This window comes from Streptomyces sp. NPDC054866 (assembly GCF_053610745.1).
Genome location: NZ_JBSGZA010000002.1, coordinates 615,524 through 670,189, shown reverse-complemented (window position 1 = coordinate 670,189; position 54,666 = coordinate 615,524). Strand labels below are relative to the sequence as shown.

At 70.6% G+C, this 54,666-nt stretch carries 56 protein-coding genes, 1 other RNA gene and 2 pseudogenes (2 of these 59 only partly in view); 23 read left to right on the top strand and 36 right to left on the bottom strand.

What is annotated here, in order from left to right; all coding sequences use genetic code 11:
* The 4 genes from ACWGI2_RS11780 to ACWGI2_RS11765 form a co-directional block, all read right to left on the bottom strand.
* A protein-coding gene (locus ACWGI2_RS11780) for a hypothetical protein (RefSeq protein ID WP_453695066.1) crosses the window boundary here: on the bottom strand, positions 1 to 305 show its beginning. 562 nt of this gene lie to the left of the window's left edge; only the first 305 of its 867 coding nucleotides appear in the window; it begins with the start codon at positions 303 to 305; the stop codon falls past the left edge of the window.
* A 168-nt stretch (positions 306 to 473) separates the two neighbouring features.
* Positions 474 to 1,484, bottom strand: coding sequence for an N-acetylmuramoyl-L-alanine amidase (locus tag ACWGI2_RS11775; protein ID WP_453695065.1), 1,011 nt, complete (start codon positions 1,482 to 1,484; stop codon positions 474 to 476).
* Between the two features lie 22 nt (positions 1,485 to 1,506).
* On the bottom strand, positions 1,507 to 2,160 hold the full coding sequence (locus tag ACWGI2_RS11770) for a class I SAM-dependent methyltransferase (protein WP_453695064.1): 654 nt from the start codon (positions 2,158 to 2,160) through the stop codon (positions 1,507 to 1,509).
* Between the two features lie 213 nt (positions 2,161 to 2,373).
* Positions 2,374 to 4,107 (bottom strand): MFS transporter, encoded by a 1,734-nt coding sequence (locus tag ACWGI2_RS11765; protein WP_453695063.1) that lies wholly within the window; start codon positions 4,105 to 4,107, stop codon positions 2,374 to 2,376.
* 272 nt (positions 4,108 to 4,379) lie between these two features.
* Here ACWGI2_RS11765 and ACWGI2_RS11760 point away from each other — a divergent pair, with 272 nt between their 5' ends.
* The 3 genes from ACWGI2_RS11760 to ACWGI2_RS11750 all read left to right on the top strand — a co-directional run bounded on the left by ACWGI2_RS11760 (position 4,380) and on the right by ACWGI2_RS11750 (position 9,310).
* Positions 4,380 to 6,569, top strand: a complete 2,190-nt coding sequence (locus tag ACWGI2_RS11760; protein WP_453695062.1) for an acyl-CoA dehydrogenase — start codon at positions 4,380 to 4,382, stop codon at positions 6,567 to 6,569.
* Positions 6,570 to 6,589: 20 nt separating this feature from the next.
* Positions 6,590 to 7,780, top strand: coding sequence for a lipid-transfer protein (locus ACWGI2_RS11755; RefSeq protein ID WP_453695061.1), 1,191 nt, complete (start codon positions 6,590 to 6,592; stop codon positions 7,778 to 7,780).
* A gap of 105 nt (positions 7,781 to 7,885) precedes the next feature.
* Positions 7,886 to 9,310, top strand: coding sequence for an MFS transporter (locus ACWGI2_RS11750; RefSeq protein WP_453695060.1), 1,425 nt, complete (start codon positions 7,886 to 7,888; stop codon positions 9,308 to 9,310).
* A gap of 46 nt (positions 9,311 to 9,356) precedes the next feature.
* Here the strand turns inward: ACWGI2_RS11750 and ACWGI2_RS11745 are convergent, their stop codons facing one another.
* Together ACWGI2_RS11745 and ACWGI2_RS11740 are read right to left on the bottom strand one after the other, a co-directional pair.
* Complete coding sequence (locus ACWGI2_RS11745; protein ID WP_453695059.1) at positions 9,357 to 9,962, bottom strand: response regulator; 606 nt, start codon at positions 9,960 to 9,962, stop codon at positions 9,357 to 9,359.
* Complete coding sequence (locus tag ACWGI2_RS11740; RefSeq protein WP_453695058.1) at positions 9,959 to 11,206, bottom strand: sensor histidine kinase; 1,248 nt, start codon at positions 11,204 to 11,206, stop codon at positions 9,959 to 9,961. Before ACWGI2_RS11740 ends, ACWGI2_RS11745 begins: the two co-directional genes overlap by 4 nt.
* Before the next feature lie 297 nt (positions 11,207 to 11,503).
* Between ACWGI2_RS11740 and ACWGI2_RS11735 the strand changes: the two genes are divergently transcribed.
* The 3 genes from ACWGI2_RS11735 (at position 11,504) to ACWGI2_RS11725 (ending at position 14,476) form a co-directional block, all read left to right on the top strand.
* Positions 11,504 to 12,361, top strand: coding sequence for a MaoC/PaaZ C-terminal domain-containing protein (locus ACWGI2_RS11735; protein ID WP_453695057.1), 858 nt, complete (start codon positions 11,504 to 11,506; stop codon positions 12,359 to 12,361).
* 61 nt (positions 12,362 to 12,422) lie between these two features.
* Positions 12,423 to 13,499, top strand: a complete 1,077-nt coding sequence (locus tag ACWGI2_RS11730) for a Zn-dependent alcohol dehydrogenase (protein ID WP_453695056.1) — start codon at positions 12,423 to 12,425, stop codon at positions 13,497 to 13,499.
* 17 nt (positions 13,500 to 13,516) lie between these two features.
* Complete coding sequence (locus ACWGI2_RS11725; protein WP_453695055.1) at positions 13,517 to 14,476, top strand: 3-oxoacyl-ACP reductase; 960 nt, start codon at positions 13,517 to 13,519, stop codon at positions 14,474 to 14,476.
* 450 nt (positions 14,477 to 14,926) lie between these two features.
* Here ACWGI2_RS11725 and ACWGI2_RS11720 read toward each other — a convergent pair whose 3' ends face one another.
* A complete protein-coding gene (locus ACWGI2_RS11720) occupies positions 14,927 to 16,027 on the bottom strand; it encodes a hypothetical protein (protein ID WP_453695054.1) in 1,101 nt (366 codons plus the stop codon).
* A gap of 219 nt (positions 16,028 to 16,246) precedes the next feature.
* Between ACWGI2_RS11720 and ACWGI2_RS11715 the strand changes: the two genes are divergently transcribed.
* The 4 genes from ACWGI2_RS11715 to ACWGI2_RS11700 all read left to right on the top strand — a co-directional run bounded on the left by ACWGI2_RS11715 (position 16,247) and on the right by ACWGI2_RS11700 (position 20,141).
* Positions 16,247 to 17,314, top strand: coding sequence for an ABC transporter substrate-binding protein (locus ACWGI2_RS11715; protein WP_453695053.1), 1,068 nt, complete (start codon positions 16,247 to 16,249; stop codon positions 17,312 to 17,314).
* A gap of 86 nt (positions 17,315 to 17,400) precedes the next feature.
* The gene (locus ACWGI2_RS11710) at positions 17,401 to 18,252 is read left to right on the top strand and encodes a Nif3-like dinuclear metal center hexameric protein (RefSeq protein WP_453695052.1); all 852 of its coding nucleotides are present in this window, start codon (positions 17,401 to 17,403) and stop codon (positions 18,250 to 18,252) included.
* The gene (locus tag ACWGI2_RS11705) at positions 18,249 to 18,992 is read left to right on the top strand and encodes a zinc ribbon domain-containing protein (RefSeq protein WP_453395888.1); all 744 of its coding nucleotides are present in this window, start codon (positions 18,249 to 18,251) and stop codon (positions 18,990 to 18,992) included. Before ACWGI2_RS11710 ends, ACWGI2_RS11705 begins: the two co-directional genes overlap by 4 nt.
* A 12-nt stretch (positions 18,993 to 19,004) precedes the next feature.
* Positions 19,005 to 20,141 (top strand): bifunctional RNase H/acid phosphatase, encoded by a 1,137-nt coding sequence (locus ACWGI2_RS11700; RefSeq protein ID WP_453695051.1) that lies wholly within the window; start codon positions 19,005 to 19,007, stop codon positions 20,139 to 20,141.
* A gap of 161 nt (positions 20,142 to 20,302) precedes the next feature.
* On the opposite strand, the gene eda is transcribed toward ACWGI2_RS11700, so the two are convergent.
* Positions 20,303 to 20,947 (bottom strand): bifunctional 4-hydroxy-2-oxoglutarate aldolase/2-dehydro-3-deoxy-phosphogluconate aldolase, encoded by a 645-nt coding sequence (gene eda, locus ACWGI2_RS11695; RefSeq protein ID WP_453695050.1) that lies wholly within the window; start codon positions 20,945 to 20,947, stop codon positions 20,303 to 20,305.
* Between the two features lie 83 nt (positions 20,948 to 21,030).
* A complete protein-coding gene (yaaA, locus tag ACWGI2_RS11690; RefSeq protein ID WP_453695049.1) occupies positions 21,031 to 21,831 on the bottom strand; it encodes a peroxide stress protein YaaA in 801 nt (266 codons plus the stop codon).
* Between the two features lie 437 nt (positions 21,832 to 22,268).
* Between yaaA and ACWGI2_RS11685 the strand changes: the two genes are divergently transcribed.
* Positions 22,269 to 23,711, top strand: coding sequence for an RNB domain-containing ribonuclease (locus ACWGI2_RS11685; RefSeq protein WP_453695048.1), 1,443 nt, complete (start codon positions 22,269 to 22,271; stop codon positions 23,709 to 23,711).
* Here ACWGI2_RS11685 and ACWGI2_RS11680 read toward each other — a convergent pair.
* On the bottom strand, positions 23,662 to 24,477 hold the full coding sequence (locus tag ACWGI2_RS11680) for a hypothetical protein (RefSeq protein ID WP_453695047.1): 816 nt from the start codon (positions 24,475 to 24,477) through the stop codon (positions 23,662 to 23,664). The genes ACWGI2_RS11685 and ACWGI2_RS11680 overlap by 50 nt on opposite strands.
* A 17-nt stretch (positions 24,478 to 24,494) precedes the next feature.
* On the bottom strand, positions 24,495 to 25,331 hold the full coding sequence (locus ACWGI2_RS11675; RefSeq protein ID WP_453395887.1) for a MerR family transcriptional regulator: 837 nt from the start codon (positions 25,329 to 25,331) through the stop codon (positions 24,495 to 24,497).
* Positions 25,332 to 25,563: 232 nt separating this feature from the next.
* Between ACWGI2_RS11675 and ACWGI2_RS11670 the strand changes: the two genes are divergently transcribed.
* On the top strand, positions 25,564 to 26,439 hold the full coding sequence (locus ACWGI2_RS11670; RefSeq protein WP_453695046.1) for an AraC family transcriptional regulator: 876 nt from the start codon (positions 25,564 to 25,566) through the stop codon (positions 26,437 to 26,439).
* 19 nt (positions 26,440 to 26,458) lie between these two features.
* Positions 26,459 to 27,238, top strand: a pseudogene (locus ACWGI2_RS11665) (DMT family transporter); the annotation flags it as partial.
* On the opposite strand, the gene ACWGI2_RS11660 reads toward ACWGI2_RS11665, so the two are convergent.
* A complete protein-coding gene (locus ACWGI2_RS11660) occupies positions 27,187 to 27,333 on the bottom strand; it encodes a hypothetical protein (RefSeq protein ID WP_453695045.1) in 147 nt (48 codons plus the stop codon). The pseudogene ACWGI2_RS11665 and the gene ACWGI2_RS11660 sit on opposite strands and share 52 nt — an antisense overlap.
* 29 nt (positions 27,334 to 27,362) lie before the next feature.
* Between ACWGI2_RS11660 and rnpB the strand changes: the two genes are divergently transcribed.
* An RNA gene (gene rnpB, locus ACWGI2_RS11655) (RNase P RNA component class A) lies at positions 27,363 to 27,770 on the top strand.
* Positions 27,771 to 28,063: 293 nt separating this feature from the next.
* On the opposite strand, the gene ACWGI2_RS11650 is transcribed toward rnpB, so the two are convergent.
* From ACWGI2_RS11650 to ACWGI2_RS11605, 10 genes and pseudogenes are all read right to left on the bottom strand, one after another.
* Positions 28,064 to 28,468, bottom strand: a complete 405-nt coding sequence (locus tag ACWGI2_RS11650; protein ID WP_453695044.1) for a hypothetical protein — start codon at positions 28,466 to 28,468, stop codon at positions 28,064 to 28,066.
* Positions 28,465 to 29,130 (bottom strand): DUF6907 domain-containing protein, encoded by a 666-nt coding sequence (locus ACWGI2_RS11645; RefSeq protein ID WP_453695043.1) that lies wholly within the window; start codon positions 29,128 to 29,130, stop codon positions 28,465 to 28,467. Before ACWGI2_RS11645 ends, ACWGI2_RS11650 begins: the two co-directional genes overlap by 4 nt.
* Positions 29,131 to 29,148: 18 nt before the next feature.
* Positions 29,149 to 29,613 carry a hypothetical protein gene (locus ACWGI2_RS11640; RefSeq protein WP_453695042.1) on the bottom strand — a complete coding sequence of 155 codons (465 nt, stop codon included), beginning with the start codon at positions 29,611 to 29,613 and terminating at the stop codon, positions 29,149 to 29,151.
* A gap of 218 nt (positions 29,614 to 29,831) precedes the next feature.
* Entirely contained in the window at positions 29,832 to 30,188 is a 357-nt protein-coding gene (locus tag ACWGI2_RS11635) for a hypothetical protein (protein ID WP_453695041.1), read from the bottom strand.
* A gap of 150 nt (positions 30,189 to 30,338) precedes the next feature.
* Positions 30,339 to 31,958 carry a DNA methyltransferase gene (locus ACWGI2_RS11630; protein ID WP_453695040.1) on the bottom strand — a complete coding sequence of 540 codons (1,620 nt, stop codon included), beginning with the start codon at positions 31,956 to 31,958 and terminating at the stop codon, positions 30,339 to 30,341.
* Positions 31,959 to 32,105: 147 nt separating this feature from the next.
* Positions 32,106 to 32,318, bottom strand: a complete 213-nt coding sequence (locus tag ACWGI2_RS11625) for a hypothetical protein (protein WP_453695039.1) — start codon at positions 32,316 to 32,318, stop codon at positions 32,106 to 32,108.
* A 310-nt stretch (positions 32,319 to 32,628) separates the two neighbouring features.
* Positions 32,629 to 33,021: a UTRA domain-containing protein gene (locus ACWGI2_RS11620; RefSeq protein ID WP_453695038.1), complete on the bottom strand. Its 393-nt coding sequence runs from the start codon at positions 33,019 to 33,021 to the stop codon at positions 32,629 to 32,631.
* Between the two features lie 81 nt (positions 33,022 to 33,102).
* Positions 33,103 to 33,246 (bottom strand): annotated as a pseudogene (locus ACWGI2_RS11615) (tyrosine--tRNA ligase); the annotation flags it as partial.
* A gap of 137 nt (positions 33,247 to 33,383) precedes the next feature.
* A complete protein-coding gene (locus ACWGI2_RS11610; protein WP_453695037.1) occupies positions 33,384 to 33,800 on the bottom strand; it encodes a PIN domain-containing protein in 417 nt (138 codons plus the stop codon).
* Entirely contained in the window at positions 33,801 to 34,028 is a 228-nt protein-coding gene (locus ACWGI2_RS11605) for a type II toxin-antitoxin system VapB family antitoxin (RefSeq protein ID WP_365499096.1), read from the bottom strand.
* Between the two features lie 313 nt (positions 34,029 to 34,341).
* On the opposite strand from ACWGI2_RS11605, the gene ACWGI2_RS11600 reads away from it, so the two are divergent.
* A complete protein-coding gene (locus tag ACWGI2_RS11600; protein WP_453695036.1) occupies positions 34,342 to 35,208 on the top strand; it encodes a hypothetical protein in 867 nt (288 codons plus the stop codon).
* A 285-nt stretch (positions 35,209 to 35,493) separates the two neighbouring features.
* Here ACWGI2_RS11600 and ACWGI2_RS11595 read toward each other — a convergent pair whose 3' ends face one another.
* Both ACWGI2_RS11595 and ACWGI2_RS11590 read right to left on the bottom strand, forming a co-directional pair.
* On the bottom strand, positions 35,494 to 36,462 hold the full coding sequence (locus tag ACWGI2_RS11595) for a glutaminase (RefSeq protein WP_453695035.1): 969 nt from the start codon (positions 36,460 to 36,462) through the stop codon (positions 35,494 to 35,496).
* Between the two features lie 10 nt (positions 36,463 to 36,472).
* The gene (locus ACWGI2_RS11590; RefSeq protein WP_453695034.1) at positions 36,473 to 37,258 is read right to left on the bottom strand and encodes a YqeB family protein; all 786 of its coding nucleotides are present in this window, start codon (positions 37,256 to 37,258) and stop codon (positions 36,473 to 36,475) included.
* A gap of 168 nt (positions 37,259 to 37,426) precedes the next feature.
* On the opposite strand from ACWGI2_RS11590, the gene ACWGI2_RS11585 reads away from it, so the two are divergent.
* Positions 37,427 to 38,443 (top strand): aminoglycoside phosphotransferase family protein, encoded by a 1,017-nt coding sequence (locus ACWGI2_RS11585; RefSeq protein WP_453695033.1) that lies wholly within the window; start codon positions 37,427 to 37,429, stop codon positions 38,441 to 38,443.
* Here ACWGI2_RS11585 and ACWGI2_RS11580 read toward each other — a convergent pair.
* From ACWGI2_RS11580 to ACWGI2_RS11570, 3 genes are all read right to left on the bottom strand, one after another.
* On the bottom strand, positions 38,416 to 39,186 hold the full coding sequence (locus ACWGI2_RS11580) for an SAM-dependent methyltransferase (protein WP_453695032.1): 771 nt from the start codon (positions 39,184 to 39,186) through the stop codon (positions 38,416 to 38,418). The genes ACWGI2_RS11585 and ACWGI2_RS11580 overlap by 28 nt on opposite strands.
* 19 nt (positions 39,187 to 39,205) lie before the next feature.
* Positions 39,206 to 39,733 carry an AAA family ATPase gene (locus tag ACWGI2_RS11575; protein WP_453695031.1) on the bottom strand — a complete coding sequence of 176 codons (528 nt, stop codon included), beginning with the start codon at positions 39,731 to 39,733 and terminating at the stop codon, positions 39,206 to 39,208.
* A gap of 69 nt (positions 39,734 to 39,802) precedes the next feature.
* Positions 39,803 to 40,351, bottom strand: coding sequence for a DoxX family protein (locus ACWGI2_RS11570; RefSeq protein ID WP_453395261.1), 549 nt, complete (start codon positions 40,349 to 40,351; stop codon positions 39,803 to 39,805).
* Between the two features lie 171 nt (positions 40,352 to 40,522).
* On the opposite strand from ACWGI2_RS11570, the gene ACWGI2_RS11565 reads away from it, so the two are divergent.
* Entirely contained in the window at positions 40,523 to 40,846 is a 324-nt protein-coding gene (locus ACWGI2_RS11565) for a nuclear transport factor 2 family protein (protein ID WP_453695030.1), read from the top strand.
* Between the two features lie 44 nt (positions 40,847 to 40,890).
* Here the strand turns inward: ACWGI2_RS11565 and ACWGI2_RS11560 are convergent, their stop codons facing one another.
* The 3 genes from ACWGI2_RS11560 to ACWGI2_RS11550 form a co-directional block, all read right to left on the bottom strand.
* Positions 40,891 to 41,784 (bottom strand): PhzF family phenazine biosynthesis protein, encoded by an 894-nt coding sequence (locus ACWGI2_RS11560; RefSeq protein ID WP_453695029.1) that lies wholly within the window; start codon positions 41,782 to 41,784, stop codon positions 40,891 to 40,893.
* A 118-nt stretch (positions 41,785 to 41,902) separates the two neighbouring features.
* Positions 41,903 to 42,367, bottom strand: coding sequence for a lamin tail domain-containing protein (locus ACWGI2_RS11555; protein ID WP_453395258.1), 465 nt, complete (start codon positions 42,365 to 42,367; stop codon positions 41,903 to 41,905).
* A 163-nt stretch (positions 42,368 to 42,530) separates the two neighbouring features.
* Complete coding sequence (locus ACWGI2_RS11550) at positions 42,531 to 43,394, bottom strand: SDR family oxidoreductase (RefSeq protein WP_453695028.1); 864 nt, start codon at positions 43,392 to 43,394, stop codon at positions 42,531 to 42,533.
* 134 nt (positions 43,395 to 43,528) lie between these two features.
* Between ACWGI2_RS11550 and ACWGI2_RS11545 the strand changes: the two genes are divergently transcribed.
* Positions 43,529 to 45,163, top strand: coding sequence for an alkaline phosphatase D family protein (locus ACWGI2_RS11545; RefSeq protein ID WP_453695027.1), 1,635 nt, complete (start codon positions 43,529 to 43,531; stop codon positions 45,161 to 45,163).
* A gap of 48 nt (positions 45,164 to 45,211) precedes the next feature.
* Here ACWGI2_RS11545 and ACWGI2_RS11540 read toward each other — a convergent pair whose 3' ends face one another.
* Positions 45,212 to 46,213 (bottom strand): Gfo/Idh/MocA family protein, encoded by a 1,002-nt coding sequence (locus tag ACWGI2_RS11540; protein WP_453695026.1) that lies wholly within the window; start codon positions 46,211 to 46,213, stop codon positions 45,212 to 45,214.
* Between the two features lie 117 nt (positions 46,214 to 46,330).
* Between ACWGI2_RS11540 and ACWGI2_RS11535 the strand changes: the two genes are divergently transcribed.
* The 3 genes from ACWGI2_RS11535 to ACWGI2_RS11525 all read left to right on the top strand — a co-directional run bounded on the left by ACWGI2_RS11535 (position 46,331) and on the right by ACWGI2_RS11525 (position 49,966).
* Entirely contained in the window at positions 46,331 to 47,677 is a 1,347-nt protein-coding gene (locus ACWGI2_RS11535; RefSeq protein WP_453695025.1) for a Bcr/CflA family multidrug efflux MFS transporter, read from the top strand.
* The gene (locus ACWGI2_RS11530) at positions 47,632 to 48,801 is read left to right on the top strand and encodes a serine hydrolase domain-containing protein (protein WP_453695731.1); all 1,170 of its coding nucleotides are present in this window, start codon (positions 47,632 to 47,634) and stop codon (positions 48,799 to 48,801) included. The genes ACWGI2_RS11535 and ACWGI2_RS11530 overlap by 46 nt, the downstream gene beginning before the upstream one ends.
* A 145-nt stretch (positions 48,802 to 48,946) precedes the next feature.
* Positions 48,947 to 49,966, top strand: a complete 1,020-nt coding sequence (locus ACWGI2_RS11525) for a small ribosomal subunit Rsm22 family protein (protein ID WP_453695024.1) — start codon at positions 48,947 to 48,949, stop codon at positions 49,964 to 49,966.
* Here the strand turns inward: ACWGI2_RS11525 and ddaH are convergent.
* Both ddaH and ACWGI2_RS11515 read right to left on the bottom strand, forming a co-directional pair.
* Positions 49,955 to 50,788 carry a dimethylargininase gene (gene ddaH, locus ACWGI2_RS11520; RefSeq protein WP_453695023.1) on the bottom strand — a complete coding sequence of 278 codons (834 nt, stop codon included), beginning with the start codon at positions 50,786 to 50,788 and terminating at the stop codon, positions 49,955 to 49,957. The genes ACWGI2_RS11525 and ddaH overlap by 12 nt on opposite strands.
* Before the next feature lie 187 nt (positions 50,789 to 50,975).
* The gene (locus tag ACWGI2_RS11515; RefSeq protein ID WP_453395251.1) at positions 50,976 to 51,158 is read right to left on the bottom strand and encodes a DUF6243 family protein; all 183 of its coding nucleotides are present in this window, start codon (positions 51,156 to 51,158) and stop codon (positions 50,976 to 50,978) included.
* Positions 51,159 to 51,298: 140 nt separating this feature from the next.
* Here ACWGI2_RS11515 and ACWGI2_RS11510 point away from each other — a divergent pair, with 140 nt between their 5' ends.
* Entirely contained in the window at positions 51,299 to 51,931 is a 633-nt protein-coding gene (locus ACWGI2_RS11510; RefSeq protein WP_453695022.1) for a TetR/AcrR family transcriptional regulator, read from the top strand.
* Here the strand turns inward: ACWGI2_RS11510 and ACWGI2_RS11505 are convergent.
* Entirely contained in the window at positions 51,910 to 52,797 is an 888-nt protein-coding gene (locus tag ACWGI2_RS11505) for a glycerophosphodiester phosphodiesterase (protein WP_453395249.1), read from the bottom strand. The two genes, ACWGI2_RS11510 and ACWGI2_RS11505, sit on opposite strands and share 22 nt — an antisense overlap.
* Before the next feature lie 170 nt (positions 52,798 to 52,967).
* On the opposite strand from ACWGI2_RS11505, the gene ACWGI2_RS11500 reads away from it, so the two are divergent.
* Entirely contained in the window at positions 52,968 to 53,711 is a 744-nt protein-coding gene (locus ACWGI2_RS11500) for a bifunctional DNA primase/polymerase (protein ID WP_453395248.1), read from the top strand.
* A 16-nt stretch (positions 53,712 to 53,727) separates the two neighbouring features.
* Here ACWGI2_RS11500 and ACWGI2_RS11495 read toward each other — a convergent pair whose 3' ends face one another.
* A complete protein-coding gene (locus ACWGI2_RS11495) occupies positions 53,728 to 54,666 on the bottom strand; it encodes a hypothetical protein (RefSeq protein ID WP_453695730.1) in 939 nt (312 codons plus the stop codon).
* On the bottom strand, positions 54,569 to 54,666 hold the end of the coding sequence (efeU, locus tag ACWGI2_RS11490; protein ID WP_453695021.1) for an iron uptake transporter permease EfeU. It continues 901 nt past the right edge of the window; 98 of the gene's 999 nt are visible here — the last part of the coding sequence; the start codon falls outside the window, past its right edge; it ends in the stop codon at positions 54,569 to 54,571. The genes ACWGI2_RS11495 and efeU overlap by 98 nt, the downstream gene beginning before the upstream one ends.

Genomic DNA, 54,666 nt, shown 5'->3' with positions numbered 1-54,666 from the left:
TCGAAGACCTGCCCGAGGGCGCTCCAGGCGGCGGCGATGGCGAAGGCGACACCGAAGTGTCCGAGGTCGAGGCCGAGCACCTTCGGGGGCGTCGGCAGACCGCGCGAGACGACGATGCAGACGGCACCGATGATCCCGGCCAGGGTGACGCCCATCAGTACCGGACCGCTGTTCCAGGCGTTCGGCATGTCCAGCGAGTCCGGAGCGTCTTCGACGTCGAAGATGTCCAGGAACGAGGCGATGAACAGCAACACCGCTGCCCCGATCACCACGCCGTCGCCTCGAGTGAGAGAGCGGATATTCACTTCAGGTCCTTCGTAAGTCGTCTCGTCGGTGGAGGCGTCGCTCGCCCCAAGGTCGTGGTGCTGAGCGCGGGGATGGCCCCCCATCGTACGGAGGACATTATCGTTCACGCGGGTGGGGTGTCTGCTTGGGATAAAGACCTGAGGCCCTACCGACCCGCTACCGACCCGTTATCCCCGCAGGAAGCTCACGATTCCGTCCGAGATCCCCTGAGCCGCCTTCTGCCGCCAGGTGCCGCTGGTGAGCAACGCCTCGTCCTTCGCGTCCCGCATGTTGCCGCACTCGATGAACACCTTGGGGACCGTGGACAGGTTGAGGCCACCCAGGTCCTTGCGTACGTCGAGTCCGGTGCCGTCGCCGACGTAGTTGGAGGGGGCGCTGCCCGTCGCGAGCACGAACTTGCCCGCGATGCGCTCGCCCAGGTCGCGGGACGGGACGACGATCTTGGAGGTGTCCGCGGCGCCGGACTTCACCGACGCGGGAAGGATCACATGGAAGCCGCGGTTGCCGGCCGCGGAGCCGTCGGCGTGGACGGAGACGACGGCGTCCGCGCGGGCGTTGTTGCCGATGCGGGCGCGCTCGTCGACGCAGGGGCCCCAGGGGCGGTCGCCGTCCTGGGTGAACTTGACCGTGGCGCCCTGCTTCTCCAGCAGCGTGCGCAGGCGGCGCGAGACGTCGAGGGTGAACTGGGCCTCGGTGTAACCGTTGTTCGTGGAGGTGCCCGTGGTGTCGCACTCCTTGCGGTGCGTGCCGACGTTCACCAGCTTGTTGATCTCGGCCGTGTGCTTGCCGTTGCCCGTGTTGTGACCGGGGTCGACGACGACGACCTTGCCCTTGAGGGGGCCGGAGGCGGCGGGGCGGCTCGAAGACTTCGGAGGCTTCGACGCGCTGGGCTCGTCACTCGCCTTGCCGTCGCCCTTGTCGCCTTCGTCACCCTTGCCGTCGTCCTTCTCGGAGGCCGACGGGGAGGGTTTCGCTGAGGACGCCGAACCCTGCGCGGACTGGCTCGTGGAGGGGAGCGTTCTGGGTGGCTCGCTGCCACCGGGGCCGCTCGTCGCCTCGTAGATGAGCCACCCCGCGAGGCACGTCGGCACCAGCGCGGCGAGCGTCACCGTGAGGGGGCCGCCGCTGAAACGGCGGGGCGGGCGTGGGGGCTGGCTGTCCGGACCTACGTACGACACGACAGCGACTCTAACCGCGAGGTCAGATCCCCGCTCCCGTTCGCCGCAGGACGCGCAGGGAGTCGGTTGACGAGACCTCGGTGAACGCGCCGGACTCCAGGGCCCTGAGGTAGACGCGGTACGGGGCCTGGCCCGTCATGATGTCCGTGGGGTTCGGGAAGACGTCGTGGATCAGGAGCAGGCCGCCCTCCGCGATGTGCGGGGCCCAGCCCTCGTAGTCGCCCGTCGCGTGCTCGTCCGTGTGGCCGCCGTCGATGAAGACCAGGCCCAGCGGCCCGCCCCAGGCCTTCGCCACCTGCGGGGAGCGGCCGACGATCGCGATCACGTGCTCCTCCAGGCCCGCGTGGTGCAGCGTGCGGCGGAAGGTGGGGAGCGTGTCCATCCGCCCCACTTCTGGGTCGACCGTCGCCGGATCGTGATACTCCCAGCCCGGCTGCTGCTCCTCGCTGCCGCGGTGGTGGTCCACGGTGATGGCCGTGACGCCCGCCTCGCGTGCGGCGTCCGCCAGCAGGATCGTGGAGCGGCCGCAGTACGTCCCGACCTCCAGGAGCGGAAAGCCGAGCGCCGCGGCTTCCGTCGCCGCGGCGTACAGGGCGAGGCCCTCACCGGCGGGCATGAAGCCCTTGGCCGCTTCGAAGGCGGCGAGAATCTCCGGCTTGGGCTGGGGGGCGGCCATGGGGTTCCTCCCGGTCGTCAATGCGATGGGTGCGTCCCGGGCCGATGGGTGCGTCTCGGGCCGACCTATGCTGCCGCATGGCCTGGGCAGTCAGGGAGGCGGGGCCTTGGTTGCCCTCATCACCGGCTTCGCCGAGTTCGTCTTCGAACGCCGGACGGGCTGATGAGTTTCAGCCCGTCCGGCGTTCGAGGACATCAGAGCCCCGCAGGCCCCCTACGCCGGCACATCACTCCCACCCGGCAGCAGCAGATCCAGCTCCACCGCCAGGTCGTCCCCACGATGCGCCGCCGCCGAGGCAAGCGGCGCATGCCCCGCGGCCGTCGCGGCGAGGACGTAGGAGCCGTCGCCCGGGACGGAGAGCGAGTATCGCCCGCCCTCGTCCGTGAGCGCCGCCCCCGCCTGCCGTCCACGCCGGTCGATCAGTGTCACCTTGGCGCGGGCCACCGGCGCTCCGGAGGGGCTCAGTACCCGGCCGTGGAATCCGGCCAGCGCCTCCTCCGCGGCCCGCAGGTTCGCGTCCTCCTCGCTGCTGGCCCGCAGTTGCGTCTTGGCCGAGCGGCGGGCGGAGGGCAGGAACAGGGCGAAGACCAGGCCCAGGGCCACCGCGCCCGTGGCGATCAGGAACGACGTGCGGAAGCCCGTCATGGTGGGGATCGCGACGCCGCCCACGTGGTCCGCCGTGTTGGCGAGGACCATGCCGATGACGGCGCTCGACACCGACGTACCGATCGAGCGCATCAGGGTGTTCAGGCCGTTCGCCGCGCCCGTCTCAGACGGGTCGACCGCGCCGATGATCAGCGCCGGGAGCGAGGAGTAGGCGAGGCCGATGCCCGCGCCGACGACCACCGCGATGATGATCGTCTGCCAGGCGGCGCTCATCAGGCCGAGGCCCGCTCCGTAGCCGATCGCGATGATCAGCATGCCGAGGATGAGGGTCACCTTCGGGCCGTACTTCGCCGAGAGGCGGGCGTAGACCGGGGCCGTGAACATCATCGTCAGACCGAGCGGCGCCACGCACAGACCCGCGACGACCATGGACTGGCCGAGGCCGTAGCCGGTGGCGGTCGGCAGCTGGAGCAGTTGCGGCAGGACGAGCGAGATCGCGTAGAACGCCACGCCGACCATGATCGAGGCCAGGTTGGTGAACAGGACCGCGGGGCGTGCCGTGGTGCGCAGGTCCACCAGCGGTGCCTTGAGGCGCAGCTCCATCACGCCCCACAGGACCAGGACGACCGCCGCCGCGCCGAACAGGCCGAGCGTCAGGCCCGAGGTCCAGCCCCAGTCGCTGCCCTTGGTGATGGGGAGGAGGAAGAGGACCAGACCCGCGGAGAGGCCGAGCGCACCGGCCACGTCGAACGTGCCCTGCGCCTTCACCGTGCTCTCGGGTACGAAGAGGACGGTCAGGAGCATCGAGACGACGCCGAGGCCCGCCGCGCCGAAGAACAGGGCGTGCCAGTCGGCGTTCTGCGCGGTCAGTGCCGCGAGCGGCAGCGCGAGGCCGCCGCCGACGCCGATGGACGAGCTCATCAGGGCCATCGCGGAGCCGAGCTTCTCGCGGGGCAGCCCGTCACGCATCAGGCCGATGCCGAGCGGGATGGCGCCCATCGCGAAGCCCTGGAGCGCGCGGCCGACGATCATCACGACGAGGTTGTCGGTGAAGCCGCAGATCAGGGAGCCCACGACCATCACGGCCAGGCTCATCAGAAGCATGCGGCGCTTGCCGTAGAGGTCCCCGAGGCGGCCCATGATCGGGGTCGAGACGGCGCCGGCGAGCAGCGTCGCCGTCATGACCCAGGTGGCGTTCGACGGCGTGGTGCTCAGGAGCGTCGGCAGGTCCTTGATGACCGGCACCAGGAGCGTCTGCATCACCGCGACGACGATGCCGGCGAAGGCGAGTACGGGGACGACTCCGCGGGTGCCGCGTTGGTGGGTCGTCGACTGCGTCATTACGTGGGGCCTCCGGGGGCGGTGCAAAGGGTGGCAGGGGTACGTGCAGTGCGAACCTGTTTCCCTGGGCGACTATTCCGACGGATGTCGTACGAGGGGAATTCTTGACCTGTTGTTAACCGGGCGGTCAGGGGAGGCTCGCGTCCACCGCTGAAGCGGACCCGGAGCGGACCCTTAGGGGGCCCGTATCTGACCTTCCGTCAGACTTCCATCGAACTGAAACGTGTTCTAGCCTGTCGCCGTCCCGGAAGCTGCTACCGGCGAGGACGCGCATGGGCATCGGAATCACGCAGGAACAGCGGGAGTTGGCGGCGGCCGTGCGCGGCTGGGCCGCCCGCGCCGTACCGCCCGAGGAGATACGCAAGCTGCTCGACGACGCGCCGCCCGGAGAGGGCGCCAGGCCCGCCCACTGGGACGGGCTCGCCGAGCAGGGGCTGCTCGCGGTGCACCTGCCCGAGGAGTGCGGCGGTGGGGGCGGCGACCTCGTGGACCTCGCCGTCGTCCTGGAGGAGGCCGGGCGGGCCGCGCTCCCGGGGCCGTACCTGGCGAGCTCCCTCGCCTCGGCCGTCCTGCACCGGGCGGGCGCCCGCGAGCTTGCCGCCGACCTGGCGTCCGGGGCGCGCATCGGCGCCGTCGCGCTCGGCGCGGGCACGCTGACCGCGGTGTCCGTGGCGGACGGCTACCTCCTCGACGGCACCGCGCCGCCCGTCCTCTCCGGAGCCGACGCCGACCTGCTGATCCTGGCCGCGGAGTCCGCGCGCGGAACCGAGTGGCTGGCCGTCGACGCGGCCGAGCTGACCGTACGTACGCAGGAGAGCGCCGATCCGACGCGGCCCACCGCCGAGGTGACGGCGGACGGGGTGGAGGTCCCGGCCGGGCGGGTGCTCGCTGTCGACGCCGCGCTCGTACGGGATCTCGCGTGTGCCGTGTACGCGGCCGACGCGTGCGGTGTCGCGGGATGGGCGCTTGAGACCGCCACCGAGTACGCGAAGGCGCGGGAGCAGTTCGGGCGGCCGATCGGGCAGTTCCAGGCGGTCAAGCACCTCTGCGCGGACATGCTGGTGCGGCTCGAACAGGCGCGGGCGCTCGCGTGGGACGCGGCGCGGGCGGCGGACGAGACGTCGCGGGAGGCGCGGGGCCTGGTCTGCGCGCTCGCCGCCGGAGCCGCGCTCGACGCCGCGTACTCCTGCGCCAAGGACTCCATCCAGATTCTCGGCGGCATCGGCTTCACCTGGGAGCACGACGCGCACCTGTATCTGCGCAGGTCACTGGTTGCCCGGCAGCTGCTCGGCACCGGTGACGGGCATCGGCTGCGGGCGGTGCGGCTCGCGGAGGGCGGGGCGCGCCGCGAGCTGCGGATGGAGCTGCCCGATGAGGCGGACGCGTACCGGGAGCAGGCGCGCGAGGCCGTCGCGGCGGCCCGGGGGCTCGACCCGGCCGCCGCGCGCAAGGCACTCGCGCCGACCGGCTACGCCGCGCCGCACCTGCCCGAGCCGTACGGCCTGGGCGCGGGCCCCGTCCAACAGCTCGTCGTACAGGAGGAGTTGGCGGCTGCCGGGGTGCGGGTCAGCGATCTCGGGATCGCCACCTGGGTGGTGCCCTCGCTCATCGCGTACGGGACGGGTGAGCAGCAGGAGCGGTTCCTGGCGCCGACGCTCAGGGGCGAGGTGCTGTGGTGCCAGCTGTTCAGCGAGCCCGGGGCCGGTTCGGATCTGGCCGCGCTGCGGACGCGGGCGGAGCGGGTCGAGGGCGGCTGGCTCGTCAACGGCCAGAAGGTGTGGACGAGCGCGGCGCAATGGGCCGACCACGGGATCCTGCTTGCCCGTACGGACCCCGACGCCCCCAAGCACAAGGGGCTCACGTACTTCGTCATCGACATGAAGCGGGCTTCGGGCATCGACATCCGCCCGCTGAAGGAGATCACCGGGGACTCCCTCTTCAACGAGGTCTACTTCGACGACGTCCTGCTGCCCGCCGACGCGGTCGTCGGCGAGGTGAATGACGGCTGGCGGGTCGCGCGCCACACGCTCGGCAACGAACGCGTCCACATGGCCGACCAGCTGACCTTCGACACCGGCCTGGAGGCGCTCATCGGACGCGCCGGTGAGCTCGACGGCGCCTGCCGCGCGCGGATCGGCGCGCTCGCCGCCGAGGCGCACGCACTCGCCTGCATCGGCCTGCGCACGACGATGCGGCAGGTGGCGGGCGCGGAGCCGGGGGCCGGGGCCTCCGTACGCAAGCTCGTGCAGACCCCGCATCAGCAGAAGGTCGCCGAGCTCGCCCTCGAACTGCTCGGGCCCGCGGGCGCGGTGCGCGAGGGCGCAGGGGAGCGGGCGCTGCACGGCTTCCTGATGTCGCGCTGCCTGACCATCGCGGGCGGCACCACGCAGGTGCAGCTGAACGTCGTCGCGGAGCGGCTCCTCGGCCTGCCGAGGGACCCCGAGCCGCGCCCCATCATCTGATCCATCGAAGGAGACGGGTTGTGAAGGCGTACATAGTCGGCGTCGGAATGACGAAGTTCGAGAAGCCCGAGACGCGGGACTGGCAGTACTGGGACATGGCGAAGGAGGCGGGCACCAAGGCGCTCGACGACGCCGGAATCTCGTACGAGCAGGTGGAACAGGTCCCGGTCGGCTACTGCTTCCAGGCCTCGACGGCGGGCCAGCGGGCCGTGTACGAACTGGGCCTGACCGGCGTCCCCGTCTATAACGTGAACAACAACTGCGCGACGGCGTCGACCGCGCTGATGATGGCGCGGCAGTTCGTCGAGCGCGGCATCAACGACTGCGTGCTCGCGCTGGGCTTCGAGAAGATGGCGCGGGGCGCGCTGGGGGGCGGGAGCGACGGGGGAGACTTCAAGACGTCCCCCGTGGCCCGGCACTACGGCGTGATGGCGGCACGCCACGGCTTCGAGATGACCCCGCCCACCGCCCAGATCTTCGGCAACGCGGCACGCGAGCACATGGAGAAGCACGGCACGACCGAGGCGCAGCTCGCCGCGGTGGGCGCGAAGAACCACCGGCACTCGGTGAACAATCCGTACGCCCAGTTCCAGGACGAGTACACCGTCGACGAGATCCTCGCCGCCAAGACCATCCACCGTCCGCTCACCAAACTGCAGTGCTCGCCGACGTCGGACGGGTCGGCCGCCGCGGTGGTGGTGTCGGAGAGGTTCGTGGAGCGGCACGGCCTCCAGGAGCGCGCCGTGGAGATCGCCGCGCAGGCGATGACCACGGACACCGGGGAGTCCTTCGCGTCGGGCTCGTGCATCGACGTCGTGGGGCAGCCCATGTCGAGGGCGGCGGCGCGGCAGGTGTACGAGAGGTCGGGCCTCGGCATCGAGGACGTCGACGTCGTCGAGCTGCACGACTGCTTCTCCATCAACGAGCTCCTCACCTACGAGGCGCTCGGCATGTGCGCGGCGGGGGAGTCCGGAAAGCTCGTCGAGAGCGGGGCGACCACCTACGGCGGGCGGTGGGTGGTGAACCCGTCGGGCGGCCTGATCTCCAAGGGGCACCCGCTCGGCGCGACGGGCATCGCCCAAGTCGCCGAGCTCACCTGGCAGTTGAGGGGCCAGGCGGACGCGCGGCAGGTGGCGGGGGCCCGGGTGGGACTCGCGCACAACATCGGCCTCGGGGGAGCGGCGGTGGTGACGCTGCTGCGCAAGGGCTGAACGGCGGGAAACGGAGAGGACCTCGGGTCCTAGGACCCGAGGCCGAGGTCCTCTGCGTCGATGCCCCGATGCATACGGAGCCCGGACCCTGGCACCATTCCTGTCATGGTCCAAACGCCCCCCGACACTTACATAGCCGCACCGTCGCGGAAGTCCGCGCCCGTGTGGGCGGTGCTGCTCACCGCCTGCGCAGGGCAGTTCCTGGTCGTCCTCGACGTGTCCGTGGTGAACACCGCCCTGCCCTCGATGCGCTCCGACCTGGGCATGAGCGCCGTCGGACTGCAATGGGTGGTCAACGCGTACTCGATCGCCTTCGCGGGCTTCATGCTGCTTGGCGGTCGGGCCGGCGACCTCTTCGGGCGCAAGCGGATGTTCCTGGTGGGTCTCGGGCTCTTCACGGTGGCCTCGCTCGCGGGCGGGCTCGCGCAGGCCGAGTGGCAGCTGCTCGTGGCGCGGGCCGTGCAGGGGCTCGGCGCGGCGGTCCTCGCCCCTTCGACCCTGACGATCCTCACCTCGGCGGTGCCCGAGGGCCCTGCCCGGATACGGGCGATCGGGACCTGGGCGGCGGTGGGCGCGGGAGGAGGCGCCGCGGGCGGTCTCGTCGGCGGGGTCCTCACCGACCTGCTCTCCTGGCGCTGGGTGCTCCTCATCAACGTGCCGATCGGCGCGCTCGTCGTCGTCGCGGGCGTGGCCTGGCTCACCGAGAGCAAGGCCGGCCAGGCGCGCCGCCTCGACGTGCCGGGCGCGGTGCTCGTGACGGCGGGGCTCGCCACGCTCGCGTACGGGATCGTGCAGACGGAGGAGAAGGGCTGGACGGCGACGGCGACCCTGGTGCCGCTGGCCGCCGGGCTCCTGCTGCTCGGCCTCTTCCTCCTGGTCGAGGCGCGTACAAGGGTTCCGCTGATGCCGCTGAAGCTGTTCCGGGTGCGGTCGGTGTCGGCGGCGAACGCGGCGATGTTCGTGTGCGGCGGCGGCATGTTCGCCATGTGGTTCTTCATGACGCTGTACGCGCAGAACGTCCTCGGCTACTCGGCCCTCAAGGCGGGCCTCGCCCTGATCCCCTCTTCGCTGACGATCGTCCTCGGCTCCAAGCTGGCGCCGCGGCTGATGCGGGTGCTCGGCGCGAAGAACGTGTCCGTGCTGGGGATCCTGGTGGCGGCGGCGGGCTTCGGCTGGCAGTCCCTGATGACCGCCGACGGCGGCTACGTCACCTCGATCATGCTGCCCGGCATCGTGATGATGCTCGGCGCGGGTCTCGCCACGACGCCGCTGGCTTCGCTCGGCACTTCGGGGGCGGACCCGGAGGACGCGGGGCTTGTCTCCGGGCTCATCAACACGTCACGGACGATGGGCGGGGCGCTGGGCCTCGCGGTGCTCTCGACGGTTTCGGCGTCGCGGATGGGGGGTTCCACGACTCCGGAGGCTCTTACCGCGGGGTACGCGATGGCGTTCCGGACTAGTGGGTGCATTTTGCTGGCCGGGGTCCTTGTGCTGCTGCTTTGGATGCCGCGGGACGGGGCTGAGCGATAGTTCCAGCCCGTCCGGCGTTTGAGGACATCTTGTGTCCCTGGGTCGGCTAAAGCCAGCCTCGCTGTCTCGCTTCCCGTACCGCCTCCATGCGATTCCGCGTCCCCGTTTTCCCGATCGCCCCCGAGAGATAGTTCCGCACCGTCGACTCCGAGAGGTGCAGCTTCGACGCGATGTCGGCGACCGTCGCCCCGTCCACGGAGGCCCGCAGGACATCCGCCTCCCGTGGCGTCAGCGGACTCGGCCCCGCGCTCAGGGCGGCCGCCGCGAGCGCGGGGTCGATCACCGTCTCGCCCCGCAGCGCCTGCCGGATCGCCTCCGCCAGGTCCTCCACCGGGCCGTCCTTGACCAGGAAGCCCACCGCTCCCGCCTCCATGGCCCGGCGCAGATAGCCGGGCCTGCCGAAGGTCGTGAGGATGAGGACCCGGCACTCGGGGCACTCCTCCCGCAACGCCGCAGCCGCGTCGATCCCGCTGATGCCCGGCAGCTCGATGTCCAGGAGCGCCACATCCGGCCGGGAGTTCAGCGCCGCGTCCACGATCTGGTCTCCCGCGCCCACCTGCGCGACGACCTCGATGTCATGCTCCATGCCGAGCAGCAGCGCCAGCGCGCTCCGCATCATGCCCTGATCCTCGGCGAGCAGGACTCTGATCATGGGGTGCGCTCCTCCGCGACGGGGCAGGAACCGGAAGCAGGACCGGGTCCGGGGCTTGGCTCGGTGACCGGCAGCTCCGCTGTGACCCAGAATCCGCCGCGCGGCGCGGGGCCGGACTCCAGGGAGCCGCCCGCCGCCGCGAGGCGCTCGGCCAGGCCCTTCAGCCCGCTGCCGGGCTTTCCCGAGCCTACGCCGCGGCCGTCGTCGGTGATCAGCAGCCGAGTCCGTTCGGCGGTGCCCGCCACCTCGATCTCGCAGCGGGTCGCCCTTGAGTGGCGTACGACATTCGTGGCGGACTCCCGGACGACCCAGCCGAGCAGCGCCGCCGTCTGCGGAGCCAGCGGCGGCCCCGACTGGCGTACGACCGCCTCGATGCCCGCCGCGTCCAGGAGGTCACGGGCCCGGTCGAGCTCCGTGGCGAGGCTGCCCTCGCGGTAGCCGGTGACCGCCTCGCGGATCTCGGTCAGGGCCTGGCGGCCGACGGACTCGATGTCGGAGACCTGGCCGAGCGCTGCGTCCAGGTCACGGGGCGCCAGACGGCGCGTCGCCTCCGCCTTCACGACGATCACCGAGAGCGTGTGGCCGAGCAGATCGTGCAGGTCCCGCGAGAAGCGCAGCCGCTCCTTCTCGACGGCGCTGCGGGCCAACTCCTCACGTGTGGCGCGCAGTTCCTTCACCGTCTCGGAGAGGGCGAGGATCGCCGCCGTCACCATGACCGAGATGAACGTGCCGTACGCGATGCCGGCCGCGTCCCAGCCGTCCTTCAGCCCGCCGACCACTGCCGCCGCGACGCTCAGGGCGATCCCCGTGGGAACGAGCTGCCGCCCCCGCAGCGCCGCGCCCGTGGCCAGGCCGAGCAGCGGGAAGAACATCAGCCAGCTGTCGCCGTAGCCGATGGTGAGGGCCAAGGTGACCGCGGTCAGCGCGAGCAGCAGCTGCTTGGTGACGCGCGCCTCCCGCGCCCGCTTGTCGAAGGCGCGGAACACCACGGCGATGTAGAGGGAGTTGAAGGCCAGCAGGCCGAGACCGCCGAGCCAGGGGTTCCCCGTCTTCCCCTGGAGGAGGTTGGAGAAGGAGCCCATGCCCATCAGGAGCCAGGGCAGCATCGCGAAGCCGTTGGGCGGGCCCAGGTCCTCGGGCCTGCTCCGGCCGGACTTCTCCCGCTCCCGCATCTCGGCGAGCTGCGCCCTGCCGCTGTCCTTCCAGGCCGCGAGGCGTGCGTGCCGCTGCCAAAAGCCCTTCATCGCGGTCCCTCGTAGAGCTCGTTCGTCATGGCGCTGACGCTACGGACCCGAGGCCGCCTCGCGGCAGACGTGGGTGTACGGACTTGGCCGGTACAAATGTCACACGCCTGATCAGGGGTGAATCTGACGTGACGTCAGGAGTCTTCACAACTACCGGACGCTCGGCTATACATGGGATCGCCGGACTGGAACGCGTTCTAGAACGGGCTCCTTTCCGGCCCTGTTGCGACCTCGGTGCGACCGACGGTGCGGACGGCCGCACCGAGGTCTTCAGACCGGCCAAGGAGCTGCCACCACATGCCCATCGATGCCGCGAAAGCACTGGCCGCGGAGCCCAGGTCGGCCGAGATCACCTGGGATCACAAGGACATCCAGCTCTACCACCTGGGCCTCGGCGCGGGCGTCCCCGCCACCGACCCCGACGAACTGCGCTACACCCTGGAGTCCAAGCTGCACGTCCTGCCCAGCTTCGCCACTGTCGCGGGCGCCGGGATGGGCATGCTCGGCGGGCTCTCGTCCCCCGGAGTCGAGGTGAACCTGGCCGCGGTCCTGCACGGCGGCCAGAGCATCACGCTGCACCGCCCGATCCCGGTCAAGGGCAAGGCCGTCACCACCTCCAAGGTGGCCGCCGTGTACGACAAGACCAAGGCCGCGATCCTCGTCCTGCGCACCGAAGTGGCCGACGCCGAGGGCCCGTTGTGGACGAGCGACGCCCAGATCTTCGTACGCGGCGAAGGCGGATTCGGCGGCGAACGCGGCCCCTCCACCCGCCTCCCGGCCCCCGAGGGCGAGCCGCACCTGACCGTCGAGCGCCCCGTCCGCGAGGAGCAGGCGCTGCTCTACCGACTCTCCGGGGACTGGAACCCGCTGCACGCCGACCCCGAGTTCGCCAAGCTCGCCGGCTTCGACCGCCCCATCCTGCACGGCCTGTGCACGTACGGGATGACGCTCAAGGCCGTCGTCGACACTCTGCTCGGCGGCGACGTGTCACGGGTGCGGAGCTACGGCACGCGCTTCACCGGGACCGTCTTCCCCGGGGAGACCCTGCGGATCCGGATGTGGCGCCCCGAGAGCGGCCGCGTCCAGGTGGCGGTGACGGCGGTCGAGCGGGACGACGCGCCGGTGCTCGCCGACACGATCGTGGAGCACGCCTGAATCGTCGAGCACGCCTGAATCGTCGTACACGCCTGAGTCTTCGTATGAGGGGAGCCGCACCATGCGCGCAGCCGTACTGCACGAGATAGGCCAGGACAAGCTCGAAGTCCTCGACGACGTCGAGGCGACGGGCTTCGGTCCCGGCAAGGTCAAGATCCGGGTGCGGGCCACCGGCCTGTGCCACTCCGACGTCTCCGCGATGAACGGCGTACTGCCGCAGCCCGCGCCGTTCATCCCCGGCCACGAGGGCGCGGGCGAGATCGTCGACGTCGGCGACGGCGTGAGCGGACTCGGCCAGGGGGACAGGGTCCTGATCTGCTGGCTGCCCGCCTGCGGCACGTGTCCGGCGTGCAAGCGCGGCCAGAGCCAGCTCTGCCTCGCCGGTTTCATGAACGCGGGCACCCCCAACTTCAAGCGCCCCGGCGGCGATGTCTTCGGCTTCGCGGGTACGGGCACCTTCACCGAGGAGGTCGTGGTCGACGCGGGCTGCGCCGTGCCGATCCCGGACGACGTGCCCTTCGACATCGCCGCCCTGATCGGCTGCGGGGTGACGACGGGGCTCGGCGCGGCCATCAACACCGCGAAGGTGGAAGCCGGTTCCTCGGTCGCCGTCATCGGCTGCGGCGGCGTCGGCATCTCCGCGATCCAGGGCGCGCGGCTCAAGGGCGCGGCGCAGATCATCGCCGTCGACCCGGTGGCATCGCGGCGCGAGGCCGCGCTGCGGTTCGGCGCGACGGAGGCGGTCGCACCGGATGCGCTGGAGGACGCCAAGCAGCGGATCACCGCGGGCGAGGGCTTCGACTACGTCTTCGAGGTCGTCGGAAAGTCCGCCACGGCCCGCACCGCGTACGAGACGACGCGGCGCGGCGGCACGCTCGTCATCGTCGGCGCGGGCGCCATGGACGACAACCTCCAGCTGAACATGTTCGAGCTGTTCTTCGACGAGAAGAAGATCCTGCCGTCCATGTACGGCGGCGGCGACGTCCTGCAGTCCTACGAGCGGGCCATCGCGCTGTGGCGCGCGGGCCGGATCGACCTGGAGAGCATGATCACCCACCGGGTGCCGCTCTCCGAGATCAACGAAGCGCTTGACCAGATGCGTACGGGCGTCGCGCTGCGTACGTGCATCGAGATCTGAGAGGACTTCGATCCCAGATGTCACAGCCATTGCCATCGCCACTGCCACTCGAAGGTCTGGCCGCGATCGTGACGGGCGCGGGCCGGGGGCTCGGTCGTGCGGAGGCCCTCGAACTCGCCAGGCTCGGCGCGAGCGTCGTCGTCAACGACTTCGGTCAGCCGGGCCGTGACGGCTCGGGCGAGGCGTCGGCGACGCCCGCCGAGGAGGTCGCCGCGGAGATCCGGGCGGCGGGCGGTCAGGCGGTCGCGCACCTGGGCGACGTCGCGGACCACGAACAGGCGCGCGGGCTCGTCCAGTTGGCGGTCGACACGTACGGCAAGCTCGACATCCTGGTGAACAACGCGGGGATCCTGCGGGACCGGATGATCTTCTCGATGAGCGAGGGCGAATGGGACTCGGTCATCCACGTCCACCTCAAGGGTCACTTCAACACGACGCACTTCGCGTCCGTGCACTGGCGTGAGCGGTCCAAGGCGGCGGGCGAGCCGGTGTACGGCCGGATCGTCAACACGTCCTCGGAGGCGTTCCTCGCGGGCTCCGCGGGCCAGCCGAACTACGCGGCGGCGAAGGGCGGCATCGTCGGCCTGACGACGTCGAGCGCGCTGGCCCTCGGCAAGTACGGCGTGACGTCGAACGTCATCTGCCCCCGGGCGCGGACCCGGATGACGGAGGACGTCTTCGCGGGGTACCAGGAGCCGGGCGCGGGCGAACTGGACGCGCTCGCTCCCGAGCATGTGGCGCCGCTGGTCGGCTACTTGGCGTCGCCTGCGGCGGGTGGGGTCAATGGGCAGCTGCTGGTGGTCCACGGCGGCATGGTGGCGGTGGTCGAACGCCCCAAGGTGGCGGCGAAGTTCGACACGGCGAAGGAGGTTTTCACGTACGAGGAGCTGGACGGGGTCCTGTCGCCTTATTACGCGGGGCGGCCTGCGAATGAGACCTTCGCGGCGTCCGAGGTGCTGGGCCTGAAGCGGGGGTGATTTTCCCCAACCCCGCCCCTTCCCAAAAACCCGCTCTGGCGCGGGGGCCTTGGTTGCCGTCATCACCGGCTCCGCCGAGTTCGTCCTCAAACGCCGGACGGGCTGGAAGATTCCGGCCGGGCTGGATATATCCAGCCCGGCCGGCGTTTGAGGCCATCTTGTCGGGGTCTGGGGCGGAGCCCCAGGTAGGTCCGGGGCGCAGGCACGGTTTTCGGGAAGGGGTGGGGTTGGGGAGTCAATCAGTTTTCGTTGCCCGGCCGACGATGCCGCCCCCGCGGCGCCGCAGGGCCATCATGCTCAGCCACAGGCCCCCGATGCCTACCGGCGCCGGAACCGCCCGCCGCCTCCCGCGGCTCGGGATTCCGCTCGGATTCCGTACTGATCTCGGTCGTCATCAACACACTCACCCCGTAAACCGGTAAAGAAGATCGTTCGTACAGCCGAGCGAGTCTAACCAACGCCCGCACGCCCCGTGAGAGGCGCCTGCTGCAACGGAACAGGCCGCGCGGCGACCGGCCCAGGCGCCGCCGCCGGAGCCGGCGGTTCCACCTCCGCGACCCCGCAGGAAACCGCCCCCGTCACGTACGGAAGCCGCAGCGCCCCCTCCCGCGTCCACCACCCCGCGCCCGCCAACCACCCCTCCGGAGCGGCCAGTTGATGCAGGCGCCGCTCGGCGGGACGCCACAGGCCGAGCCAGCTACCCGCCGCCCCGTCGATCCGCAGCGCCACCGCACAGCTCTCCGGCGTCAGCGTCTGACCGGGCTGGATGGCGAACGGCGTCACCGCGAGGTCGGGCAGGCGCAGGCACTCGGGGAAGCGCACCGGGCGCGTACCCCCGAGGACCCCCCAGCCGAGCCTGTCGTGGCCCGGTGCGTCCGAGCGGATCAGGAGCAGCCCGCTGTCGGGGTCCGCGAGCAGCAGCCGGTCGTCGCTCTCGTCGGCGATCTGGAGGAGCGGCGACACCTCGCCGGCCCGCTCCAGATCCACCGCCACCGCCTTGACCTGACCGTCCAACTCCCGGTCCAGGGCCAGCATCCGTCCTTCCCCGTCCAGCCAGACCCCGCCCGAACAGTGTCCGGGGATCTCCGCGACGTGCTCGGGCCCGAAGGCGCCGCCCGCTACAAGCCACAGGGCCGTCGACCCCGCGCCCACCGCGAGCGCGTACGCGTGGCTGCCGACCGGTGACGGCGGCAGCAGCGTAAGACGGGACTCGCCGCACTCGACGGCGCCGAGCGGGATCTCGCCGGTCTTCGGACCCGTGGGGTAGAGGAGCGCGAACGCGTGCCGTCCGTCGACCACGCGGTGGATCAGGACCCGTCCGTCGGCCATCGGGAGCACCTCCGTACCGGGCTCCTCGGGCTGGCTGCCGGGCAGCGGCACCGCGTACGGCTCGGGGGAGTCGAGGGTCCAGCGCTCGGGGAACCAGGAACCGCCTTCGTGGGCGAGGCGGGCGGCGTACGCACCGTCGGCGGTTATCACTGGGGGTGTCGCGGGCGCCGGGGGAGACGTCGGCGCGGTCATGGGCTCGGGCTCAAGCGTGGGCGCTGTCATGGGGAAACCTCCGGGCCACGAAGCTAGTTTTCGCACGCACTGCCGTGGCACCTGTGGCCGCCCGCTTCACACAGAAGGGTGGCGATGTACCGATTCGCCTGAGGGGGTGGGGGTGGTTGTGCTGGGTGGGGAGGGCGCGCTTAAAGTAAGGCGAACCTAAGTGGCTGCGGGCCCGCGGAAGCGGCAGCCCCGGCACACCCCCTGGAGCCTGGAGCACCGATGGCACCGCTTTCCCCGTCCCCACGGTCCGTACGACCCCGCCGCCACCGGGCCACCGCCGCGGTCGCCATCGCCGTGGCCGGCGCGCTCTCCCTCGCGGCCTGCGGGTCCGGTGACGGCGACGGCTCCGGCAAGTCCGACAACGGCAGCGGCAGCAAGGCCGTCGCCCAGGGCGGCGAGGACTTCACGAAGGCCGCCGAGCAGACCGCGAAGATGGGCACCACGGCGAAGCCGGGCGAGTTCCCGCGCACCATCACGCACGCCCGCGGCAAGACGGAGCTCAAGGCGCAGCCCAAGCGGGTCGTCGTCCTGGACGTCGGCGAGCTCGACAACGTCGTCTCGCTCGGCATCAAGCCCGTCGGCTACGCCCCCACCGAGGGCGACGACGGCATCCCCGGCTACCTGAAGAAGGACGCGGGCAGCCCCAAGGACGTGGGCACGATCAACGCCCTCAACCTGGAGGCGATCGCGAACCTCGAGCCGGACCTGATCCTCGGCAGCGAGCTGCGCGCCGCCAAGCTGTACCCGCAGCTCTCCAAGATCGCCCCGACGGTCTTCTCCATCCGCCCCGGCTTCACGTGGAAGGAGAACTACCTTCTGAACGCGGCCGCGCTCGACAAGACCGCCAAGGCGAAGACGGAGCTCGCCGCGTACGAGGAGAAGGCGAGGAACCTGGGCCGGGACCTCGGCGACGACAAGCCGACGATCACGATGCTCCGCTACATGCCGGACCGCGTCCGTCTCTACGCGAAGGCGTCCTTCATCGGCACGATCCTCGCCGACACCGGCCTGCCCCGCCCCAAGAACCAGCAGGTCAACGACCTCGCCACGGAGATCAGCACCGAGAAGATCGACGAGGCCGACGCCGACTGGATCTTCACCGGCGTCTACGGCGACCCGAAGAAGACGGGCCGCTCCGAGGCCGAGAAGAACCCGCTGTGGAAGAAGCTCGACGCGGTCAAGGACGGGCAGGCCAAGAACGTCCCGGACGAGACCTGGTACCTGGGTCTTGGTGTGACGGCGGCGAACGAGGTCCTGGGCGACCTCAGGGGCTTCCTCGTCAAGTAGCGCCCCCGCAAGGGGCGCTCAGTAGCAGCCCGTAGCGGTGCGTAACGTACGACATGCCGAGCGCAGCGGGAAGGTAGCCTTTCTCCGTGCCCCGTCTGTCTGAAGTCATCGCCGCCCTCGACGTCCTGTGGCCCGCCGAACTGGCCGAGAGCTGGGATGCGGTCGGCACCGTCTGCGGCGACCCCGACGCGGAGATCTCCCGGGTCCTCTTCGCCGTCGATCCCGTACAGGAAATCGTCGACGAAGCGGTGAAGCTGGGCGCCCAGCTCCTGGTCACGCACCACCCGCTCTATCTGCGCGGCACGACGACGGTCGCGGCGTCCACGTTCAAGGGCCGCGTCGTCCACGACCTCATCAAGAACGACGTCGCGCTGCACGTCGCCCACACGAACGCGGACCGCGCCGACCCGGGCGTCTCCGACGCCCTCGCCGGTGCGCTCGACGTCCGGATCGTCGGCCCCCTCGTACCGGACCCGGCAGACACCCACGGCCGCCGCGGCCTCGGCCGGATCTGCGAGCTCGAACACCCCCTGACGCTCCGCGAGCTCACCGCCCGCGCGGCCGAGCGGCTGCCCGCCACCGCACAGGGCATCCGCGTCGCGGGCGATCCGGAGCAGCTCATCCGTACCCTCGCGGTCAGCGGCGGCTCCGGCGACAGCCTCTTCGACGACGTACGCGCGTCGGGCGTGGACGCCTTCCTCACCGCGGACCTGCGCCACCACCCGGTGTCCGAGGCCCGCGCACAGACTCCGCTCGCGCTGCTCGACGCCGCGCACTGGGCCACCGAGTGGCCGTGGTGCGAGCTGGCCGCCGCGCAGCTCGATCAGATCTCCGACCGTCACGGATGGGGACTTCGCGTCCACGTCTCCAAGACGGTCACCGACCCCTGGACCGCCCACGCGGCCTCGAATACCGACACAACAGGAGCCCCCAACTGAACGCCGCGCCCGCCGACCAGATCCGACTCCTCGACGTCCAGGCACTCGACGTACGCCTCCAGCAGCTGGCGCACCGGAAGAAGTCCCTGCCCGAGCACGCCGAGATCGAGTCGCTGAACAAGGACATCGCGCAACTGCGCGACCTGCACGTCGCCTCGACCACCGAGGAGAGCGACTGCGCCCGCGAGCAGATCAAGGCGGAGCAGGACGTCGACCAGGTGCGCCAGCGCGCCAACCGCGACCAGCAGCGCCTCGACTCGGGCGCCGTGACGTCCCCCAAGGACCTGGAGAACCTCCAGCGCGAGATCGCCTCCCTCGCCAAGCGCCAGGGTGACCTGGAGGACGTCGTCCTGGAGGTCATGGAGCGCCGCGAGTCCGCCCAGGAGCGCGTCTCCGAGCTGGCGGAACGTGTCTCCTCGGTCCAGGCGAAGATCGACGACGCGACGGCCCGGCGTGACGCGGCCTTCGAGGAGATCGACGGCGAGGCCGCCACGGTCACCAAGGAGCGCGAGGTCGTGGCGGGTTCGGTCCCGGCCGACCTGCTCAAGCTCTACGACAAGCTCCGCGTCAAGGAGGGCGGCGTCGGCGCGGCCAGGCTCTACCAGCGGCGCTGCGAGGGCTGCCGCATCGAGCTGGACATCACCGGGGTCAACGAGGTGAAGGCGGCGTCCCCCGACACGGTCGTGCGGTGCGAGAACTGCAGCCGCATTCTGGTCCGCACCTCCGAGTCGGGTCTGTAAGGGACCGTGGCCGTGCGGGAGTTCATCGTCGAGGCGGACGGCGGGTCGCGGGGCAACCCGGGGCCCGCGGGCTACGGCTCGGTCGTCATCGACGCGGCCACCGGGGAGACCCTGCGGGAGGCGGCGGAGTACATCGGCGTCGCGACGAACAACGTCGCCGAGTACAAGGGGCTCGTGGCCGGTCTGAAGGCGGCGCACGAACTCGACCCGGCCGCCTCGGTCCACGTCCGCATGGACTCCAAGCTGGTCGTCGAGCAGATGTCGGGCCGCTGGAAGATCAAGCACCCGGACATGAAGCCGCTCGCCGCCGAGGCGGCGCGGATCTTCCCGCCGGACCGGGTGACGTACGAGTGGATCCCGCGCGAGAAGAACAAGCACGCGGACCGTCTCGCCAACGAGGCGATGGACGCGGGCAAGCGGGGCGAGCGGTGGGAGCCGGCGGACTCGACGGCGGAGCTGGACGCGCGTGCTGCGGAGAACGTGGCGGCGCAGGTCCCGCCCGTCGGCTGGGCGGCACCGGCCGACCTGGGCGCCCCCGCCACCTTCGTACTGCTGCGGCACGGCGAGACCGCGCTGACGCCCCAGAAGCGGTTCTCCGGCAGCGGGGGTACGGACCCCTCCCTCTCCGAGGTGGGGAGGGAGCAGGCCGAGCGGGCGGCGACCGCCTTCGCCGCCCGCGGCACGATCCAGGCGATCGTCTCCTCGCCGCTGAAGCGCTGCCAGGAGACCGCGCAGGTCGTCGCCGCCCGCCTGGGCCTCGACGTACGCATCGACGAGGGGCTGCGCGAGACGGACTTCGGGGCCTGGGAGGGCCTCACCTTCGGCGAGGTGCGGGAGCGCCAGCCGGAGGAGCTGAACGCCTGGCTGGCCTCGCCGGATGCCGCGCCGCCGGGCGGCGAGTCGTTCACGGCGGTGGCCCACAGGGTGTCGGCGACGCGTGACCGCCTGGCCGCGGAGTACGCGGGCCGCACGGTGCTCCTGGTAACGCACGTCACGCCGATCAAAACACTGGTACGCCTCGCGCTGGGCGCACCCCCGGAGTCCCTGTTCCGCATGGAACTCTCGGCGGCGTCGGTGTCAGCGGTGGCGTACTACGGAGACGGCAACGCATCGGTCCGCCTCCTGAACGACACGTCACACCTGCGATAGGGGCTCAAGCCCCGCAAGGGGCGCGGGGAACGGCGCGAGCAACCACGACGCACCCGCAGGTAAGGGCGCAGGGGGGCGCCCCGAAGGGGCGCGGGGAACGGCGCGCTCAGCCACCAAGCACCCGCAGGGACCAGCGGCCAGCCACCAAGCACCCGCAGGGATCAGCGCAGGGTGGCCGCCTCGCGAGCCAGGGCCTCGATGCGGGGCCAGTCCTTCGCCGAGACCGCGTCAGCGGGAAGCATCCAACTGCCGCCCACACAGCCCACGTTCTTCAGGGCGAGGTACGACGGCGCGGAAGCGAGGCCGATCCCGCCCGTAGGGCAGAAGCGGGCCTGCGGCAGCGGCCCGCCGAGCGACTTGAGGTAGGCGGTGCCGCCCGCTGCCTCCGCGGGGAAGAACTTCATCTCGTGCACCCCCCGCTCCAGGAGCGCCACGACCTCGGACGTCGTCGAAACCCCCGGCAGGAACGGCACCCCGGACGCCTTCATCGCGGCCAGCAGCGTGTCGGTCCACCCCGGACTGACCAGGAAGCGGGCCCCGGCGTCCACGGAGTCCGCCACGCCCTGGGGCGAGATGACAGTGCCGGCCCCGACCACCGCGTCCGGCACCTGCTCCGCGATGGCCCGGATCGCGTCGAGCGCGGCGGGCGTCCGCAGCGTCACCTCGATCGCGGGCAGCCCGCCCGCGACCAGCGCACGCGCCAGCGGCACGGCGTCGGCGAGGTCCTCCACGACGACTACGGGGACGACGGGGGCGAGATCGAGCACGGAGGGGGAGGCGGAGCCCGCGGCGGAGGGGGAAGTCATGGGAGCATCCTGCCCCGGCGTACGCAGCATGCGCAAAGGGTGTTGCACATGCTGCAACCCCAGGAGCGGGGAGGGTGGGGAGGTCAGTGAATCTCCCGCACCACCACATCCAACGCCCACGCCTTGCCCGCCTTAGCCGGCGCCTGCGCCTCCACCACATGCCCGAGATCCCGCAGCGCCTCGACCAGCTCGGCGGGGTTCTTCGGCTGGGCGCCGGTCTCGAGCAGGGACCGTACGATCCGCCCCTTCGTCGCCTTGTTGAAGTGCGAGACGACGGACCGCTTCTCGACCCCGTCGACCATCTGCGCGTGCAGCACCCGCACCGTCGCCGTCCGGTCCGCGACCTCACCCTTCGGCTTCCACGCGGCGGTGTACGCGGAGGACCGCAGGTCGAGCACGAGCCCGTCACCCGCGGCCTCGGGCATGGCCGAGGCCATCGGGGCGCGCCAGTAGGCGCCGAGCGCGCCGAGGCCCGGCAGCTTCACGCCCATCGAGCAGCGGTAGGAGGGGATGCGGTCGGTGACGCCGACGGCGCCCCACAGCCCGGAGAAGACCAGGAGCGAGCGGGCCGCGCGGCGCTTGGCGGCGGCGTCCAGCGTGGCGAGGCCAAGGGCGTCGTACAGAACGCCCGTGTAGATCTCGCCCGCGGGCCGAGCACCCGCCGTGCGGAGCTCGGCGTTCTTCGCGACCTCGCCGCGCAGGCCCTCGCTCAGACCGAGTACGTCACGGGCCTTCTCCTCGTCCGCCACGCAGAGGTCGACCAACTCGTCGAGCACAGCCTGCCGCGCGTCCGCGAGCGCCGGCAGGGAGAGCGACTCCGGCTTCAGGGGGGTGCCACGGCCGGAGGGCGCCTTGCCTTCGGAGGGCGGCAGCAGGACGAGCATGGGTCTCCTTCGGAATTCACGAGCGGGGGATGCGGCCCCGCGCCAGCGTAATCGCCCGGCTCATGCCGCGGCCTCACCACCGGCGGCCCCCACCGATTTGGACATCAGGCGCACGCGTCGGCGGTCGGCGACGCACGTGAGGGGACGTGCCGGTATGTCTGCCCGGAGCACGGTTCGCGGCACTCCGGCGCCGAAGCGACCAGGCGACCAGGCGACCACCGGACGATAGCGAGGACGGACATACCGGCGCGTCCCCGCCCCCAAGCCGCAGGAACACCGGCCCGCGTGCGCACGGGCCTGCTGCCCGGGCGCGGCCCCCAAGCCGGACGACCACCACCCCGCGCACGCCCCCGCGCCTACTGCCCCGCGCGGCCCCCAGCCGGGAAGAGGGCCCGCCTCGCCGTGCCACCCCGTCCCTCCCCGCCTACGCTCGTCCCATGCCCCGTCGCCACCTCCGCGTGACCGGCGCAGCCGAAGCTCCGTTGCGGGGCGTGCTGCGTGAGCTGCGTACGAAACTGGATGTCCCCGGGGGCTTTGCCGCGGACGTCCTCGCCGACGCCGAGAGGGCTCTCGCCGCGCCACGGCTGCCCGCGTACGACGCGACCGGCATCCCCCTCTTCACCATCGATCCGCCCACCTCCGTCGACCTCGACCAGGCGATGCACCTGTCCCGGCGTGACGGCGGCGGTTTCCGGGTGCGGTACGCCATCGCCGACGTCGCCGCGTACGTCACGCCGGGCGGGCCGCTCGACACCGAAGCTCATCGGCGCGTCACCACGCTCTACTTCCCGGACGAGAAGGTGCCGTTGCACCCCACCTCGCTGAGCGAGGGCGCGGCCAGTCTGCTGCCGGGCCAGGACTGCCCGGCGGTGCTCTGGACGATCGACCTCGACGGGGAGGGGCGGACCGTCTCCACCGACGTGCGCCGTGCCCTCGTACGCAGCCGCGCGAAGCTCGACTACGACGGCGTGCAGCAGGCCATCGACGGCGGCACCGCCGATGAGGCCCTCGCGCTGCTCGCCGACATCGGGCGGCTGCGCGAGCAGCTGGAGGTCGAGCGGGGAGGCATCTCCCTCAACGTGCCCGAGCAGGAGATCGTCCAGCGGAACGGCGCGTACGAACTCGACTTCCGCGCCCCGCTGCCCGCCGACGGGTGGAACGCCCAGATCTCCCTCCTCACCGGCATGGCCGCCGCCGAGCTCATGATCCAGTCGGGGGCGGGGATCCTGCGGACCCTGCCCACCGCCCCGGACGGCGCCGTAGGCCGGCTCCGCCGCACCGCCAAGGCCCTGCGGGTCGACTGGCCGCACCATGTCCCGTACGCCGAGCTGGTCCGCTCCCTCGACCCGCGTCTGCCCCACCACGCGGCGTTCCTCCAGGAGTGCACCACGCTGCTGCGCGGCGCCGGATACACCGCGTTCAGCGGCGGCGACGTCCCCGACCTCACCACGCACGCCGCCGTCGCCGCCCCCTACGCACACTGCACCGCCCCGCTCCGCCGCCTCGTCGACCGCTACGCCTCCGAGCTCTGCCTCGCGGCGGTCGCCGGGGACGAGCCGCCTCAGTGGGTGCTCGCCGCGCTGCCCGAGCTGCCCAAGGAGATGGCGGACGGTACGCGGCGCGGCAACACCGTGGAGCGCGAGTGCGTGGACCTCGTCGAGGCCGCGCTGCTCAAGGACCGGGTGGGCGAGATCTTCGACGGGGTGGTGGTGGACGTCCAGGAGCGTGAACCGGCCGCCGGTACCGTCCAGTTGACCGACCCTGCGATCGTCGCCCGCGTCGAGGGCGGCACGGGCGGTCTTCCGCTGGGGGAGCGGCTGCGGGTGCGGCTCACGCAGGCGGACCCGGGTGCGGCGAAGGTGCGGTTCGCGCCTGCGTGAGGGCGCTCAGCAGCCGCTCAGGCTCGTCCGCGTGCAGCCGTACGGTCGTCACCGGGCGCTGCCCGCCGAGGAAGCCGACCGCCGTGACGGGCTCCGTCAGCTCCAGCGTGAGGGAGGTCTGCGCGCCGACGGGCAGGTCGAGCACACCCTCGGCGGCCTCGTGCGTGAAACGCCGCTCGCCGCGTACGGCGGCGATCCGCTCCAGCGGTATCAGCAGGTCCCGGTGGGCGCCCTGGCGCACGCGGAGCGCGTCGGAGGACAGCACGTGCGGCCGGGTCACGGAGGCCGCGTGGATGCCGAGCATCAGGATGACGCCGTAGACGTCGATGAACAGGGTGATCGCGTGGAGCGTGGGCCAGTCGCGCAGCAGCACGGCCACCCCGATGGTCTCCACGACGCTGACGAAGACGAAGCCGTAGAGCATCGCGGCCTGATCGCGGGCGTGTCCGAACGCGAGATCCCCCTGCCGCACGCCGTGCCGCCGCCGTGCCACCCACAGCGCCAGGCTGGAGAACGCCCGCACCTCATGCCCGACGATCCGCCACACCGGCACCGGCACGACTTCCCTGACCGCCGCGCGCCCGCCCCGCCGGTACACGAGCGCGAACCCCGCGCCCCCGACGGCGAGCAGCGCCGCGGCTGCGGTCTCCACGCCGAGGAGTACGCCGACGGGGAGCGAGGCCCCCGCCGACAGGCAGACGACAAGGACGAGTTCGAGGGGTACGACGATCCAGGCGACGCACCGGAGCAGCGCGGCCGGACGCAAGCCCCGCGCGGGCCCCTTCACCGGGCGCCCCGCTCGATGAGCAGCCGCATCGCGCGGCGCACGGCCTCCGCCTGGGCGGGGGCGAAGTCGGAGAAGAACGCTTCGAGGAACCTGTCCTCGCCGCGGCCGAGCCCATCGGCCACCGCCCGTACGCCCTCGGTGCCCAGCTCCTCCAGGAGGGAGTCGGGCAGCGCTCCGGCGAGCGCCCCGGCGGCCTCGTCCACGGCCGCCTCCACGGCCGCCTCCGTACGCGGATCGGCGAGGTCGGCGTCCGCGAGCGCGTCGAGCAGTGCGTACACCTCGTGCGCGCGCTCCACGGCGTCCGGAGTGGACAGCGCGGGGTGCAGCGCGGCCATGAACCTGTCGCGATCCTCCGGGGGCGCTGTCGTGTCGATCAGGGCGAGCAGCTCCCGGTCCTTCGCGGCCATCGCGGACTCCGGCCCCTCGCGGCCCGCGGTGGAGCGGGCCATCTCGGCGAAGAACGCGCCCAGTTCGGGCGAGACGGGCCCCTCGGCGGACAGCTGCCCGCGCTCCGCGTCCCCCAGCAGGACCCGCAGCCGCTCCCGCCGCTCGCGGATCGCGTCCTCCTGGCGTGCGAGGTCCGCGTCCAGCTCCGCGAGCACCTCGGCGAGCTCGCGCCCCGCGTCGTCCGCGAGCACGTCCCGCACCTCGGCGAGGCCGAGCCCCAGCTCGGTGAGCCGCCGGATCCGCGCGAGCACGACGGCGTGCCGCAGCCCGTACTCCCGATACCCGTTGGCCCGCCGCTCGGGCTCGGGCAGCAGCCCGAGGTGGTGATAGTGCCTGATGGCCCGCGTGGTGACACCGACGATCCCGGCGAGCTCGCCGATCCGCATCCCGTTCATGAGGCCGTTCGCATCCCGTTCATGAGGCCGTTCGCATCCCGTTCATGAGGCCAGTAGAAACGTTGACGCTGCGACAAGGTCAAGCGACGCCGGACGGGGACCCGCCGGGCGGGCGAAGCCTGACGTCCACCCGTGACCCTGTGCCGCGGAGTTCGACTGACCACGGAAGGTTCGCGGGCGTCCCCGGCGTTGCACTCCTGAGAGGCGACGACGGGGGAGCGGCATGAGCGCGGGAGCGGTGCACGGCGGCGGTAGCGGTGGCGGGGAGCATGCCGTGTGGACCCGCGCCTCCCTCGGACCGGGCGGCGGCCCGCCCCTCGACCTGCTCACCGCCCGCTTCGACCGCCACCGCTACGCCCCCCACTACCACGAGGAGTTCACCGTCGGCGTCTGCGTCGGCGGCTCCGAGGTCATCGACTACCGGGGCGGACGGCTCGACGTGGGGCCGGGGAGCATCGTCGTGCTCGCCCCGGGCGAGGTGCACACCGGCGGCCCGGGGCGCCAGGGCGGATACGCGTACCGGGCGATGTACCCGGCGCCGCGCCTCCTCGCCGAGGGCACCCTGACCGCACCGAACTTCCGCGACCCGGTCCTGAACGACCCCGAGCTGGCCGCGGCTCTGCGCAGGGCGCACACCGAACTCAGCGCCAGCCCTGGCCTGTTGGGAACGTCGGACCCGCTGGAGGCCGAGTCGCGGCTGCCCTGGCTGCTCACCGCCCTCGCCCGCAGACACGGCAGCGCCCGGCTCCTGTGCGACACGGTGCCCGGCGCCGACCGCATCGCCCGCGCCGTACGCGACCGGCTCGCCGACGAACTCCTCGCCCCGCCGTCCCTCGCCGAACTGGCGGCGCCCCTCGGCCTCTCCCGCTACCAACTCCTGCGCGCCTTCCGTACGTCGACGGGGATGCCGCCGTACGCCTGGCTCGCCCAGCACCGCGTGACCCGGGCCCGCGGACTCCTCGACGCGGGGCTGCGGCCCGCGGAGGCGGCGTCCCTGGTGGGCTTCGCCGACCAGGCGCACCTGACCCGGTGGTTCCGCCGCGTACTCGGCGTGACCCCGGCCGCGTACCGCAACAGCGTTCAAGACGGCGGGCGCTGAGTGGCCGGAAACTGCCCGCATGACTGCACGCGGCTGGTTCCTCTTCTCCCTGATGGGCGTCCTCTGGGGCATCCCGTACCTGATGATCAAAGTGGCGGTCGAAGACCTCTCACCCTCGATGGTGGTCTTCACCCGCTGCGCGCTCGGCGCCGCGCTGCTGCTGCCGTTCGCCCTGCGGCAAGGGGGCCTCACCCGCGTCCTGCGCACCCACTGGAAGCCGATGCTGGCCTTCGCCTGCATCGAGATCCTGGGCCCCTGGTGGACCCTGACGGACGCCGAGCGCCGCCTCTCCAGCTCCACGGCGGGCCTGCTGATCGCGGCCGTGCCGATCATCGGCGCCGTCCTGGCCCGCTTCTTCGGCGACACGGAACGTCTCGGCGCGCGCCGCCTGGCGGGTCTCGGCCTCGGTCTCGGCGGAGTGGCGGTCCTGACCATCCCGCACCTCACCGGCGGCGACGCCTGGTCCCTCACGGAGGTCCTGCTCACGGCGCTCGGCTACGCGATCGCGCCCCTGATCGTGGCCCGCCACCTCAAGGCGGTCCCCACGCTCCAACTGATCGCCCCTTGCCTGACCTTGGCAGCGGTGGTGTACGCCGTACCGGCCGCGCTGACCTGGCCTTCGACCATCCCGGATGCCCCGACGCTGGCCTCCCTCGCGGGCCTCGGTGTCATCTGCACGGCCCTGGCCTTCGTGGTCTTCCTGGAACTCATCCGCGAGGCGGGCCCGACGCGAGCGGTGGTCTTCACCTACGTGAACCCGGCGGTGGCGGTGGCGGCAGGCGTCGCTTTCCTCTCCGAACCCCTGACGGCGGGCATCGCGGCGGCCTTCACGCTCATCCTGGCGGGCTCGTTCCTCGCGACGTCGTCCTCCTCTCCGGGCAGGAGCTCGGGCACACGCCGGGTAGCATGGTCGACACGGCAGACGAGCCGGGCGGACGGCCGCGTGAAGCTCCCCTCACCAGGGGCTCTTCCCGAGGAACGTCCGGGCTCCACAGGGCAAGGTGGTGGCTAACGGCCACCCGGGGTGACCCGCGGGACAGTGCCACAGAAAACAGACCGCCGGAGGCTTCGGTCTCCGGTAAGGGTGAAACGGTGGTGTAAGAGACCACCAGCGCCTGAGGTGACTCAGGCGGCTAGGTAAACCCCACCTGGAGCAAGGTCAAAAGGAGCCACTTCGGTGGCTCTGCGCGGACGACCGAGGGCTGCCCGCCCGAGTCCGCGGGTAGACCGCACGAGGCCCGCAGCAATGCGGGCCCTAGATGGATGGCCGTCTCCCCGGCCGCCGCGAGGCGCCCGGGCGACAGAACCCGGCGTACAGCCCGACTCGTCTGCCTTTATGGCCCTGACCAGGGGGTTTCCCTTGGCCAGGGCCATATGTCTTACGGAGGCGCTTCCCGCTTCTACCTGCGGTTTCTCGTTCGAGTCCCGGGCGAGAGAGGCGTGCGCGCCCGGTGATCTGGCCTTGGTTTCCTTGCACGCCGCTGCACAGGTTCGCACCCCCGGCGAGGTGCTGACTGGATCTGTAGGTGAACTCAGCGCCAGGGCGCTGTATCGGTGTTCATGGCATACGGCGCCCTGGCCTTCATGGTGGGTGACTCAATGGCTCAGGCCGCTGCCTGCCCCCTCAGCCATGAGAGCGGCTCCGGCGGGGTCCCGCCTTTCGGAACTCGGCACCGTCGTGGGCGGTCAGTTCCCGTTGTGCCTCGTGGATCTCCGCCAGCAGATGTTTCACCCGGTCTTCCAGGCAGGGGCCGGCGGTTTCCCTGGGGACGGTGACCCAGACCGGCCCGCCTTGCCGCGTATCGCCGACGGCGTGACCGAAGAAGCCCTTTCCGTCGCGTGGGTGTTGCACGATCCGCACGCCGCAGTAGCCGACGAGCTCCTGCAGGGTTGCGACGGCTTCCGGGCGGGCGTACGCGCGCCCCTGCGCGATGAACTCATTGAGGCAGGCTCGCAGTCGGTCGGCCTCGTCGAAGGTCATCTCCACGTGGTGCCGCTTCTGGGTGGTGCCGATGGTGAGGTCGATCAAAGGGAGCGGGGCATGCGGCATGTGCTCCATGACGAGGTCGAGCGTCTCTGCCTCCCGCCCGTATTTCGTGTGCACCACCGATGGAGTGCCAACTCCATGCTGTCCTCCTCCGTGGCATGGAACTGGTCGGCCAGGAGCCCGGTCACGCTGTGCTCCTCCTGGTCCCGGTACTGGCACCAGGGCGGACAGGGGGCGACGAGCTCAAGTGGATGAGTGGCGGCCGGGTAGAGGTCGACGGCTTCGGCAGCACCGCCCAGGATGACGGCCTCGAACCGGTGCCGCAGCCCTCGGAGCCGCAGAGCGAAGTTCTCCAGGCCGGTGATGAACGACCCCAGGGCAGCGAGGTCCAGTTCAGCCGTACCGTCGACGGCCGAGAGCCATAGACGGGGCTGCTCGCCGCGCGCTTCCTCGTCGTGCCCGAGGCCGATCTGCACGGACAGCAAGGGGACTTCGAGGCTCGGACTCATCTCTGCAGGGGCAGGCAGACGCACCGGGGCGCTGACATGACTCCCCACTGCCTCCGCGTGCGCCTCGCGGGCGCACCAGGCGGGGCACTCGTGCTCGGCCGGGCGTCCTTCACCGTGGTTCCTGCTGCCCCGCTCGATCTGGTGCCCTTGTGGTGCGGACCGTCTGTGTGCGGCATCGGTAGACGGCCGTACCAACCGGCCTCCAGCGCTGATTCAGAGATGTTGCTTGGCTGACCTGATGAGTCGTCTGATTTCGACGCGGGTCCGTACCCTGCCGTCTTCGAGTTGGATTCTGCTCTCTGCCCTAGCAAGAGCGTTGACCTCATCGAGTACGGAATCCGCGGCATGGCTCAGCGTCTCGTCGTCCGTGAGTATCTGCACCTTGAAAAGTGCCTCTTGAGTACTGGAGCGCAGGGCAAATCCGCGGTTCCGCACAGCCTCAGGGTCCTCAGACGGCGGTGGTTCGTGCTCGCAGAACCAGAGGTGTATCAAGCAGCGGCGAAGGTTGATCAGCATGCTGCCGTAGGCGGAGTATGCATCGAGTCGTTCTTGCCGGAGCCTCTCACCACGGGTGAGCTGATGGCTTCTGTCGGTGCCGCGCTGCTGAAACGCGAGGGTGATTCCCGCGCCGAGCAGGGTACCCAGAACAGCTATGGCACTTGCGATGATGGTTGCCATGCCCCAAGCGGAGCACGTTTCGTCGGCTTGCAAGCCCAACTCGGCTACGCCCAACACGCTTTCCAACTGTGGTGGCGGTCCCGGGGGCCCCGAACAAGGCCGTTCACCTGAGTTCACAGACGGCCGGTCGCCTGGGCAGCTACCGCCTCCGGTCCCGTCTGAACGGTCGTGAACGGCGCTGAATGAGACGGAGACTGAGACGGAAGCGTGCCCCGCCTTCAGGGCCTGAGCTGGTTCTGCTGAGGGTCGAAGCAGACCAGCCCCATTGAGTCCGCGAGGGTCGCCGCGTAACTGGAGGTCTCCTCAGCCATGCTCCAGCGCATCGGGAAGTAGACGAGCGGGCCGCGTGCCTCTCCGATCAATGGCCCCGTCGACCAGGGAGAGGCGTCCTCTTCATCCTCGGTCAGGTCACACCACCGCTCCAGGAGGGCGGCCACGTAGGCCGCTATGCGTTTGGTCGGTGGATGCTCCGCATCTGTGTCGACGTAGCGCTCATAGAGGCCGGTAAACGCTCGCGCAGCCGCCTTGCCGTCCGCAGGGCGCTCGCCCTCCCACACGGCCAAGTCGTAGCTCATGCCCGGAGGCTCTCACGCTGCACTGACAGGCGGGCCTCGCTGGTGATCTAGGGCTACGGTCCCTGAACGTCCGTGATTGTTCGCGTCAGTACGCCGTCGTTGTAGCGCAGTTAGACGCTAAGTTGCGCGCGGGGCATCAGCCTCAGCCGTCTACCCTGACGCCCCATCTGACGTTGCGGCTTGATCGCTCCTGATGAGTTCGGCGGCCGTCGGCCGGGCACTTCGCGGGCGTGACTGCGGTAGCGGGAGCTCGGTTACGGAGGCAACCTGCGGCGTAAACGGACTCCATCGCTCCGTATCTGGCTCCAGTAACTCCCTTACTGTCACAAGCTGTATGTCAAGCCTGCGGTGCCAACGAACGCGCGCTACTTCCTCTTTAGCCCCCTTGGTGAAGCTAAAGGCTACGATATAGCCCCTATCTTTACCGGCGCGATCCATTGCTGTCTCGAAATTGTCAACCACATTTCGGCCGACGCGCTCAGATTGTTTGACTTGGATCGGGTCGTTGACCATGAAGGAGTACCCATCAATGCCCATGTCGCCCGATTTTCTAGGCGCATGGGTGCCCCAGAGTTTCTGAATTACCCAATTCTGGAACTCGAATGGCTTGAGCTTCTTTAGGTCCTCTTCTGTTATCGGCAGCCCGATGATCTTAGGTGCACATTGCCCCCGCGACACCTTCCGAAGGCGATTAGCCATTATGTTGACCGCTGTGGGGCTGATGTCTATTCCGATCCACTCCCTGTTTAGCTGCTCCGCCACCGATACGGTGGTACCGCAGCCGCAGAAGGGATCAAGTACTACTTGGCCGGGATTGCTGCTTGCGGCGATAATCCTGCGAAGGAGGTCCTCAGGCTTTTGGGTTGGGTACCCCAACCTCTCTCGGTCGCGCGTCGACAGCCACCTTACATCGGCATCGATTCCATCCTGCGTGCCAAATACAGTGCCTTCGCTGTAAGGCTGGTAGGCCCAGATGTCGGGGGCTGGGGTTCCGTCCTCGGGCGTTATGTAGTGCTGATAGATCGGCCAGGCGGCGCCTGGCTCGATCCTAATGAGTCCCAGTTCATATAGCCTGTCCAGCTTCTCGTGCTGATTCAACTGGGATAAATCTTCATCTATTTCATCGAGTAGCGCTCGGGGGATTGCCCAGTGGCGTCCTTTGGCCGTCGGGTCGATGCCTCGCCATGGCTGCCCCGATAACCCACCCCTCCTGCCGCTGCCAGTCAGAACATTGCCGTAGTAGTTAGTGCGCCATCCTTGCGCGTCTTTGGCGAAGTACTCCTTGACATGGCCGAGCATATAGGGGCGCTTGGGGCGATTCCAGACGTAGTCTCCACTCTTGGTGTAGAAGAGGATTACATCGTGAATGGGGGCGAAACGCCGACTCTTCCCGTGCGCGCCAGTTCGGCGCCATATGATTTCGTTGCGAAAATTTCCTTCTCCGAAGAGTTCGTCGGCCATTACTTTCAGGTAGTGGCTCGCGTGTGGGTCGCAATGCAGATAGAGCGATCCTGTGGGTCGCAATACCCGATGAAGCGCACGTACGCGGTCGCGCATCCAGGTTATGTAGACCTGCATCCCGCCGTCCCAGCGATCCTCGAAGGATCGAACTTCTGCCTCATCCCCCCAGATGACCTCATAATTCCGGTTTGAAAAGAATGGTGGATCCAGGTATATAAGGTCGATGCTTTCGTCTGGAATCTGTGTTAGCTGTCGCAGGTTGTCTTCGCAGTAAAGGACGCCAGTATCTGCGGGCACGGTTTTCTTCATAGTGAAGCTCCCCCCGGAAGTGGCTGACGAGCCGACTGGCTTCAAGGTGCCGTTCAGGCAGGCTCCTGGGCATGCAGAGGCTCAGGTTGCTCTACAAGTTTGCTTAGAGTTGAGCGAAAGCGAAAGAGGATCGACAGAAATGGAGTTTCAAGTTCCAATTTTCCTGGGCAGGGCTTGGTTGGTGATGAGTTGAGAGAGGCGTAAGGGGTTAGCGCGTCGGCTGTGGCCGCCCCACCGCACGGGGCGCCGACGGGTTCCGGCGGATTCCACCAGCGTTTCGCGCACGTAGTCGAGGGGTGTGATGTCTTCGGTCCAAACGATGCCGTCCTCATCCTTGATGACGTCGGGGTAGCTTTTCATTCAGTTCCCTCCCAAAGCCTTGGCGTAGGTGCTTCCCGTGGTGGAGCCGCGTCACTGAACTTCTTGAACCTGGTCACCAAGCGGGTGACCTGCCTCTCCGAACCTGCAGGTCACGGGCCCCAAGGAAGCCCGATGCCTGGCAAGTTGAAGAAGCTCACTCATGGGGTCAGGCATATCGGAGGTGCCTGCGGCGTCACGACCATTCAGAGTCGGCTTCGCCGACGGGCTGCAACCCCGGGGTGTTGCAGCTGCTCGTGTCCTGCCTGCGACGCTCGCCGTAGCCATGGGTGGACGTCGTCCGCGAGTTCCTTCAAACCGGACAGGGCAAGGGCGCTGAAACCATGACATGCGCGAGCCGCCCGGCGAGGACCACGACCGCGGTCCAAGAGGCTGCCTGGAGGTACTCCGCATCGGTGTCGTTGGGCGCCTTGAAGCGGTAGAGAAAGTCTGAGTCAACTGGGCTGTCTATTACAGCCTGAAGGAACAGTTCCAGGTCGTCGCCGGGGAGATGGAACTCCTCCAGTGAGAGCGGCTTCTCTGCGGCCGTCAGTGTCACGCGGATGATGTGTAGGAGTGGGACGCCTTCGGGGAGGCGCAGGGCCTGGGCCTGGTCTGGGAGCGGTATGCGCGTGCGGATGTACTCCGTGAAGTGGAGCTCGTGGTCCAGCTCGGTGAGTGCCGCGTAGAGCTCCGGGGCTGGCAAGGGGTGCACTCCGTGGCCACCTTTGTTGAGCCACTCGCCGTTGAAGCGGCCAGCGGTACGTTCGCAGCTGTTGAACGGCGTGACCTGTGCCTGGTAGCCGGAGAGTTTGGCCGCGATGGCGGCGTTAGTGGGCGGCGGGTGCTCGCAGGAGCGGCCGGACGGGTCACTAATCTTCGCGGTGACGTCGCCGATGATGAAGGCGACGTGGTGGCACCTGCGCTGGATCCGGCTCGGGATGAGGATCGGTACCGAGTGGCCCGAGGCGCAGGTCGGGCGAGGTCGGGTAGATGTCGTACTTCACGACGAACGGCCGGCCTGCGGCCTGCGCGGATTAGCTTTCGGCCAGAGTAGGGACCACCTGCTTAGTCGGCTGTTCCGGGTTCCACCACCCATTGGCAGCGCTGCCCGGTGATGCCGGCGATCATGTCGTAGTCGGCGTCGTGGTGGAGCACGATGGCGTTGTTGTGCTCGGCGGTCGCGGCGACGAGCAAGTCGGGGAGGGACAATGCCCGGTGGAATCCGCGTTGGATCGCGGCGCGCTGCACCTCAAGGGCGCGGTCGAAGACCCAGTCGTCGCAGTAGAGGTAGTCGAAACCGCGGAGCCATTCGGCCACGGTGGAGGCTTCGCTCTTTCCGCGAATGCTGTACATGAGCTCGTATTCGACGGCAGGGCAGATCGCCAGCAAGCCGCGCTCATGGAGAGGGTCGAGCGCGGCGGCGACCGGGGGACGGCCCCAGCGGGCAAGAGCGGACTTGTCGACCAGGAACGGGACGCTCACTCAGGCAGCCTTCGTGTCCTTGGCGGAGTCGGGCACCTTCGTCTCCTCAACGATCTCGCTGAAGTCGAGCTCGCCGGATTTGACGGCGTCGATGAACTGCTGGCGAAGGTGGCGCTTGACGGCGTCCTCCACAGCGGCACGTACCGCAGCGGCCTTGGTCTTCGTGCCGTAGATCTCCTTGGCCTGGGTGACCATTTCGTCGTCCAGGTCGATCATGGTTCGAGCCATCAGGGCTCCTCTCGCCCACTAAAACGACACCAAATCATAACATGAAATGGTGTCGTTTTGAGCAGCCGCTCCGCCTGGCGTGCAGCCCGACTCGTCTGCCGCTTCCCTTCCTTCCCTCTTCGGGGCTTCTCCCCTCTGGCCGCAAATTTTGGGGCTAAACGTCCCCGGAAGTGCCTGTTTTGCGACCAATGCGCATGACATCCGTTACATCCCCTATGGGGTTCTTTGATGTGAGATCCGTAACTTCGTAGATGTCGCCGCAATCGAGCGGACAACACACATCCTGGAACCGACCCGAGAGGGCCCCCTCATCATGCGTACCGCCCGCACCCTGCGCACCACCGCCATCGCCGTCGTCGCCACCGCAGGCATCAGCCTCGGAGCCGCGTCCGGGGCCATGGCGGCCACCGGGCCGCAGGCGCCGGCCGGTGTGAGTGTCAGTGCCGAGTCCGTCGCGTTCTCCAAGGCCAAGAAGCCGAAGAAGGCCAAGACGGTCAAGCTGCGCGACGGCTCCACCGCCAAGGTCTACAAGCTCGGCAAGAACAAGGCCAAGGCCGTCATCCTCGGCCCCAAGGGCGGCACTCTCATCGCCAACGGCAAGAACGCCTACGCCAACCACAACGGTCTGCACATCAAGCTCACCCCCGGCGGCTCGCTCACCTCCTGGATGGACAAGGCCAAGCCGAAGCCGAACCCGAAGCCGAGCCCGAACAAGCGGGTCCTCGTCGCATCGCCGACCCTTGCCGACGGTTCCACCGCGAAGGTCTACAAGCTGTCCGCCAGCCACTACCAGGCCGACTTCTTCGGCGCCGGTGCCAAGCTCGGCTCCCTCGACGCGAACGGGCGTGCCGCCTACGGGCAGAACAACGGCCTGCACGTCGCGCTCCAGCCCGACGGCCAGCTCAGGTCCTGGCTCGACGACGCCGGACAGGGCGCACCGGACCCGCAGCCCACCCCGGACGACGAGGTCCAGCCCGACCCGCAGCCCACCCCGGACCCCGATGACGTACGGCCGGACCCGCAGCCCCAGCCCGACTCGGACACTTCCGCCGACACGGTGAAGCCCAACGAGCAGAAGCCCAAGCCGGACATCGACCCGGTCAAGCCCCACATCGACCCGGTCAAGCCCGGCACCGATGCCGTCCCGGCCCCCGCCCCCGCTCCCCTCCCGGCCGCCTGACCCAGGGCCGGCCGGGCTCTGCGAGGAAAAGATCATGCCCAACCGCGTCCGCCTGAGGGCCCTCGCGATCGTGGTCGCAGCGCTTGCCGCCGTCGCTCTGCCGACGGCGGCGGCGTTCGCCGACACCGACACGGCCGGACTCCCTCCCCGGCCCCCTGACGCCCCGCACCTCACCCCGCGCGAGTCGATCCAGCCCGCCGCCCACATCGTCGGCGAGATCGCCCTGAAGGGCGTCGAGCGCGCGTCAGGGCAGTCAGGGCAGTCGGGGCAGTCAGGGCAGTCGGGTCAGAACACCGATAGGCCCGTCAGTGTCGTGAAACGGTCGAGCGCCACCACTCCCGACACCGAGTTGCCCCGCTCGTCCAGGCCCGGGCTCCAGACGCAGAGCGTGCAGTGGCCGGGGACGACGGCGATGATGCCGCCGCCCACGCCGCTCTTGCCGGGCAGCCCCACGCGGTAGGCGAAGTCGCCCGCCGCGTCGTACGTCCCGCAGGTCAGCATGATCGCGTTGACCTGCTTGGCCTGGCTGCGGCTGAGCAGGCGGGTGCCGTCGGCGCGGATGCCGTGGCGGGCGAGGAAGCCGGTGGCCAGGGCGAGGTCGGCGCACGAGGCCTCTACGGAGCACTGGCGGAAGTACTGGTTCAGGAGCACCGGCACCGGGTTGCCGATGTTTCCGTACGACGCCATGAAGTGGCCGAGCGCGGCGTTGCGGTCCCCGTGCGCGGACTCGGAGGCGGCGACGGCTTCGTTGATGGCGAGCCGGTCGTTGCCGCTCTCGGCGCGCAGGAAGCCGAGGAGGGCGCCCGCCGCGTCTCCCGTCTGCGTCTGGAGGCGGTCGGTGACGACGAGCGCGCCCGCGTTGATGAAGGGATTGCGCGGGATGCCGTTCTCGTACTCCAGCTGCACGAGCGAGTTGAAGGGGTTGCCGGAAGGCTCGCGGCCCACGTGGTCCCACAGGGCGTCGCCCTCGCGTGCCAGGTCGAGCGCGAGGGTGAACACCTTGGTGATGGACTGCGCGGAGAACGGCTGCCGCCAGTCGCCCACCCCGTACACCGTGCCGTCCGGCTCCGCGACGGCCATGCCGAACCTGCGCGGGTCGCACGCGGCGAGCGCCGGAATGTAGTCGGCGGGCCTGCCGCGCCCCGGCGTCTCCTCGATCTCGGCCGCGATGCGGTCGAGGACCGGCTGATAGGTCTGGCGCGAAGTCGAGGGGGTCGGTGGGATCGGTGGGGTCGGCGAGGTCATGATCGCCATTTTGCACCCCTCAGTCCCGGGCGGCGCCGCCCCTCTCGTCCGCCCCGTCCCTCTCGTCCGCCTCGTCCGTCGCGGTCGCCCCGTCCGCCAGCGCGCGCCAGTACTGGTCCTTGCCCTCGTCCCGTACGACGTACCCCAGACCCTGCACCGTCTCGGCGAGGTCCCGGACGTCCTCCGCGGCCTTGTTCTTCAAGGCGGCCTTCCGTGCCGCGAGGACCGCGTGCGCCTCGGCGGGCAGGCCGGGAACGCCGGGGATCCAGCGGTGGAACAGGGCCGCGTGCGGGTCGGCGTCCCGCCACGGGTAGCCGTGCGAGCGGAACGCCTTGGCCAGGGCCGGAGCCGCCGTCTTGTGGACGCCACGCGTGAACTCGCGTGACGACTCGTCCAGGACCACCAGTTCCTTGCCGTCCAGGAACACTGCCGAGACGCGGGCGCGTTCGATGCTCCGCTTCCGTTCGTGCAGGTCGGCCACCAACTCCTGGTCGGTCAGCGTCAGTTTGAGGGTCTCGTCGTAGTCCGTGCCCGCGAGGAGCAGTCCGACGACCAGGCCGACGCCCACCGCGATCGCCGTATGCCACGGCCTGTCCAGCGAGCCGACGAGCGCGATGCCGTCCCGCCGGGGCAGCACCGGCAGATCACTCAGCCACCGGGCGAGGGGCGGCAGGGCGATGCCGAGCAGGAGACCGAGGATCGGCATGCCGATGAGTACGGTCAGCAGGTCACCGCGCGGGTAACCGAGGACCGTCGTCCGGTCCTTGCGGAGCGGGACGGGGCCGAGGCTCTCTTCGCTGGTCATGGCCTCGACGCTAGGCGAGCGGGTACCCGCGGGGGAGCGGCCGAAAGTCGATGGGCGGCAGACTTCGGTCGGTATCGCGGGCGCCGCGGGCCGGCCGCCGGGGCCGTACAAATGCGTTGCCGTATAAATGCGTTGCCGTCGCCCTCGGCCCCTCTTACTGTGCCGATCATGCTGCCCCCTGTGGACACCGACGAACAATGGGACGTCGTCGTCCCCGACGAGGCCGTCATGCGGCCCGGAGCCGAGGACCTCTGCGGCAGGCTGGGCCTCGCCGGGGCGCCGCTCCACCGGTTCAAAGAGGGGTCGCAGCCCGTGTACGCAGTCGGGGACGATCTCGTGCTCAAGCTCTTCCCCGGCGCCGCAGCCGACGACGCCCTGGCCGAGGCACGGGTGTTGAGCCATCTTGAGGGCCGGCTGCCCGTCCCCACACCGCGGGTGCGGGCGTCCGGGTCGTACGAGAACGGCTGGCGGTACGTACTGATGTCCCGGCTGCCCGGCGAAGACCTCGCCTCCGCCTGGCCGCGCATTCCGCGCGCCGACCGGGAGCGCCTGGTCACCGAGGCCGGAGAGGCGCTCGCCGCGCTGCACGCCCTGGATCCCGGGCCGCTCGCGGATGTGCTCGGGCCCGGCGACTGGGGAGCCTTCCTCGGCAGGCAGCGCGCCGGGGTCGTCGCGCGGCAGCGGAAATGCGGGCTCCCGGAGAGCTGGCTGGAGCAGATCCCCGGCTTCCTGGACGCGGTGCCGCTGCCGACCGACGCCCCGCGCGTCCTCCTGCACACCGAGTTCATGCGCCAGCATCTGCTGGTCGGCTCCATCGGCTCCATCGGCTCCATCGGCTCCGGCGGTTCTGGCGGATCCGGCGGTGGGGCAGGGCGGCTCCGGCTCACCGGGCTCTTCGACTTCGAGCCCGCCATGATCGGGGACAGGGCGTACGACTTCGTGGGCGTCGGCCTCTTCGTCACGCGCGCGGAGCCGGGCCTCCTGGGCCGCTTCATGCGGGCGTACGGCCGCACCTTCGAGCCGCGCGAACTCCTCGCCCACACCCTGCTGCACGTCTACAGCAACCTGCCCTGGTACCTGCGCGAGCTGCCGGACCCGCCGGAGCTGACGCTCGACGCGCTGGCCCAGGCGTGGTTCGACACCGGGTACGACCGCCCTCAGCCCACCGGCATCAAGGTCAGATAGGCCAGACCGAGCACCTGGCGGTAGCCCCGCAGCCAGGTGTCGCGCTGGCGGTCCGTCTTCGCGCGGGTCTCGGCGGCCAGCGGATGGCCGGGGTGCGTGGCAAGCCACTCCTCCACGTCGGCGCGGTAGCCGGACTCGAACTCCTCCCACTCCTCCGCGCTCGCTGTCTCCACCCACACGGGGCGGAAGCCCGCGGCGATCGCCGCGTCCACGAGGTCGCCCAGGAAGAGGTGTTCGCCGGTGTGGGCACCCGGCCACATCGCGGCGAGTTCGTCGGAGGTGGGGGTGCGCTGCCAGAAACCCTCGCCGAGTACGACGCGGCCGCCGGGGGTGACGAGGCGGCGCAGTTCGCGCAGGGCCGCTTCGGTGTGGCCGGGCGGTTCGGCGGAGCTGAGCGCCTGACTCGCGCCCAGGCACAGGACGAGGTCGGCGGGGCCGCGGGCGGTGTCCGTCGCCGACTCCTCGACGAAGGAGACGCGCTCGGCCAGACCGCGCTCCTTGGCGGCGGCGCGGCCCCTGGCCAGGTCCTCGGCCGACAGATCGACGCCCACGCCGGTTGCGTCCGGGGCGGCTTCGAGGACGCGGAGCAGCAACTCGCCCCAGCCGCAGCCGAGATCGAGGACGGAGCCGGTGCCCGGTGCGACGCGCTCGACGAGACGGGTGGCCCGCGCCTCGGAGAGCGGGCCGTGGAAGGTGAGACGGGTGAGGCGGGGCGGCAGGTTCTGCACGGTGGTCTCGGTCATGAGCGAGGACGCTATCCGGTCAACTCCCCTCCCCACCAGCCACTTTCGCCGCGATGCGCCGTGCGACCTCGTCCGGCGCAGTGTCCGTCGTATCGATCACCTCGCCCGCCCGCCGCAGCCATGGCAGTGCCTCCTGGTAGGGGACGACATGGTCGAGGCGCCACGGAATGATCGCCGGGATGTCGGCCTCGATGCGCCGGATCAGCGTCCCGGGATCGGCGTGCAGCACGAAATGGCGTACGGGAACGCCGAGTTGGCCGAGGCCCTCGCGCAGCTCCGTCCAGTACTCCTCCACGAGCACCGTCTGCGGGATGACCAACGTCCCGCCCGTGTACGTGAGCAACTGGCGCGCCGTCTCGACGACGAGGGCCCGCCACGGCGGCCACTGCTGGAAGTCGGCCTCCTCCTGGAGGGGGCCGAGGACGTGATGCAGCATGTAGCCGACCTCTTCGGCGTCGAAGAGCCGGGCGGCCGGGAGCAGGCCGACCAGTTCCTCGGACGTGGTCGTCTTGCCCGCGCCGTAACTTCCGTTGATCCAGACAATCACGGGGGTCAGGCAACCACGTACGCCGTCAAGTGGCCGTCAGACCGCCGTCAAGCGGTCGTCAGGCGGCGGTCAGGCGCCGTCCTCCGGCTCCGACGCGCTCTCCTGCGCCCGTACGTTCTTCGTCCGCGAGCCCACCGAGACGAGCACCCCGAGCGCCGTGCCCGCAAGGGCCGCGGGCACCATCCAGTTGCGGTTGAAGGAGTGGCCGAGCGCGTCGTCGAGGGAGTAGGCGCCGGGGCCCGCGACGGCCAGGGTGGCGGCCACCATGCCGAGGAACGCCGGGTACTCGTAGCCGCCCGCCTGGCTGAAGAAGCCGTTGGGGGCGTGCACCGCCGTCGCCCCGGCCATGGCGCCGGCCGCCGCGGAACCGGCGGCGGGGGTCGCGAGGCCGAGCGCGAGCAGCGTGCCGCCGCCCGCCTCGGCGAGCCCGGCGACGACGGCGTTCGCCTTGCCGGGCGCGAAGCCGATGGACTCCATGAAGGCGCCGGTGCCCTCGATGCCGTGGCCGCCGAACCAGCCGAAGAGCTTCTGGGTGCCGTGGGCGACGAGGACGCCGCCGGTGGTGACACGGAGCAGCAGAAGGCCCAGGTCGCGTCGGTCGAAGCAGGAACGGGTCATGGCGCTGTCTCCTGGAGTGGGGAGGGGCGGTGGGTGCCGGTCGGGGCCTGTGGGGGCCCGTGGCTGTCACCCCCACCGTCCGTCAGAGCCTCGCCGCGCACCCCGCTCAATCGGCCGTACGAGTGACTGCGTCCGGTGGCGGGACGCGGCTGCCGGTGTGACCGTGGGCGCATGAGCATTCAGGTAAACCGCCTCGCCGACCCGACGGTCCGGGCCTTCGTCACCGCCGTGAACTCCAACGACCAGGCCGCTTTCCAGGCCGTCCTCACACCCGACGCGACCATGTCCGACGACGGCTCCGACCGGGACGTCGCCGAGTGGACGGAGCGCGAGGTCTTCTCCTCGAACGGCCACATGGACGTGGAGAACGAGTCGGACGGCGGGCGCGTGCTGATCGTCACGTACCGCAACGACACGTGGGGGGAGATGCGGACGAAGTGGCGGTTCACCGTCGAGGACGGGAAGGTCTCCCGTTTCGAGACGGGCCAGGCCTGAGGCCGGTTCGAGACCGGCCAGCCTGACGGGGAGCAGCCCCGGCCCTACCCCTCGATCCGCACCGCCGCCCCACTCACCCGTACCCTCGCGTCCCCTTCCCGCAGGCTCACCGTGAGCAGTCCGGGGCGTCCCATGTCCGCGCCCTGGTGAAGGGTGAGCTCCGACTCCGCAGGGACCAGGGCCAGTTCGCGTGCGTACGCGCCGAACGCGGCGGCCGCCGCGCCCGTCGCGGGGTCCTCCACGACGCCGCCCACCGGGAACGGGTCGCGCGCGTGGAAGGTCAAGTCCGACTCCCGCCACACCAGTTGGACGGTGGTCAGATCCAGGCGGCGCATCAGGGTCGCGAGGCGTTCGAAGTCGTACGACAGGTCGGCGAGGCGTTCGCGGGTCGCGGCGGCCAGGATCAGATGGCGGGCGCCCGCGTAGGCGATGCGGGGCGGCAGGGATGCGTCCAGGTCCTCCGCGGGCCAGCCGAGCGCGGCCAGGGCCTCGGTCAGGTCGGCCGCCGCGACCTGGTCCACGTGCGGCTCGACGCTGGTGAGCGTGGCCCGCAGGGTGCCGTCCACGTCGGTCACGGTCACCGGTACCGTGCCCGCCCGCGTGGAGAAGACGAAGTCGCCCGCGCCGTCGCCCCGTTCGGCCAGTGCGACCGCCGCCGCCACCGTCGCGTGCCCGCAGAAGGAGACCTCGGCCCGCGGGCTGAAGTAGCGCACGTCGAAGGCGCGGCCCGCGTCGGCGGAACCGGAAGCCGGGCTCACCGGGACCAGGAACGCCGATTCGCTGTACCCCACCTCCGCCGCGATCCCCAGCATCGCCGCATCGTCGAGACCGGCGGCGTCGAGCACGATCCCGGCGGGGTTGCCGCCCGCCGGGTCGGTCGCGAACGCGGTGTAGCGCAGCACGTCGGGAGAGGTGGCGTCGGCTGAGTTCGTCGTCATGTCGCAGGGCAACCGTTCCGCGGCCCCGGCCATTCCCGCGGCCCCCCGGCGCGGGTCCCCGCCGGCCGCCACGGAGCGGCTGCCCTGCCCCCTCCCCTTCACAGTGGCATGTGAGCCGTCAGTGGCAGCTCTTGTAGCCGGGGTTGCTGTTCGTCCAGGAGCAGGAGTCCTTGAGCGAGCCGCTCGGCTTGATGAGGCGGGCCTTGTCGCTGGTGTTGTTCCAGACGTACGAGCCGCGGCCCCAGTAGCGGACGCCGGAGGCGTTGGTGCCCTTGCCCGTGCGGACCTTGACGGTCTTGCCGGCGCCGATCTTGTAGCTGCCGAAGGTGTACGTGTAGCCGGTGTTGTCCTTCAGCTTGTAGCCCTTGAGCTGGATCGCCGAGCCGGAGTTGTTGTGGATGTTCACCCACTCCGCGTTCAGCGAGGAGTTGGACCGGGTGTCGCTGCCCGGGCTGTCGAACTGGATGTACCCGAGGTGCAGTCCGCCCTGGTGGGCGGCCGCGGTCGCGGGGGTCGCGGCGAGCAGAGGGGCCGCGAGTGCGGCCGCGGCGAGGACGGCCGGGGCAGCGGAACGTATGCGCAAGGTGTGCTCCGAGTGTGCTCTGAATGTGGAGTTCTCGTGGAGGGCACGCTGAGCATACGGGGTGTGATGCGCGTAATTGTCGTGGTGCTTCCTATTCCGTTTGTGAAGATGTGGGCCGACCGTGAGGGCGGGGTCACGGTCGGCCACGAGGGGGCGGCGGTGGCTAACCCCGCCCGATGAAGGGCATGTTCGTCGCGAGCACCGTCGCGAACTGCACGTTCGCCTCCAGCGGCAGCTCCGCCATGTGGCGCACCGTCCGCGCCACGTCCGACACGTCCATCACCGGCTCGGGTGCCAGTTCCCCGTTGGCCTGGAGGATCCCGGTCTGCATCCGCTCGGTCATGTCCGTCGCCGCGTTGCCGATGTCGATCTGGCCGCAGGCGATCCGGTAGGGGCGGCCGTCCAGGGAGAGGGACTTCGTCAGGCCGGTCAGCGCGTGCTTCGTCGCCGTGTACGCGATGGAGCGCGGACGGGGGACCTGGGCCGAGATGGAGCCGTTGTTGATGATCCGGCCGCCCTGCGGGTCCTGCTCCTTCATCTGCCGGAAGGCGGCCTGCGCGCACAGGAAAGCGCCGTTGAGGTTCGTGTCGACGACGTGCCGCCACGCGTCGTACTCCAGTTCGTCGACCGGCACACCGCCGGGGCCGAACGTACCGGCGTTGTTGAAGAGGAGGTCGAGCCGGCCGAAGCGGTCGCGCACGGCCGAGAAGAGCGCGGCCACGTCCTCGGGCCGCGAGACGTCGGTGCGCACGCACAGGGCGTCGGTCTCGGCCGGGGCGTTCACCTCGGTGGATTCCTCGGCGTGCGGGACGGGCCGCACCGCGGCGCCCTCCGACACCCCCGCCGCGATCGCCGCCGTCTCCTCCAGCGTCTCCTTACGGCGCCCCGCGAGCGCCACGGACCATCCGGCCCGCAGCAGTTCCACCGCCACGGACCTGCCGATTCCGGAGCCCGCGCCGGTCACCACGGCGATCCTCGCTTGCCCGCTCGGATGCCCGTCCGGATGCCCAGTTAGCTCTGCGTTCATGGCCCCGCAGCGTACGGGAGTGGCGTCCATATGGTCATCATCCGCCCGCCATGCGGGTGTTGTGTACGCGACAGTCGCGCGTCGTCCCCCACCACTTGCATGCCCGTGACACCAAATCGTCAGGGGAGGGCCACATGACACCCGCAGGCCAGCAGGACACAGCCGAAATCCGAGCCGCCGCGAGCCGCTTGGGCCGCCGTCGTTTCCTCAGCGTCACCGGCGCCGCGGCCGCGCTCGCCTTCGCCACCAACCTGCCGACGGCGGGCGCGGCGAGCGCCGCCGAGATGGACGCGCGGAAGATCGCCGACAACCCGTTCACGCTCGGCGTGGCGTCCGGCGACCCGCAGCCCGGCTCCGTGCTGCTCTGGACCCGCCTCGCCCCAGCCCCGTACGAACCGGGCAACGGCCTGCCGAACATGCGCGTCGTCGTCCAGTGGGAGGTCGCCCACGACGCCGCGTTCCGGCGCGTCGCCAGAAGCGGCGTGGCCATCGCCCACCCCGAGTTCAACCACACCGTGCACGTCGAGGTGGACTTCCTCGAGGCAGGGCGTGCGTACTACTTCCGCTTCAAGACCGGCACATGGATCAGCGAGACGGGCCGCACCCGCACCGCCCCCGCGGCGGGCAGCAAGGTGAGCTCCCTGACGCTGGCCGCGGTGTCCTGCCAGGCCTACCACGACGGTTACTACAACGCGTACAAACACCTGGCCCAGGACGACGTCGACGTCGTCTTCCACCTCGGCGACTACCTCTACGAGTACGCGGTGAACTCGACCGGCGGCGCCCGCAACTACACCGACCGCACGCTGCCCGCCCTCTTCAACCGCGAGACGCAGACGCTTCAGGACTACCGCCTGCGGTACGCCCTCTACAAGACCGACCCGGATCTGCGCGCCGCGCACGCCGCGCACCCCTTCGTCGTCACCTGGGACGACCACGAGACCGAGAACAACTACGCGGACGACCTCGACGAGAACGGCAACCCGCCCGCCGAGTTCCTGGTGCGCCGCGCCGCCGCCTACCGCGCGTATTGGGAGAACCTGCCGCTGCGCAGCCCCCAGCAGCCCGTGGGCCCGGACCTGCAGCTCTACCGCCGCCTGCAGTGGGGCAACCTCGCGCAGTTCGACATCCTGGACACCCGGCAGTACCGCTCCGACCAGGCCTACGGCGACGGCCAGGACATCCCGGGCCCGGAGTCCAAGGACCCCAAGCGCACCATCACCGGGGCCACCCAGGAGCGCTGGCTCATCGACGGCTGGCGGAACTCCTCGGCCGTGTGGAACGTCATGCCGCAGCAGGTCAACTTCTCCCAGCGCAAGCTGGACCTCAACGCGGTGGCGAAGGTCAGCATGGACGCCTGGGACGGCTACCCCGCCTCCCGCGACCGTGTCCTCGCGGGCGCGGCGTCGGCCGGCATCGAGAACCTGATGGTGCTCACGGGCGACGTGCACGTCGGGTACGCCTACGACATCAAGGCCGACTTCGACGACCAGGCGTCCAAGACGGTCGGTACGGAGATCGTCGCCACGTCCATCGCGAGCGGCAAGGACGGCGCCGACAAGCCCGTGAACTGGGACACCTACACCAAGGCCAACCCGCACATGAAGTTCTACAACGGGCGGCGCGGGTACGTGAGGGTCGGCCTCGGGCAGGAATCCGCGCGCGCCGACTTCAAGACCGTCTCCGCGGTGACGACGCCCGGGGCGCCGATCACCACGGCCGCGTCCTTCGTGACGGAAGCGGGGAACCCGGGGCTCAAACCCGCCTGACCCGCCTGACCCGGATGTTCGGCGGGGCCGTCGGCCCGCGGGGTGCGCTCACTCGCCCGGGTAGCGCACCCCGATCCGCTCCCGCACCGCGTCCAGGGTCCGCATCACCGCGAGGGTGCCGTCCAGGGGGACGAGGGGGGACTCGGTGTCGCCAGCGCGCAGGCGGTGCATGACCTCGGCGGCCTCGTGCTTGAGGCTGTCGCGGGGGCCGTACTCGGGGGAGGCGGTGAACTCCTCGGGGTCGTGGCCTTCGCGGTGCAGCACGAAGCGGTCCGGGAAGAAGAACCCGTTCGAGACGTCTATGCGGCCCCGCGAACCGGTGACGGAGGCGGTGACGGGGGTGCCCGCGTTGATGGAGCAGTGCAACACGGCGTGAGCACCGCTCTCGTAAGAGAGCAGCATTCCCGTCTGGAGATCAACGCCCTCATCCGAGAGCGTTGCTCTCGCGCTCACCCCCGAAGGCTCCCCGAGCAGCAACTGCGCGAACGACACCGGGTACACGCCCAGATCGAGCAGCGAGCCGCCACCCTGCGCCGGGTCACGGAGCCGGTGCGCCGGAGGGAAGGGTCCCGCGAGCCCGAAGTCGGCCTGCACGGTCCGCACCTCACCGATCGCCCCGTCGTCGACCAGCGCCTTCATCCGCCGGATCAGCGGGTGGCAGTACATCCACATGGCCTCCATCAGGAAGAGGCCCCGCCGCCGGGCGAGCGTCACCAGCTCCCGCGCCTCGCGCGCGTTCAGCGTGAACGCCTTCTCGCACAGCACCGCGCGCCCCGCGTCCAGGCACAGCCCCGCCGCCGCCCGGTGCGAGGCGTGCGGCGTCGCCACGTACACGACGTCGACGTCCTCGTCCTCGGCGAGCGCGCCCCACCCCCCGTACGCGCGCGGTATCCCGAACCGCTCGGCGAACGCCTTCGCCGACGCGTCGGTCCGCGAGGCCACGGCGACGACCTCCGCGTCCGGCATGTCGAGGAGGTTCGCCGTGAACGACGCGGCGATCCCGCCCGTCGCGAGGATGCCCCAGCGCACGGGTTCACGGTTGTCTTCCACCACTGGGGCCCCTGTTCGTACGGCCGGAGTACCGCGGAGTCCCGCGGAAATGGTCTCAACCAGCACAGCTGAGCTGAGAGCATAGGTAATCGCACGCCTAATCGGGAGGGAATCCGCATGCCGGAGCACGGCAGCCGCACCACGAGTGGGCCCGAAGGCCCCCTCGTACGGCAGTCCCGGACGGTGGAGAAGGTCCCGGCGAAGGCCCCGGCCCCCGCGGCCCCCGCCCGCACCGCCCAGCGCCGCACCGGCCTCCTCGTCACCCTCGTGCTCGGCGGCCTCACCGCGGTGCCGCCGCTCTCCATGGACATGTACCTCCCGGCGCTCCCGGAGGTCACCCGCTCGCTGCACACGTCCGCCGCGACCGCGCAGCTGACCCTCACCGCCTGCCTCACCGGCATGGCGCTCGGGCAGCTCGTCGTCGGGCCGATGAGCGACAAGTGGGGGCGGCGCAGGCCGCTGCTCATCGGGCTCCTCATCTACATACTCGCCACCGCGATCTGCGCGTTCGCGCCCACCGCCGAACTCCTCATCGCCTTCCGCCTGTTGCAGGGCCTCGCGGGCGCCGCGGGCATAGTCATCGCCCGCGCCGTCGTCCGTGACCTCTACGACGGCGTGGAGATGGCCCGCTTCTTCTCCACCCTCATGCTGATCTCCGGGGTCGCCCCGATCATCGCGCCCCTCATCGGCGGCCAGGTCCTGCGCATCACCGACTGGCGCGGCATCTTCGCCGTCCTCACGGTCGTCGGCATCGCCCTGACGGCGGTGGTCTGGCGGCGCCTGCCCGAGACGCTCGCCCCCGAGAACCGGCACAGCGGCGGCACCGCCGAGGCGCTGCGCACCATGAAGTCGCTCCTCGCCGACCGCGTCTTCACCGGGTACATGCTCGCGGGCGGCTTCGCGTTCGCCGCCCTGTTCGCGTACGTCTCCGCGTCGCCGTTCGTCGTCCAGGAGATCTACGGGGCGTCCCCGCAGACCTTCAGCCTGCTCTTCGGCATGAACTCCATCGGCCTGATCACCGTCGGCCAGATCAACGGCAAGATCCTCGTCGGCCGGGTCAGCCTCGACAAGGTGCTCGCCTTCGGCCTGAGCGTCATCGTCCTCGCCGCGGGCGCGCTGCTCCTCATGACGTCGGGCGTCTTCGGTGACGTCGGTCTGTTCCCCGTTGCGGCCGGGCTCTTCGTCCTGATGTCGGCGATGGGGCTCGGTACACCCAACACCAACGCCCTCGCCCTGATGCGCACCCCGCACGCCGCGGGCTCCGCGTCGGCGCTGCTCGGCACGTCCTCGTTCCTCGTCGGCGCGATCGCGTCCCCGCTCGTGGGCATCGCCGGCGAGGCCACGGCCGTGCCGATGGCCCTCGTCCAGCTCGTCTGCGGTCTTGCGGCCATCGGCTGCTTCTTGGGACTGTGCCGCCCCTGGCAGCACTCGGCCAGGCCGAATCGGGAGGGGAAGGACCACTGACCGCGCCACGCCTCCTGCGCGCCGGGACGCCGGACCGCGCGGGGCTCGACACGGATGAGATGGCCCACCTCGTACGCGAGGTGCGCGCGCTGACGCGCGGCGAGCGGCCCTGGTGCGCGGGCGCCGTCGTGCTCGCCGGACGCGGCCCGGTGATCGCCGTCCATGAGGCGGTGGGCCGTGCGGTGCGCTATGCCGCGTACGACCCGGAGAAGGACGCGGGCGTCGAACTGCCGCCCGCGGAACAGGTGTTGACCCGCACGGGAACCCCCTTCGACCTGGCCTCGCTCACCAAGCTGTTCACCACGGTCGCCGCGATGCAGCAGCTTGAGCGCGGCACGCTCGGCATCGACGCGCTGGTCTCCGCGTACGTTCCCGAGTTCACGGCGGCCGCCGAGCACGGCATCACGGTGCGCCAGCTGCTCACGCACACCTCCGGTCTGCGCCCCGAACTCCCGCTGTACGACTGCTCGGACGGGGCCGCGCGTCTCGCCGCCCTGCGCGCGGAGGCGCCGTCGAGCCAGCCGGGCGACCACCTCTACTCCGACCTGAACATGCTGCTCCTCCAGCACGTCCTGGAGCGCCTCACGCGCCGCCCGCTCGACGCGCTCATCCGGGAGGGCATCACTCGGCCCCTCGGCATGGCGGCCACCGGCTTCGGGCCGCGTCCCGACGCCGCCGCCACCGAGGACCAGCGCAGGCCCTGGGCGAAGGTGGATCGGGGGATGCTGCGGGGCGAGGTGCACGACGAGAACGCCTGGGCGCTCGGTGGCGTCGCGGGCCACGCCGGGCTCTTCTCCACCGCGCGCGACCTCGCGGTGTTCTGCCGGGCGCTGCTGTGCGGCGGCTCGTACGGTACGGCGCGGATCCTCGGCCCGGATTTCGTCGAGCTGATGCTGACGCCGCCGGGGCTCGGCTTCGGCCTTGACCAGGCGTGGTTCATGGGGGAGCTCGCGGGGCGGGGGGCGGCGGGGCACACGGGGTTCACCGGGACGTCCTTGGTCATCGACCCTGCCACGGACACGTTCCTGATCCTTCTGGCGAACACGGTGCATCCAGCGCGGCGGCCCGCCGACAGCGGACCCCGGGCTCGGGCGGCTACGCGGCTGGCCCGCGGGGCGCGCTGAGCGGTGCTCTACCTGCGGGCCGTCGGTCACCTGCGGGCCGGTGGGGGTTTCTCGCGCAGTTCCCCGCGCCCCTTACGGGGCCCGGTCGTGCCCCGCGGCAGCGCCGACTGCCGGCGGCTGTCTCTTACGCGCCTAGAATCACGGGGTGAACGCCCCGATTTTCCCGGCATCCCCGGCCGAGACCCTGCGCACCGCCCTCGCCGGGCTGCTCGACGGGCTTGGGCCCAGGCAAGCCGCGCAAGCTGTTGACCGGCTGATCGCCAACTACCGGGGGCTTACCCCTACCGACGCCCCGATTCTGCGTGACCGTGCCGATGTCGCCGCGTACGCCGCTTACCGCATGCCCGCGACCTTCGAGGCGGTGCGTGCCGCGCTCGGGGCCCTCGCGGACGCGGCGCCCGCAGGGTGGGCGCCCGGTAGTCATGTGGACGTCGGCGGCGGGACCGGTGCCGCGACCTGGGCGGTGAGCGCGACCTGGGAGGGCGAGCGGCCCGTCACGGTTCTCGACTGGGCCGAGCCCGCCCTCGCCCTGGGCCGTGAACTGGCCGCGGCGAACCCGTGGTTGAAGGCCGCGCGGTGGCAGCGCTCTCGTATCGGATCGGCGCTCAGCATCGAGAGCACCGATCTCGTCACGGTGTCGTACGTCCTCAAGGAGCTGACGGAGGACGACCGGCGGTCCCTGGTGGACGCGGCCGCGGCAGCCGCACAGCAGGCCGTCGTCATCGTCGAACCCGGCACCCCCGACGGCTACGCCCGCGTCATCGAGGCCCGCGACCGGCTCATCGAAGCCGGATTCCGCGTCGCCGCGCCCTGCCCGCACAGCTCGGCCTGTCCCATCGTGCCCGGCGACGACTGGTGCCACTTCTCCGCCCGCGTCAGCCGCTCCTCCCTGCACCGGAAGGTCAAGGGCGGTTCGCTGGCGTACGAGGACGAGAAGTTCAGTTACGTGGCTGCCGTCCGCTTCGACGCCGCACCGGCGCCCAAGCGCGTCGTACGCAAGCCGCAGATCCGCAAGGGCCAGGTCCTGCTCGACCTGTGCGCGGCGGACGAGACCCTGCACCGCGAGACCGTGACCAAGCGCCACGGCCCGCTGTACCGCGCGGCCCGCGACGCGGAGTGGGGCGACGCCTGGCCGCCCCACGACGGCGACGCGCTAGACGCGTAGCTCCTGCGTGCAGCACTTCACGCTGCCGCCGCCCTTGAGCAGCTCGCTCAGATCCATCGCGACGGGTTCGTAGCCACGCTCCCGCAGCGGGGCGAAGAGGCCCACCGCAGCCTGCGGGAGCAGCACGTGCAGACCGTCCGACACCGCGTTGAGCCCGAGGGCCACCGCGTCCGGCTCCTCGGCGATCAGCGCGTCGGGGAAGAGCCGCCGCAGGACCGCCTGGCTGCCGGGCGAGAACGCGGGCGGGTAGTACATGACGTCGTCCGGGGCGTCCCCCGTGTCGCTGAGCACCGCGAGCGCCGTGTCCAGGTGGTAGTAGCGGGGGTCGACGAGATCGAGCCCGATCACCGGGCGGCCGAAGAACTCCTGCGCCTCCCCGTGCGACAGGGGGCTGGCCCGGAAGCCGCGCCCGGCAAGGACGTAGGAGGACGTGACGGCGAAGTCGCCCTCGCCCTCGTTGATGTGCGTGGGTTCGTGGAGGTCCGTGAAGCCGTGCTCCCGGAACCACTCCAGGTGAGCGACGGCTTCGGCACCGCGCTCCGGGTAGGCGAACCGCGCGCCGAGCACACGGCCCCCGATGACGGTCGCGCCGTTCGCGGCGAAGACCATGTCCGGCAGGCCCGGGCGCGGGGTGAGCTCCTCGACGGTGTGGCCGAGCGAACGGTAGCGGTCGCGCAGGTCCTCCCACTGGGCGATGGCCAGGGGGACGTCGACCGGTTTCGAGGGGTCCATCCAGGGGTTGATGGAGTACGTGACCTTGAAGTGTGCGGGTGAGCACATCAGATAGCGCCGGGGTGTGGCGCGACGAGGAAAACGACTCAACGAGGGCTCCTCACGTACCGCGGTGGTCAGTTGCTGCCCACAGTGGGGCAGTTGCTGCCCATGGTGCGGTCTGAGGAGCCCTCGCGCTGTGATCTGAACGGGTGGTTCAGCGAGTGGTCCACTCGGGGAGGCGGATGGTCAAGACGCCGTCCACCTCCCCGTCCACCTCCCCGGCCCACGCCCCGCTTCACGACTGGCCGCGCGCCGAGCGGCCTTCCTGGAGCCTGCGCAGCAGCTCACGCTTCTGCGCCTGCGGGCTGAGCCCGCCGCCGACCTGGCCGCCGCGGCCCCCGCCGCGCAGCGCCTTGCGGGAGAGGTTGGTGCGCGTACCGCCCACGCCCAGCATGTTTCCTGCTCCACCTCGCGACATGTGCGTACCTCCGGATCGAGAGTATTAGCCCGGCGAGACGTCTCGTCTCGCTTCTTCGATTACTTTGAACGAGACGGTTCGTCTTGTCAAGCGTTTACGAGACGGTACGTCTCGGCTCGTCCGCTGCTACATTCGACGGCATGGCCACGAAATCCGCCCCTGACTCCAAGCGCCGCAGTGAACGCTCGCGCCGCGCGATCTATGACGCCGCCCTCGACCTGGTCTCCGAGGTCGGATACGGCAAGCTCACGATCGAGGCGATCGCCGCCCGCGCGGGCGTGGGCAAGCAGACGATCTACCGCTGGTGGCCGTCGAAGGGCGCCGTCCTGCTCGACGCCTTCCTGGACCTCGGCGAGCAGGCCCACCAAGAGGCGAGCGACAACGCCGGCCACGACCTGACCCCGACCGAGATCCCGGACTCCGGAGACCTGGAGGCGGACCTCAAACTCGTCATGCGGGCCACCATCGACGAGTTCAACAACCCCAAGTACGACGCCCCTTGGCGGGCGCTGGCCGCCGAGGGCATCCTCAACACGGAGCTCGGCGCCGAGTACGTGGAGAAGCTCCTGGAGCCCGGACTCCAGATGTACGCGAGGCGCATCGAGATCGCCCAGGAAGCCGGCCAGGTCGCGCCCCACGTGGACCCCCGCATCGCCCTGGAACTGTGGACGGGCCCGCTCGCCCAGCGCTGGATGCAGCGGACGGGGCCGCTCACGCACGAGTACGCCGACAAGCTCGTCGAGTACGCCCTCTACGGCATCGCGCCGCGCTGATACCGCCCGAAGACCTTCGCTCCCGTCACCGGCGTCCGCGCGAGCAGCCCCGGCGTGTCCGTGATCACGCCGTTGCAGCCGAGCCGCAGTGCCCGGTCGCGCTGGCGCGGCGTGGTCACCGTGTGCGCCCACACCCGGGGGACCCCGGAGCCGACCGCGCGCAGGAGATCCACGTCCCGCGCCTTGTGATCCACGTCCAGGACGTCCACGAACCGGGCCCACCGCTCGGGCCGGTCCGTGCGCATCTGCGCCTTGGAGCGCCACAGCTGCGCGAGCAGGCCCATCCGGTGGGCGCGCGCGGCCACGCGGGGCTCGTTGGAGTTCACGAACACCGAGCGCGTCAGGCCGCGGGCGCGGATCAGCGAGCCGAGCCTGCGCAGGCTGCGCGGATCCTTCGCCTCCAGCATCAGCACGATCCGCCCGCCGAAGCGGTCAAGGACCTCGGCGACCGTCGGCGGCCGCTCGGAGCGCCAGCTGCCGGGCAGGCCGGGGCCCGGCCGCAGCCTGACCTTCCGCCACTCGCGCAGGGTCAGCGAGCGCACCGGGCCCTTCGACGTCGTCGTACGGTCCAGGGTCGCGTCGTGCATGGCCACGAGGGTGCCGTCGCGCAGTATCCGCGTATCGACGTCGATGACCTGGGACGTTCCGCGTTTGTACGCCGCCACCAGGCCGGACATGCTGTTCTCCGGTACCTCCAGGGCGCCCCCGCGGTGCGCGGTGTAGGTGATGCGGGGGAGGGCCTCCACCGTCAGCGGGCCGCCGCGGCCCCATTCGATCGGGGCGAGCGGTCCCGTGGGCGCCGCGAGGGTCAGTGTGGTGAGGCTCATGAGCCCCGAGAGTCCCGTGAGCACAGTCCTGGTGACCATGGCGAACACGGTAGGGGGGTAAATCCCCTGTTAGTACGCAATGACGCGCGTTGTCACCCTGCGCCTTGCATCACCCCAGCTACCCCGGATGTGGGCTCTGGCCCCCCGAGGAGCAGGATGGTGCGACCATGGGAGATGCTTCTCGGCACACATGCGAGGTGAGGGGATTGATGGGCGCGGAGTTCGGCCGCCGGTCCGGCGGGCAGAGCAGGATTTCCCAGTGGCTTCGCCGACGTCCCCGACCGGAGGACACGGCAGGTGAAGAGGCGGGCCGCGAGGCCCTGCTCGTCGCCGCGGCGGCGGCGGGTCTGCCGCTCTCACCGGCGGCGCACCCCTCCGCGTACCGATGTTCCTGTGACCGCATCGGCTGTCCCACCCCCGCCAGGCACCCCATCTCCTTCGCCTGGCAGACGCAGTCCACCACCGACCGCGGGCAGATCGAGCGCTGGGCGAGGCATCAGCCGCAGGCCAACTTCATCACCGCGACCGGCATGGTCCACGACGTCCTGGACGTGCCGCTCGCCGCCGGGCGCGAGGCGCTCGCCAGGCTGCTCGCCGACGGCATCGACGTGGGCCCCGTCGCCGAGTCCGAGGGCACCATGGACGAGGGGCGGATGCTCTTCTTCACCCTCACCCGCGGCACCCCCGAGGACGAGGACGAGTGGTGGCCCTGCGAGCTCGACTGCCACCCCGAGACCACGAACGAACACCCCGGCTTCCGCTGGCACTGCCGCGGTTCGTACGTCCTCGTGCCGCCCGCGCGGCTGCCCGGTGACCTGACGGTCCACTGGATCCGCGGCCCCGAGCACGCGCTCCCGGACCCGCTGACGCTCCTGGAGACGCTCACCGACGAATGCGCCCGCGTCGCGGGCGAGCCCCAGCACGACGTCGCGGCCTGGCCGTTGAGAGGCTGACGCCTGCCGCGGGGGGCTACTCGCCCTTCGCGCCCGTCAGCCCCTGGATGCGGCTCAGGAACGTCACCTTGCCCGACCCCGCCGGGTCGAGAACGACCTGGTTGGAGACGCGCTCCAGCATCACCGACTGCCTGACCTCGCCCTTCAGGAGAGGCTTCACCTCGGGTTCGACGGTGAGGTTCACGCCCTTCGCGGCGGTCTGCTTCTCGTAGTGGTGCGTCGAGAAGAAGACCATCGCCCCGCCGTCCTGGGTGCGCAGCCCCACCGGCGCGAACGTCCCCTCGTTCTGCGGCTCGTCGATGTACTGGACGGCGATGCCGCGGCGCTTGGTGTTCTTGTCGCGGAACGACTTCCACGTCGACGTGTGGTCGCCCGGCGCGAACTTGTCGCCGCCCGACTTCAGATACGTCGTGTACTCCTTGCCGAGGTTCTTCGGCGCCACCGCGAGGGACGGGGTGTTCAGCTCGACCGGCTCCGCCCAGCCGTCCTTGTCCTTCTTCAGCTCGGGCATCTTGGCCGGCGAGACCAGGTTCAGGTAGGACGCCTCCCACAGCTGGTCCTTGCTGCCCTTGGTGAAGACCAGGACCCAGCGCAGGTCGCCCCGCCGGTTGGACTTCGTGTCGGCCACGAACCACCGGGGCCAGCCGGCCTTCTTCGGGATCGAGAACTTCGCGTCCGTCAGCTCAAGCGGCACATGCTTGGGGTTGCCGCCCGGATTCTGCGTGCCCCGCACCTTCAGGCCCGCCTGGTTGATGGCGCTCAGCGGACCCGTGACCCGCGCCGCGTCCAGGGCCGGGTCGTACGCCTTCTCGGCCTTGTTGTACGCGGTGAGGAAGTCCTCGAGCGCGCGGTCGGCCTCAGCCTTCGTCGCCGACGGGACGACTTCCCGCTCCCCGTGCACCGTCACGCAGCCGCTCGCCGTCACCGTCAGTACGGTCACCGTCGACGCCACCAT

Coding starts and splice junctions, on each gene's coding strand:
- ACWGI2_RS11750 (WP_453695060.1), top strand. CDS start 7,886: ATGGTCCAAACGCCCCCCGACACTTACATAGCCGCACCGTCGCGGAAG.
- ACWGI2_RS11635 (WP_453695041.1), bottom strand. CDS start 30,188: ATGAGCTACGACTTGGCCGTGTGGGAGGGCGAGCGCCCTGCGGACGGC.
- ACWGI2_RS11670 (WP_453695046.1), top strand. CDS start 25,564: ATGAGCGCGGGAGCGGTGCACGGCGGCGGTAGCGGTGGCGGGGAGCAT.
- ACWGI2_RS11605 (WP_365499096.1), bottom strand. CDS start 34,028: ATGGCTCGAACCATGATCGACCTGGACGACGAAATGGTCACCCAGGCC.
- ACWGI2_RS11570 (WP_453395261.1), bottom strand. CDS start 40,351: ATGACCCGTTCCTGCTTCGACCGACGCGACCTGGGCCTTCTGCTGCTC.
- ACWGI2_RS11745 (WP_453695059.1), bottom strand. CDS start 9,962: ATGATCAGAGTCCTGCTCGCCGAGGATCAGGGCATGATGCGGAGCGCG.
- ACWGI2_RS11535 (WP_453695025.1), top strand. CDS start 46,331: ATGCCGGAGCACGGCAGCCGCACCACGAGTGGGCCCGAAGGCCCCCTC.
- ACWGI2_RS11735 (WP_453695057.1), top strand. CDS start 11,504: ATGCCCATCGATGCCGCGAAAGCACTGGCCGCGGAGCCCAGGTCGGCC.
- ACWGI2_RS11640 (WP_453695042.1), bottom strand. CDS start 29,613: ATGGCAACCATCATCGCAAGTGCCATAGCTGTTCTGGGTACCCTGCTC.
- ACWGI2_RS11715 (WP_453695053.1), top strand. CDS start 16,247: ATGGCACCGCTTTCCCCGTCCCCACGGTCCGTACGACCCCGCCGCCAC.
- ACWGI2_RS11720 (WP_453695054.1), bottom strand. CDS start 16,027: ATGACAGCGCCCACGCTTGAGCCCGAGCCCATGACCGCGCCGACGTCT.
- ACWGI2_RS11685 (WP_453695048.1), top strand. CDS start 22,269: ATGCCCCGTCGCCACCTCCGCGTGACCGGCGCAGCCGAAGCTCCGTTG.
- ACWGI2_RS11740 (WP_453695058.1), bottom strand. CDS start 11,206: ATGAAGGGCTTTTGGCAGCGGCACGCACGCCTCGCGGCCTGGAAGGAC.
- ACWGI2_RS11725 (WP_453695055.1), top strand. CDS start 13,517: ATGTCACAGCCATTGCCATCGCCACTGCCACTCGAAGGTCTGGCCGCG.
- ACWGI2_RS11600 (WP_453695036.1), top strand. CDS start 34,342: ATGCGTACCGCCCGCACCCTGCGCACCACCGCCATCGCCGTCGTCGCC.
- ACWGI2_RS11770 (WP_453695064.1), bottom strand. CDS start 2,160: ATGGCCGCCCCCCAGCCCAAGCCGGAGATTCTCGCCGCCTTCGAAGCG.
- ACWGI2_RS11565 (WP_453695030.1), top strand. CDS start 40,523: ATGAGCATTCAGGTAAACCGCCTCGCCGACCCGACGGTCCGGGCCTTC.
- ACWGI2_RS11730 (WP_453695056.1), top strand. CDS start 12,423: ATGCGCGCAGCCGTACTGCACGAGATAGGCCAGGACAAGCTCGAAGTC.
- ACWGI2_RS11590 (WP_453695034.1), bottom strand. CDS start 37,258: ATGACCAGCGAAGAGAGCCTCGGCCCCGTCCCGCTCCGCAAGGACCGG.
- ACWGI2_RS11545 (WP_453695027.1), top strand. CDS start 43,529: ATGACACCCGCAGGCCAGCAGGACACAGCCGAAATCCGAGCCGCCGCG.
- ACWGI2_RS11510 (WP_453695022.1), top strand. CDS start 51,299: ATGGCCACGAAATCCGCCCCTGACTCCAAGCGCCGCAGTGAACGCTCG.
- ACWGI2_RS11630 (WP_453695040.1), bottom strand. CDS start 31,958: ATGAAGAAAACCGTGCCCGCAGATACTGGCGTCCTTTACTGCGAAGAC.
- ACWGI2_RS11675 (WP_453395887.1), bottom strand. CDS start 25,331: ATGCGGATCGGCGAGCTCGCCGGGATCGTCGGTGTCACCACGCGGGCC.
- ACWGI2_RS11550 (WP_453695028.1), bottom strand. CDS start 43,394: ATGAACGCAGAGCTAACTGGGCATCCGGACGGGCATCCGAGCGGGCAA.
- ACWGI2_RS11585 (WP_453695033.1), top strand. CDS start 37,427: ATGCTGCCCCCTGTGGACACCGACGAACAATGGGACGTCGTCGTCCCC.
- ACWGI2_RS11580 (WP_453695032.1), bottom strand. CDS start 39,186: ATGACCGAGACCACCGTGCAGAACCTGCCGCCCCGCCTCACCCGTCTC.
- ACWGI2_RS11760 (WP_453695062.1), top strand. CDS start 4,380: ATGGGCATCGGAATCACGCAGGAACAGCGGGAGTTGGCGGCGGCCGTG.
- yaaA (WP_453695049.1), bottom strand. CDS start 21,831: ATGCTCGTCCTGCTGCCGCCCTCCGAAGGCAAGGCGCCCTCCGGCCGT.
- ACWGI2_RS11495 (WP_453695730.1), bottom strand. CDS start 54,666: ATGGTGGCGTCGACGGTGACCGTACTGACGGTGACGGCGAGCGGCTGC.
- ACWGI2_RS11505 (WP_453395249.1), bottom strand. CDS start 52,797: ATGGTCACCAGGACTGTGCTCACGGGACTCTCGGGGCTCATGAGCCTC.
- ACWGI2_RS11765 (WP_453695063.1), bottom strand. CDS start 4,107: ATGACGCAGTCGACGACCCACCAACGCGGCACCCGCGGAGTCGTCCCC.
- ACWGI2_RS11500 (WP_453395248.1), top strand. CDS start 52,968: ATGGGCGCGGAGTTCGGCCGCCGGTCCGGCGGGCAGAGCAGGATTTCC.
- ACWGI2_RS11595 (WP_453695035.1), bottom strand. CDS start 36,462: ATGGCGATCATGACCTCGCCGACCCCACCGATCCCACCGACCCCCTCG.
- ACWGI2_RS11625 (WP_453695039.1), bottom strand. CDS start 32,318: ATGAAAAGCTACCCCGACGTCATCAAGGATGAGGACGGCATCGTTTGG.
- ACWGI2_RS11515 (WP_453395251.1), bottom strand. CDS start 51,158: ATGTCGCGAGGTGGAGCAGGAAACATGCTGGGCGTGGGCGGTACGCGC.
- ACWGI2_RS11560 (WP_453695029.1), bottom strand. CDS start 41,784: ATGACGACGAACTCAGCCGACGCCACCTCTCCCGACGTGCTGCGCTAC.
- eda (WP_453695050.1), bottom strand. CDS start 20,947: ATGACTTCCCCCTCCGCCGCGGGCTCCGCCTCCCCCTCCGTGCTCGAT.